This window comes from Paenibacillus terrae (assembly GCF_000943545.1).
Classification (GTDB): domain Bacteria; phylum Bacillota; class Bacilli; order Paenibacillales; family Paenibacillaceae; genus Paenibacillus; species Paenibacillus terrae_A.
In genome coordinates, this window is record NZ_JTHP01000037.1 from 1 (window position 1) to 57,671 (window position 57,671).

Sequence of the window (57,671 nt, forward strand, 5' to 3'; positions counted from 1 at the left end):
CCGAACTAAGCTGACGTCCAGTTCGGTCATGGCTCGATTGACGTAGTGATGAAAAATCCGCCACATGCGTGTGTCATGTTCTCGTAATTCACGCGCTGCTGCGTTGACGGGCATTTCAGCCATTAAACGCATGGCCCAGGCCTCAAAATCCAAGGTGAAATGCGACAACGGCCGGGACCACTTCACGGGAATCAACGTGATTTTATTACATTGTTTGCAGTCTGTTCGGGGAACCCGGGCATGTAAATAGGTTTTCCATTTCCAAATATCGAGATGGCGCCACTGTTTTTTCTCTGCATCGTAGGCCTTGCAAGGTGCTCCACAATACGGACAGGCAAACAGGGCTCCTCGTTCAAAATCAATAAATAAGTGCCAAGCTTCTTCTTGCGGGTCATACTCAATATCAGCTAATTTCCAGGGTTCTTCAAGGTCTAACATGAACTTGAACACATCATTCATTAGATTATCCTTTTTGCTTAATGGGGTCCACATGTTCCATCCCGTCCTCTTCCTATTATTACTAGACAGTATGGACACTTTCTCTATTAAACAGACATCTAACATTCACTTTAGCGAAGAAGCAAGAAAAGAGACGGCTATAATACAGAGAACCTGTACATTCCGATATATTCGAACAAAGAAGAGCAAAAAACATTCATTTTGGCCGGAAAGGTTGCTGGGGATTTCCCGTTCGTATGTGTCCCGAATTGAAAAGCGTGCATTAATGAAGCTGTACCATGAACTTTACAAGCAGAAGGGGTAATGGATAAAGAGATATATGAAGCCACTTGAGGCCCTTAACAGGGCCTTTTTAGGTCTTTTTCATAATTCAATTACTTGCTTCTTTTCAGTTATTCTCTCTATCCTTACTTGTATTTCAGAGTTTTTCCGCTTCAATAATAACTATTTTGCTATGTATTTTCATTTAAAACGCAAATAAAAGCCTGTAGTGGTTTTCTACACTACAGGCTAAGAATGCTTGATATTATTGGGTATTTTTACTTCGTCAGGACAAGCTCCTGCTTTAGTTGGCTCTCTTGGATTGAATTTATTTTCCTACATACTCATCCAAAAAGCGATCTACTCTTTTGAAATATTCAGTAGGGTAATGGTTGATGGCATCGATGTGCTCCGTATTTTGCGGGTACCATACTTCTGCTTTTGGGTTATCTTTTAAGGACTCGTAAATAATTTCTGTATTTTTATAACTAATTTGCTGATCTCCAGTACCATGAATGAGCATAACTGGCTTGTCTTGCATCTTTTTTACCGCATCCATAGGAGATATGGAATCAAGATCAACCTTAAAGGCCCAATTTGCCATCCATGTCGATGTATAACTGAATGGAAACGCAGGTAAACCTGAAAAGAAGGGCAAACCCTCTCTCAGAAATAGACCAGCATTACGAAAAGGACTATCCGCAATTACGGCTTTGATGTCATCACTTTCACTTGCGGCTAGCAAAGAAGTAGCAGCACCCATTGAAAAGCCGATAACTCCAATGTTATCACCCGCATGTTCTCTGGATTTTAAATAGCTTACAGCTCCTAGCAAATCGTATTTTTCATTGAGGCCCAGTGTAATCAAATCACCATCGGATTTACCTTGCGAGCTGAGGTCAAATGCCAATACATTGTAGCCTTTCGGAACGAAATGCTCTACTAACTTTGGGGTCCGCCCTTTGACTAAACGATTGCTCGTATATCCATGGACGACAATAATCGTCTTATTACTTGCTTTACCAGAAAGACCGCTTGCAGGGAAGAAGGAACCTCTAATCGTATTATCATTTTTCAAACTCTTGAACTCGACCTCTTCGTAGGGAGTTTTATCGATATTCAATTCGTAGCTGACATTAGTGTCTCTAGGATGGTGCAACAAGGTGTCTACTACTTTATAAGATATAAAAAATACAAGAGCCATCACAAGCAAAAGCACGATCCCTAGGCTCCATAAAATTTTCTTCCGTTTTTTCACACGAACGTTAAATGTCAGATCGGGTTGTAATGATGTTTGACTCATTCAGACTCCTCCAGTTTTTTTTAGGTTGTATGGGTGCGAACAAATAAAAGGCATGCCCCTTCAGATTTTCCCACTCGGGATGATGAATAATACTTTCTCCAAGAGTTAAGCCCACTCCATTAAAGAAAGAGATATAGGCACGAGAGATCATTGCTGGAGAAAAGCTTTTGTTGAATTCTCCCATTAACTGTCCCTTGGCATAGACGCATTCGATCGCATTTGTCATTACCTTTGTACTTTCAAGGACCTTCTGTGTAAGTTCAGGGAATCTTATTCGTTGTCCTAAGACAGATTGAACAAGCCGCAATTCATTTGTATATAAGTAGATATGGTTGAATTGTTCTGCCACCATGTTCTTAATCAATACGCCCGGCGTCCCCTCTTGTTGTAGACAAGCAAGCGATTTCGCCTGAATATCAGCAAGCGGCTCAAGGACAGCGGCGTAATATAAAGCTTCTTTGCTAGGGAAATATTGAAAAATGGTTCCAGGAGTCACTCCCACACTCTGCGCAATGATAGCCGTTGTGGTATTAGAATATCCACTTTCTGCGAACAGGACAACAGCTTCTTCTAGGATACGTTTACGCCGCTCCAGTCTTTTTTCTTCATTGATGGGTCTTGCCAAATGTATTCCCCTCTCTTTAAACTAAACCTTCATTAATTAAATGATCAGTTATTTAATTAATAATATATCTTAAATTACGACTTATAGCAAGAGTGAATTTACTTACGAGCAGGATGAACCTCTACATATAAAAATAAGCCGGAGTGCCGCCCAACATGCGCCTCCGGCTTGTTTATATCAGGTTATTTTGGATGAATACACGTTCCGCCTTCCTTAAATTTAATAAACCGGTGAAGATTTGGAGGACCTCATATCCATCGGTACCATCGGCCTGATCAAGGCCGCCGGAGGTGAAGAACGTACACAGCGGGAAATCGCCAGAGAGCTGGGGATTTCGTGTTCGTATGTGTCTCGCATTGAAAAGCGTGCATTAATGAAGCTGTACCATGAATTTTACAAGCAGAAGGGGTAAAACGTGTTAAGCGCAAATATATGAACTGCTTTAGGGTCCCAATAGGGGCCTTTTTCGTAATTCAGGATTTTGCAAAATTCGATTCCAGTCGCTACAAGGTACAATATATAGACGAATAAAATCATTTCGATCTATATATTGCTGATTACACGTCGCTTTGTGGATTTGTGCAAAATCCTCAATTATATCGCTTAAACTCTATCATAAAACCATTTGAACAGTTGTTCCATCTTAATGTTAGGAATACGCGGGGGTTGCTTATACTGTATGTGTCGTCATCAACAGCATTCTAGCAATAACTGTATATACAGCCTTGCGCTCATTTGCGAATTGAGGCAATCCAGTGCTATATCTAACCCGGGTTTACTTCAGTCCATTTGAAGCTATGTAGACGACAATCTCTACCTGTTGATGAGTATTGATGTGTTTTTTCTGGCAGTCGCAATATGTATTTTATATTAGGGAATACATTTATTGAGAGATTCATATGAATATAAAATGATAACTTCAACAATGAATCCATTTCATAAATGATTAAGCCGACGAAATGTATACTACATATAGACAAACTAAACCATTTTGATCTATATGCACTCTTTATTAAAGCTACTGAGGGTATTATGAAATTGATTCCAATATTAAATAATTTAACTAATGGAGGAAATCCAACATGACAAAATTTAGTCAGAATCCAAACGATTATTCTTTTTCAATTGATCCTGTCGTTATAGCAGAAGAAAATGTTTCAACTAATGGTGATACCAAAAATACTTTTCCAAAAAATATTTTAATCGATAATAATCTTTCTTGGGAGAGCAGCTTAAGCGGTAGAGGTGGAGAATTGATTTTCAAATTAGATGAAGGCAAAACGATTAATGATATCCTCTTGGCTCAGCCAACCTTTAAAGCTTTTATCCTAACGTTTTCTCTTCATGGTTCTAACGACGGAGAAAACTGGTTTAGACTAGGTGAAGTAGAAGCTGTGCCAACTACTGCAAAAACGACTTATCAATTTAGTAATGAGATTCCTTTTCAATATTATAAAATAACTGTACTTTCATCTGGTCTGAACAATACAACAACCTATTATGGTGTACGATATATTCAGTTAAGAACCGCTTTAATCAATGGCGTTCCAGCCTATAGAAATTCCAATTTAAATCCCGCTATTGCGGAATAAAAATCAATGTGAGCATACTGCATCAATTCCTATATGCACATATACAAAAGAGGGGCTGGCTAATGCCACCCCCTTCTTTTTATTGAATTTTCTGAATCATGTTATAAATCATTTCAGCCGCTTCGGCGCGTGTGATTTCCTGTTTTGCACGGAAGCTTCCATCTGGATATCCTTGTACTAAATTAATTTCGGTTAGACCAAGTACATCTTCTCTGGCCCATTCCACAATTTGAGAGGCATCTGAGTAGATATTGCTTTCTTGTTGTGGCGTAGCCTTGATAACGTTGTTCACCATTTTAGCCGCCTGCTCCCGGTTAATAACGCGATCTGGAGCAAATACCTTATTACTAAATCCACGAGCGACCTGATCTTTAATCGCTGTTTTTAGTAGATCAACATACCACGCTGATGGATTGATATCCTCGAAGCTTAAAGCCATATCCGTTTCGAGCGGTAATTTCAGGGAACGGACGAGCATCGAAGTGAACTCCATACGTGTTACAGGTCTGCTCGGCTCAAAAAGGGTTTGGGTCATACCCTTCACTACCCCCAAATCTGCAAGGGCATTAATCTTATCTTTATTAAATGCCCGCTCAATGTCACTAAAGCGATTGGGCTTCGTTTCGACTGAAGGTGCTTGAATGATTGCTGTTTCAGTCAACTCCTCTACATCGGGCTGAATCGGCTTAACAATCCCCCCACCTCCTGCTCCACCGCCTGAGGCTGAGGCTCCAGTACTCCCTGTTGTTTTACCGTTCGCTTGTTTAGCAATGGTACGCTTTCCTTGGCTGTTTTCTGCCCAAAGCTGAACAGCATACGATTGTTTCTCTTTAAGTTGACTCCAAATAAAGCTTCGATCCTTACCACGATATAATTCTGTTTGCCCTTCACTGGTGAGCACGAAAATATCATTTTTGTGTTCTGATTCCCAGTGGATCATAAACTCGCTATTAGTCGTCTCCGTTTTCGAAAACGCAAATTCTGGAGACGGTAACGTTTCTACCTCGCCTTCTGTCTGTTTACCTTCACCGCTTGTGTTAACCGGTTTGACGGTAATACGATACACCGTGGAGCTGTCCAAGCCATCTATTTTAAAATTAGAGTTGGCCGTATGACCGATAAGCAGACCATTTTGGTACACATGGTAGGTATCCGCACCAGGAGCTTCTTTCCACGTAACTACCAGATCGGTATCTGTTACATCTTTAAATGTCAGCTCATGATCTGGTATTTGGCCTGGGAGCGCACGATACGTAAATGGAGTCCACTCACCTGCGCCCGTTGTATTTACAGCTTGAATGCCGAACGAGTACATCGTACCGGGTTGGATACCTGAAAGCTTGATACTAGTATCCTTGGTATCCACGATTTCACCAGTATCTTTCCGAATTACAGCATATTGATAAGCATTTTTGGTTTCATCCCAGTTCAGCAAAATCTGGCCATTCCCTAGCTCTGTGACTTTGACGTTTTGCACTTGAGGTGGAAGCGTAAGCAGTTTTTCCCGCACAGGCTGACTGAACCCGCTACTATTACCGCTGCTCACCTGAAAATCGTATTTTTTTCCACCTTCTAATCCGGAAACGACTACACGTGGTTCAGTGCTGTAATAATCCTGGCTATTGATTGATACTTTATATTTGGTCGCCCCATCGACTGGGTCCCAAACAATCGCGGCATCATGTTCCCGAACCTCTACCGCTATAAGACGTACAACCGATGGGGGTAGTGTTAACGCGTTGATAGTCGTATCTCCGCCTATACCACTTCGATTGTAGGCCCGGATTCGAATATTTGCAGTCCTACCTGCGGGCAATCCATCAAAAGTATAGGCGTGGCTTCCTCGGGAAAGCCGCACATCTGGCTCATCATTAACATTCAAGATGTATCCGTCAGCCCCCTGAACATCTTGCCAACCTACACTGACAGAATATACATCATTCTCCACACTCGCCAGCGTGGTTACCCGATCAGGCAATGTGATGACCCTCAAATGTGTATAATCTCCAAAGCCGGTTGCATTTTCAGCGGAAATGGAATAATCATACTCCGTTCCTGCCCGAAGTCCGTGATCAGCGAATTCAGTATACACATCCTTATAAACAGATGCTTTGTCCCGCTCCAGAACATAGTATGTCGCTGTAATTACACGATTCCATTTCAAGTCGATTCCATCGTCCTTCACGGTTACATTTTGGAATCCGCTTGGGCTATCTGGCAGGCTTAAAAAAGACACATGCTTGGCCGCACCCTCTCCACTGGCATTCATAGCTGATACAGAAACATCGTAAAATTCTCCCGGTTTCATCCCCGTAATTGGATTATACACATCCTGTGTAACAGTATCCTTAAATATAACTTCGCCTGTACTAACATCCGTTGCTGTAATCTTATAGTTTTCAGCTGAAAGCACTGGCGTAAAATCAGCCATGATTTGTGCTGAAGTACGAGAAATGGTTCGTAATCGGATCTGATCCGGGGCATCAGGTAACGTTAACACACGAACTCGATTGGAATAAGCATTGCCTCCCACGTGATTACTGGAACGCACTTCATATTCGTATTGCTGTCCTCCCTGTAGCCCTTTGTCTGTAAAAGAATTTGTCGGATGCGTAACATCCCAAATTTCATTCGTCGTTAAATTTCGGATGGTATAGACGTAACCATCATCAAGGCCCGATGGAAGAGTCCATTGCAGATCGACCTCTGTATTTCGTACGGATGACGCAGAAAGCTCAGCCGGCTGAGGCTGCTTCTGAATGCGAAGTGCTCTGCTGACCGTTTCAGAAATGTTACCCGCCTGATCTTTAACCTTGGCATGAACATACCATTCACCTTCATTTGAAAGGTTAATCTGAATTCCTGTATCAGCAGCTGTATCCCAATGTTCGGGTACATCAGGGCTGTTCGTGATTTTATACTGCATCGTGGCTGGTTCGATCCCCGAATGTTGGTCCGCATATCGTATCCCCACTTGAATGCTCGTATCCTTCCATTCACGCGAATCCGGTGTCAGCTGGATCGTAGGGGGTTCCAAATCAACATAAGATGTTGCGGACACCGGATCACTCCGATTTCCAGCTGCATCCACAGCTTGAGCAGTCACTTTTACGATGCCGGAGCTATTTAATACTCCCGATGAACCAGGAACATAATTGCCAGAGCCCATTTGATATTCGTAATGTACTGCTGAAATATCCGTTCCACCTGAAATAGCAAATTGTACTGGCTTATTGGTGTATCGGGTGGGCATCGTCACCTCGGAAAATGTAACTTCCGGGGGCGTTGGCTTGGTTCGATCAATCATGACCGATTGAGTCACGATTGGACTAGGCACGTCCAGATTATTGATTGTCCGTGCTGATAGTTCGTACAGCCCTTCCGCATTTAATGTAAAAACGCCATTATATGTCTGCCACTCCCCTGCTGAACTCAAACGATACTGCGTCATCTTGATTCCATTTACAGGATCACTTCCTGAATCAATGGCAATATTCACATTGTTGATCGTTGGACCCACCTCGCTAGCTCGGATAGCAGGAGCAGTCGGTCCCTTTTTATCAATAGTGACTTCCTTGCTTACTTCTTGGCTCACATTACCCACATTGTCTATGGAGCGGGCATAAACCGTGCTTTTGCCATCTTGATTAACATGAAACGCTCCACCATAGTCTTGCCAACCTTGATTGACAACGCCCGTCACGCGAAATTGTGTATGGGCCAGCCCAGAATAATCGTCCGCTCCTGGCTGCAATGTAATGGTATAGTCATTACTGTTGCCCGTTGCACTTATGATCGGTGGCGTCGGCGGCATTTTGTCTATCCTGACATTCCCGGAAGAAAGACCACTGTACTGGTTATTCACGTCTACAGTCCGGGCATAGATTGTATTTACACCATGATCATATACAGTAAAGGGTCCTGTGTACTGTTGGAATGCTCCACCATTTAGGCTGTATTCATAGTATTTCAGCCCTTCAGGGGCCACGTCTCCATTGATCCAAACCGTTACAGGTCCTTTGGTCCATCCCGTACTTGCTTGGCCCTCAGCCCCTGCACTAATCTGGGGTGGTTTAGGCATCAGATCTGATTTGGGAATGACACGGACTCCAAACTTGGATATTTCATTACTAGTCTGCTGGTTAGTACCCATAGCTCTAAAATACCGAATATCTTTTAACGTAATAGAGTCTGTGATCTCTACCCATTTCCCTTGATAAGAGCTACTGGCATAAAATTTTGTGACATCGGTCCATGTATATAAATTCGTTCCATTAGGCTGCCAACTGTTACCCGCTGCTGCATTAGATACATATATATCAGTATGGTAAGACCCTTCGATATAAACAAATAACTTATACTCAGATGTCTTAATAGATCTTCCAATGTCAACAAAACGTTCTGTCGGCTGCACCACACCTTCACACTTATATCTTGCCGAACCCATGCCGCTATAAACTTCAGTGGCTCCTACTCCATTTCCTGACCAGAACCCCCAACCGTCACCCCCGCCAGGTAGATTATTTTGGCAAAAAGGTCCACCGATGATCTCTTGGGTAGCAGCTGATACCCTATCTGGAAATATAGGAAAGGCAGTTAACATGATCATTACAGCTAAAAATCCATATACCCACTTGCTATATTTCCTTCCCTTTCGCTTGTTTTTTGGATACATACATTTCTCCCTTGCTTTATTTTATTTTCAAAGAGTTTTACAAACTCGTTTCGGCTAAAATAGAAAAAGCACCCCAAACGAAGGCGGTTAAGCCTAAGTTTGAGGTGCTTCCTCAATGTAACGAGTATGTTTTGAAGTTATTATACTTCGTTCTAAACGTAATGTAAACAGCACGACATCATTTAAAATTCATAAATTCTTGTATTCCACATTATTCCACATCTCGGGATCAGCCTTGAAGCCTTAATTAACGTGAACGCCCAAGTTCCGAAAAAAGCCGCGCAAGTTCTGACTATATGAGTCCTGTATAGCGGAAGATTCCTTAAGAATATTTTGCATACTGTTCATAAATGCGGAAGCTGAAGTCGTATCAGCCTTGTCAAACCGGTTCTCTATTCGCGTGTTATTTAGCAACTCCGCAATCTCTCCTGTACGTTCCTTATATTTCTCAATCCATTTGGGGTTTTGAGGAACCTTTTGTGCAAAATCTATCAGCTGACTCAGTCCATTCCCTCCACCTTTAATGTCATTGATGAATGCAGTATACTTTTGGGGATCAGCCTGCTTCATCACTTCCGACAGCTTGACGTAATCCTCAGGGGCACCTAGCGGACGGTCTATTGGAGTCGTGTAACTAATATCTCCGGTCTCTGGATCAATTGATCGTGTCATAGCAATAGCAGCTATCTGGTTCATGGTTTCCAAAAACTCTTTGGCCTTGTCACCTTCCATATAGTGGTCTGCAATATACTTGGATTGGGAAACTCCCATCTCCAGTAGCACGGTTCGCTGGCTCTCATCTGTTACTGTACCATTGACGATAAAATTGGATTCAATCATACTGTACACCGCGTTGGACACTTCTTCTGGCTGACCTTTTAAAACTCGGTTTAATGAATCGTTGATCTGGGTTGTACCGAAATACTTAGCAGACTGTGATACAATAGCTCCCTCAGCCAGCTGCCTACCGGTTTCGCTAATCTCTACGGAGTCTTGAATAACCAATTCGGAGCGTTTTCCTTCATAAAGCTGGGGGGATTGGGCCTGCTTTGCTGCCGGATTTATCCGCAAGCTACTAGTGTTAATAACGGCTCGTTGCATTCTAAGGGGCTCAAAATTCATTTCATTTCCTCCTGTCATTTGGTAACAGGCACTCTAAGTCGTATGTATAATGTAATGTGACCCTGTTTCTATATATATCGGACAAAGCACATATGGAATGAATATATGCTTTGTCCTAAAAAATGAACAAATATTAAAGCAGTTAATCAACCGCCATAAATACTGTAAGCGAAGTGATATACAATATCTGTGTCTATAATCGAAGTACCCCTAACCTGAGCAGCTACCCCTGAGAGATCAAAATAGTGTGTAAAACTGATTGCTCCAGACAGGTATTCCGCAATACTTCCAGTTGAATGTGGCAGGGAAACAGTAACACTAAAGGCCCCATTCTGATCCGTATAAGCTGTGCCTGTACGAGTGCGATTGCCGCTGCCTTCAGTCCAGTTCTGATTCAACCATGTCATATCAACAGGCGCATTTGCAACAGGATAATTATCAGTTGTAGTAACGACACCCTTCACAGTAAAATCACTGGTTCCATTAACACGGTAATGACGACCGTAAGAATAGGTTGGGTAGTCATTAGGGCCATTTTTAGAAGAGTCGTAACCGTTAATTACAATTTTTCCAGCCCGAAGTACCGGTTTAAGTGTTAGTGTATACAAATGGTCAGCTGAATACTGATTGGTTGTGTATACTCGTACATAGTAGGTTCCAGTATTTAAAGAAACATTGTGATTCGTTTGCGGGAGAAGCACCATCTGGTTGCCGCTGAGAGCTCCATAAACTTCCGCTTTGTAACCGTAGCTTTCCGAGGTACTATCCAGCTTTACATTTAATGCATCATAATTGCGGCTCGCAGGGATCGTGATTTGATACCAGTCGTTATCAATGCCTGAATGGATGGAACGTGAGTTAAGGGAAGATCCGCCCGTACTAAAGGTAAAGTTATAAGCATGAAAAGCGCTCTCATCCGGCTCATATGCATCGTAGCTGGAACTTGTATCGACAGTCAGATAGAAAGGGGCATTAATGCTAGAGCCCTTCTTGGCATGAACTGCAATCGCATAAGCCTTTTCAGATCCGATAGCGTTGCGCGCTCCTACGTTTTCGGGAAGTGATGCAGCCCCCTGTTCATAATTGTTAAAATAAGTACCGTAGGTAGAAGCATCTATTGGATTGGGGTTGATGTCACCTGTCGTCATATCAAACTCGTATAAGTATAAGTCATAGTCAAGCTGTGCTGAAAATGGACCATCCAGCTGAGCCTGCAACAATTCGCCAGGCTGCAAATAGATCGGATATAAAAATTGTGTACCTCCCTCTTCCGTAATCGTACCGGAATACGTAGCAGAAGAAGCTGTGGCTGCCGCTGGGCTTGCTTTCAGCGAAGGAACAGTTTCTTTTTTCAATGAGGGTGTCTCTGGTGTCTTGAAGTTGATATCTTCCTTCATTGCATACACCGAAGAAGTAATACTGCCAGGCTTGTCTGCCCGCGTTAGCTGCTTAATGACGCTTTCATTTACAGTTGTTAGCTGAACATCGGACTCCGCCTTAATCGCTTGGTCCGATTCCCCATCTGTGCTCTGACTCGCGTTCGCAGTCAACCCAAAAGCAAACAGGAGCATCGTGCTTAGCATAACTGCAATAGCCTTTTTGAACCTCTTCATACTGAAATCCCCTCTCAAATGGTTTAAGGAATTCCCGCTATTCCCCGGATAAACCAGGGTAACTTCTAGGCTGTATGACTCTATCATAAAACACTTCTAGTTCTAATGGAAGATACTGTACTAAATATTTTTATTTGTAATATATGATATCAGGACCATTGGCGTATATAGTCATGTGGTGTGGCTGAATCAAAAAAACATAAAAAGCCGCCTTTTTCGAAAATGGAAAGCCTCAGCAAGCCATTGCGAAAAAAAGCGACTCTTATGTATTACTCTACTACGTTAAAAAATGATTAATTTCTAATACTGTAAGCAAAAAGATAAATAATATCCGTTGCACTAATCGAGGTGCCGTCGACCTGAGCCGCTACTCCTGTAAGATCATAATAGTGCGTAGAACCAATGTCACCCAAATACTCTACATTTCTTCCTGTAGATTGTGGAAGGGAAAGTGTCACACTGAATGCCCCGTTATTGTTCGTATACGCAGAAGCTGTTCTGGTACGGTTACCGCTGCCCTCGCTCCAGTTCTGATCCACCCAAGCGACAGTGACAGGCGCATTGGGAACCAATTGACCATCCGTCGTTTTAACGACACCATTCACGATCAGGCTGCTGCCTCCATTAATACGATAATGACGACCGTATGAGTAAGTTGGATAGTCATAATAGCCATTGGAGTTATAGCCAGTAATTTCAATTTTACCAGCCTTGAGTACCGGTTTAATGGTTAGTGTATACAAATGGTCGGCTGAATACTGACTTGTGGTGTACACTCGCACATAGTAGGTTCCCGTATTCAAGGAAACATTGTGATTCGTTTGCGGGAGAAGCACCATTTGGTTACCAGTGAGCACCCCATAAACTTCCGCTTTATAGCCGTAGCTCTCCGAGGTACTATCCAGCTTCACATTTAATGCATCATAATTACGGCTTGCAGGTATCGTGATTTGATACCAATCGTTATCTATGCCGGAATGGATGGAGCGTGAGTTAATCGAAGAACCTCCGTTGTTAATCGTAAAATTATAAGCATGAAAGGCGCTCTCATCCGGCTCATATGCATCATATTTGGAGCTTGTATCCACAGTCAGATAGAAAAGATCATTAATACTTGACCCCTTCTTGGCATGGACTGCAATCGCATAAGCCTTTTCAGATCCAGTCGTGTTGCGGGCTCCTACATTTTCGGGAAGTGATGCAGACCCTTGTTCATAATTGTTAAAATAAGTACCGTAGATGGAATTGTCAATGGCATTGGGATTAATGTCACCTGTCGTCATATCAAACTCATATAAGTACAAGTCATAGTCAAGCTGCGCTGAAAACGGTCCGTCCAATTGAGCCTGCAACAATTCACCGGGCTGCAAGTAGATCGGATATAAAAACTGTGTACCTCCCTCTTCCGTAATCGTACCGGAATATGTAGCGGAGGACGCTGTAGCTGTGGCTTTCGCTGATGCTGACTTTGGACTTGCTTTCAGCGAAGGGGTAACTTTCTTTTTCAAAACAGATTTCTGTGGTGTTTGCAAGTTGATATTTTCCGTAATGGCATACACCGAATCTGTAATGCTTGCGGGCTTGTCTGCCCGTGTTAAATGTTTAATGGCGCTTTCATTTTCAGTTGTTAGCTGAAAATTGGACTCCGCTTTAATCGCTTGTCCCGTTTTACCCTCTGTGCTTTGACTCGCGTTTGCAGTCATCCCGAAAGAAAGCAGGAGCACTGTGCTTAGCAACACCGAAGTTGCCTTTCTGAACCTGTTCATACTGAAATCCCCTCTCGAATGTTTTACTAAATTTCCGCTATTTCCAGATAAATCCGGAAAACTTCTAAGCTGTCTATCTCTATCATAAAACAATTCTGGTTCTAATGGAATATACTTCTTCAAATATTCTTATTTGTAATCCGTGATAATTAAGTCACCGCTTTCGGAAGCATGCCTGAGGCAGTGGACAGAGCACTGAAAATCCTTGTCTACTTTTCTATCCTAAAAATCACGACGAAAAAGGCTCCCCTAATTAAAAGGGGGCCTTCGAGTTTCAAGCTAAAAAACTTGAGCACACAGCTTGAGCGCACATAATGTACTTTTCGCAAAACACGTAAAAAGTTATTTTGAGCGCTGTGCTTCAATCTCGCACTCATATAGAGTGCGACCTTGTGCTTGGACAGATAGAGTTATTCTACATCTTATTTCAATCCACGCACTCATGTAGAGTGCGACCGGAAGGCCTGAACGCGGCTCGAAAGAGCTTGCGCGAATTTCAATCCACGCACTCATGTAGAGTGCGACGAATCCCTTATACAACAAAAGGATGCAGAGATAGCCATTTCAATCCACGCACTCATATAGAGTGCGACAGCGAAAATGCAGTAATTCATACCCTAACGATATCAATTCCACACATTATCGTAAAAACTGATGCCCAATAAGCTTGGATCAACTATTGACTTTTATGGATAAATAGCCAATCCAACACTTTTCGACAAATTTCGAGGTGCGAAGGACCCGGGATTTTCATGTGCGCTTGGGGTTCGCACCGAATCGGCTTCCATATAGTTACCTATTTTTAATGAGCAGATCAATTAACTTAGTTTCGACACTATTTTACCATAAAAACCCTACCATTCTCTTATTTATACGATATAATAAAATGATATGGATAGTTCTTTTTGACTACAAGGCACATCGAATTACCCATAACATACATAAAAAGGGGAATACAGATGAAAAAACTTAGCGTATTTATGTTGGTATTATGTTGCTTTTCCATTTTGGCAGCCTGCTCTACCGATCCGGTAAAAAAAGATTTAATTACCTATGTGAATGATGGAATGCTTCCCTTAGCACAAGATGAAAAAGCAGTAACTGATAAGTATGAATCCGTAACCGGAGATAAATACACAGATGATCTAACACTATATAATACTTTAAAAGACAATATTATCCCCGAGTATACCAAATTCGTTGATAAGTTAGAAGCTGTAAAGACGGAAACTCCTGAGGTAAGAGCCATCCACGAAACCTACATCAAGGCCGCTAGTACTCAAAAGGAAGCCTTCATTACGATGGTTGATGCGTTGGATAAACAGGATCTGAACTTAGTCAATGAAAGTAACGCCAAGCTCAGCGAGGGTAGAAAGCTATTCAGAGATTTTGAAGAACAACTCAACACACTTGCCAAAAAGCATGATGTGGAGATGAATAAGAAATAAATTTTAAAGCTCCCGTCAGGGGAGCTTTTTCTATATCTCTTAGGAATACTCGAAGCAAATGACCGCTTTAACCAAATCTCTATCATAAAATAAATAGACGGAATCTGCCCCAAACGCTTGAAAATAATATCCGGTAAAGGAACCGATATAGGTAAAAGTCTCGCCATTGGCACATTTAGGTACATGAAGCAAGTTAGTATGTTCGAACTGGAGCATCTCTTCGATAGATTCACCATATTCCTTTATATAGCTTTGGGCCTCTTCGGACTGAAATGCGATATCATCCAATATACCGTTGACTTCAGGAAAACTCAACCCCCAACCACTCGATTGTTTGTCCTCAAAATCGCGGGTGAGTTCTTCTACAGACTCTTTGGCATCTCCAAAAGAGGAATAAGGATAAATGTTGTTATTTTTCAGGAAAAACGCTTTGCGGGATTGGTAGTCTTGTTCATTAGCTATATACGCATGCTCCACTTCATCCAGAGACATGACTTTCCTTTTCATGCGTAGATATGCTTTATCCCCGGTGGATTTCAGCGTTTCATAGGCAACTTCCAACTGCTCTTTCTGATGAAGGATAAAATAATCCCAATCCGCTTCGAATTTGTATTTACCATCCATCACATCGAACCCCAGCATATCTTCCTTCGTGAATGTGGTGTGAAATGACTGGGTATCCTCACCTACACTGCCCTCGTGAATTTCTTTTACGGAAACAAAATGCAACCACTCGTCCTGCTCCGGGAACAAAAATTGAAGATTAATCGAGCAAATCGGCAAAAAATGCTTCCGATAATGTTCAAGATCACCAACAAATACGTCCTCATATGCTGGAAAACATTTGATGTATTTCTCAGGTATATTCATATTTTCCTCCTACATTGTGTGATTATCCGTCAGCTTTTCGACCCGAAACGTTCCTTCACAGGATGTGACGCTGTACAGCTCATCAAACCCTTCTTCGTAGCTCGGAACTTCAAGCTTACTCATGACGCTTTTAATACCGATCTCAGGAATATGCTCTTTACCTGTTCGTTTCTCATTACGCTTGATGGATTCTACAAAATCGGGTTCAAAATAGTAGCCTATAATTTTAAATCCCTTATTTTTTGAAACAGCTATATATTTTTTCCGTTCCTCGACTGTCGGATTCGTATTGTCTACAACAAAGCGCTGCATCGTTTCGATGGAGGCTTGTAGGTAAATATTTTCCCTGTTCCGTGTTTTAAGCATGTCTAAATTTATTCGCATATGTGTTTTAAAGAAATACTCTTTATAAAATGTCGATTTTCCAGAAGCCTGAATTCCTATAAAAATGACACATTCCAACTCTCACACATCCTTGTCCAAGTAGACGTATTGGTTGATGTAGTTTGTTTCTGATAGCCTCACCTTTGCGATACTGTTGCTTGGTAATACATACCCCGCGCTTTTGCCAAACGGAAGATCATTCCAATTTACTCCTTTTTCCACAAACAGCTTATCTTTCGGTTGTTTTCCAAAAACCATGCTGTGCTTTGCCAGGCTTGATATTCTGGCGTTCGATACAATAACTCATTACGCTTCTCGTCTTCTAAATGTGCGCAACACGCAGTATCATGGAAGCTTCCATTCCATTTCTCAGCCGCACTGCCATCTGCAATACCCAAGGACAAATGGCTTCATAGGACAGTGAGCCACATCCATTTTTGTTGAATATCCATCTTATATGTATGTCCTCCTCTATGATGTATGGTCTATACCCATTTCCTTGAATTGTAACAAACGGGTTTGAAATTCGCTATAAGTGGGCCGTCTACTTTCTGTTGTGTTGGTTCAATGCGATTAAGATGGTGACAATTAATCCGATCAACGCAACCAGCAGCGTACCGAACATCATCATTAATGTCAAAGCATCTTTAACCTCCACGGCCCTCACATCCTTTGCAGGAGACTAGCCAGCTGCCCACCCAAGCCATTTTGTCGTCAGCGTAGCAACTATACCTATGGTTTGTTATGTACGGGCATACATTTCCTCTTCTACTCTTTCAATCGCTTGAATCAGCGTCAAAAAAGGGGCCTCATGCTTATACTGAATGGCCTGTTCGCCTGTACCGCCAGCATCACACCATTCCCAGTACATATGCACATCTACGGATTCCAGAAAATATACAGATAAGGCTTCGACCGGATTCATAGCATACATCGCCATAAAGGCTTCATTCGAGAGTTGCTCATAACGCAGGTATTCGTCTTTCATCAGGTGGAGCAGATGCTGGATTGCCTGATCATTCACATTAATAATACGACGGATGAACGCATTGCGTCTTTCAACGGTATTCAGTATGATTTGCATAGCATGACGAATCTGCACAGCTTCGGGACTGATTTTGAGCAGGTGAATTAAATCATTAGTGGTTAAATTAGGATTCCAAGGAGCTGGCTCAATAATCCGTGTCCATGCATCGTTATGCCCTCTTTCAAAAACCTCAATCGCGTCCGAAACATCGACACCGATGGTTTGCCATTTCCGATGAAGTGCATCTACAATATGATAATAGTGTAGCTCTGCTGCTCCTTGCTCTCCCTTTTCCTGTTCCCACACCTGATTCATGCGTACAATATCCTTAATCGCTTGCACATTCGCTTTCCGTTTTTCAGTCATAGGTATCATCCTCCATTGAAATTCTGGTAAAATAGCAATAGCAAAGCTAAGGGTATGTTCGTTACATCCCTTTGGGTTGTAGTATGTCAGTCTCTAATATGCCCTTAAGGTCATAAAATAAATATAACCCTATGGTCATATTTTGTCAACGATATATGGAGGAAATCCAAATGTTAAAAATCAGAATCAAGCTAAAGGAAATTCTTAAAGAAAAAGGTATCACTCAAAAACAATTAGAAGAACTATCCGGTGTTGCACAGGCAAGGATATCCAAACTAAGCAGTGATGACCGACAAGAAGTAAACTTGCTTATGCTTGAAAAGATCGCCCATGCTCTGGAGATCAAGGACATTTCCGTGTTAATGCAGTTTGAAGAAACAGAATAGCGTGATTTGTGCATGTTAGCGTGGGAATACATTAAGGAGTCTGTGTTAAAACGGGCTTCTTTTTTGGTGTTCAGCTTTTTAGGGCGGTGATCCGAACAGTTCCACATCTATAAAAATGTTAGTTCATTATGAGTTTTTTAGCATTTATAACCAACATAAAAGAGGCTTGCCAAATTCTAAGGCAAACCTTTTTTATTTCAAAGAAAAATGAGGAACGTCATAACTGTGCTACATGTGTGGTATGAGAAATACGTGCTTTCAATTCACGCTCTTACATAAGGAGCGACGTAACGTTTCCGTGGTTCGACGCAGCAGGACGATTAATATTTCAATCCACGCTCCTACCTAAGGAGCGACCTTTGCCACAAATAATAGATTTTGAGATTGATCGATTTCAATCCACGCTCCTACATAAGGAGCGACAGCACGCGTTACAAAGCCTTACCCAGCAAGGCTTTGTAAACGCTTTTTCGTGAATCTCTTTTCAACTCACCAATAAATGTTAAAAACTACACCTCAAAATCGCTGAATTCCTTATCTGGCGCGGGGTGCGAATGTCCCGGGGATTTCATGTGCGCTTGGGGTTCGCACCAAATTATAAGTCTAATTATCTTACCATACATCGCCCTCTAGGAAACGACGAACTTGCGGATGCGGGTATAACGCTCAAGCTGAGTTAAAATTCACATTTCAATATAGGGAGCAACGCCCATCTGGACCCAACTTGATTTCATTCAAAATTACTCTCTGGCAACTTAATACTTTTTGTCAAGCTGCTCTTTTAGTTTTTCTAAATGCTTACTGAGCAATTCTATTTTTCTATGGAATAATTTATTTGTTTTTCTTATTTTAAAGAGATAGATCAACGCACATGAACATATAAAAATATGAATAAAGCAGAACCAGTAGATCATGGTTACAGATATAGTCCAGGTCCCTATTAGAATCCTCTCCTTACTTCGATTTTGTTAGTTGGGTTGTTTCTGTTAAAATCTCATCCAAACGATGCATTGCTTTGTTTTTTTTAAAAATGTTAATGATAAAAATAAGCGCAAAAATGAAGAGCAGTATTTCACTTCCTAAGAGAAAAAGTATAGACATTTCATGAAGAAATAATTCATTAAACATAGAATATACCTCCAATTTTAATTATATTTGACATATAAAGATATAATATGTTAATCTTCAATAGCATCATACCATATTATAGGAGGAAGAACATGAAAAAAGTTGTAGCATCTGCAATATTGTCCGCTTCTCTTTTACTTTCAGTAGCGCCCGTTAGTTTTGCAAGTGAGGCCCCTTCTGTTACATTTTCAAGTCAGGATTTAGATAAGATATCTGATCATTTAAATGATTTGGGACTATCTAAAGAAGTACAACAAAGTTTAATAGAAAAGATTAAGGCAGGGGAACTCCCTGATTCTGACAATCCAGAAAAAAAAGGTACAGGTATTACAAGTGAAATAGAATCATCGGATGGTTTGAAAATACAAAGAACCACATTTCCTGATGGTTCCGTAATTCAGTCAACAATAGATCTTACAAATGCGAAGATAAAGGAAGGAAATGTTATTACTCCAAATGATGTTTCAGGGGGATATGCCTCAGGAGGATCTGGTTATAGAACATTTACAAATGCAACAGTAAGAGAAGAAACCTCTTACGTTAAAGCAAGATTTTTTGCTGATTACACATTAGTTCAAGGTGGCTATAGCTATATATCAGACGCTTATGATCCTTATATTGATATAATTGCGGGATACTCAAGTGGAGACAGTTTAGTGGTTGATCAACCTAAACAGACTGCTTCAAGACCCGCTCGTGCAACCCTGACATTTACTTGGGTTAAAATAAATGGTTACTTTAGCTCTACATACAAATTGTTTTTATATGTTAACAACAGTTCAGCAAGCTCACAATTACAAACATATTAATTTAATAATTTGTTGTATTTTTTCTTGACGGATTGTCAAGCCAAGTGTGACAGTTCCTCTGTGAACGATTCGTGAGCGGTTCTTCACCCCAGGCATTTTGAAGGACAGTGGTTGATCAGATAGTGGTTAAAGAGATGAAATCAGTCCACGTTCCATTTTTTTCTTTTATTTCCATAAGAGTCACACTTCATAATTACAATCCGTCTTCAGAATAACTCTATCAGCTCCAATAGATAATTTTACTGGAATAATGAGCATCACAGATTTGACTTCTGAATTGTGTAATGGGAATGCAGTTGTAATTGGATTAGCTGTGGACACATAATTGGGAATCATACTTATCAATAAACTGTATGATGTAATGAAGCTTGCAGTCAATGACTGCAAGCTTTTTTTCGACTATGGGGTTGGTTTAAACCATTAGTGCAAGAAAAGACTTATAACCATGCTCCCATATAGAGAGCGACAGCACGCGCTACAAAGCCTATGAAACCCATACCTTGTTCTGTTATAAATTCTTTTTCAATTCCTGATCCTTTTGCTGCTCACTCAAATGCTGTAGTTCCTTGCTGTCATACAATAGACTCAGGGCGGGTTCGAAATTATCACCGTGTAAATCAAGCAAAATTTCTGTGTCTTCCGTCTCCCATACTGCCTGATAATGCAATTCGCCTGTCGCTACAGCCATTCCCCATTGGCTTGGCGTATCTTTGTATAAATCTCCCTTCCAAAGGGTATCATCACTGCTAGGCTTGCCGTATTTCTCCGTTAGGCTCTTTTTTAAGTCATTATAATTCTCAATATACTCATTCTTATTCGTATGTTTCTCTGTAACTAAATAACCTGCACGAACCAATTGATCATCCACAAAAAAGTACATGAGTCCGCTTTCCAGTCCCAATATCTTGGAATAATAGGCAATCGACTCTTGATCTTCTTCCTCAACTTTCATATCTTCAGATGCCTTTACTTGCTCTTTACTCATCCCCCAGCCTGCGTTGCGAAATGAAATCTTACTAATGGGTCTATAGTTATAATCATACAAACCATCTTTCAGCTATCTATTCCCCAACTATTACGTTATAATGATCTCAATTATTTTATTCCGATGTGAAAAGGATGATATATATGAGTCAAGCTCCTGCCTCGATTCCCCGTCCGTTGGTCAGGGCTAATCAATGGGTGATTGTGCTGTCTGTGGTCTTTACCTGGATTACAGGGGCGTATGGGGTGTTAGCTATTCCACTTGTTGCGGGGTTGCTCGGTGTGCTTTTCAACTTTAATCCGGTGATGCGGGTAGCCAAGCTGTTTTTAAAGAAAAGCCCTTCCTCATATGTGCAGGAGGACCGGGGACAGCAAAGATTTAATCAGCTCCTTGCCGTCTTTTTTCTGCTGGTGGCTCTGGTAGGATTTACGTTCCAATGGAGTATTGTCGCTTATGTGTTTTCGGCGATGGTGCTGGTGGCGGCATTGGTGGCTATTCTGGGCTTTTGTGTCGGATGCTTTATTCTCTACCAATGGTCCCAATATCAATATCGGAGAAGAAATCACGTATAGATTGTCTCCCCTTCATCCTATTTTGCAACAATCGTATCCTCAAATACAAAAACAGAGATGGCTATATCTTCCTCCACCTTAATATCCGAAAAGAGGTGCAGCAGTCGGGAATCCATGTAATCCTCCAGTTCTTTGTTGAACTGTACGGGATAGATTTTTTGAACCATTTTGGTTCGGGCTGCATGCACCATCTCTTTCCCGGCAACCTCTTGTGCCAGAAACTTTTCAGAAGGGGTTAAATTACCGTACAGCATCGTGATGGCCATGTTATCTACAAAGGTTGTATGTATGCGTTCCGGGCCTTTTCCAAATAGCTCTTTACGTACTTTTCGAATAATTTCGTTAAAACCCGTTTCCTTTCTCATATCGCACCGCTCTCCTAAATCTACTAAAATCCTTGTTACTATTTCCATCATAACCGATTTCTCTCATATAAAACAGAGATCGAAGGAAAGTGATTTTTGGAACATACTTTGTGATATATGCTGAACTTAAGAAAATAAAACACAGCCTGCCCCATCGGCAGACTGCGTAGGTTCCGTACTTCAAGCGGGCTAATCCTTCACCAATCGGTTTGAAAGCATCAACATGATAAAAGAGAACAGAATGATGACGGCCACCCAGCTCCAGGAGAGTGTCATATTCCCAGCCTCGGATGCGGTGTAAATCGCCGTAGACAGGGTTTGGGTCTGTTCGGGAATGTTACCCGCAAGCATCAACGTAGCGCCAAATTCTCCTAACCCCCGGGCAAACCCGAGAATGTATCCCGAGATGAGCGGGCGGTAGGCGAGAGGCATCGTAATGTGGCGAAACACTTGCCACTCGTTGGCACCTTGCGCGCGTGCAGCATGCTCTACCTCGGGATCGACGGCTTCAAAGCCTGCTTTGATCGTCCGATAAGCCAGTGGAAAAGCCACAATTACAGCAGCCACCACCGCAGCTCCCCACGTAAATACAATCGTCTGCTGGAACAGGCTTTCGAAGGCTGTACCGATCCAGCTTTTCCTCCCCAGGAAGATGAGCAAAATAAAGCCAACGACTGTGGGGGGCAAGACAAGCGGAAGAAGTAAGACCGTCTCGATCACGCTGGTTCCCCTCCGCAGCTTGCAGTTCGCCATCATCCGAGCCACCACGGTAGCTAACAGAAATACAAAGATGCTGGCGACGACTGCGACTTTGACGGATACGATAACCGGAGGAAGAAAAGCTGACCAATCCAACGGGACCCCCTCCTTTATATATAGATGCTATTTCCCTGTCTTTTCTGTAGGAGCTGAAAATCCGTCCTTACTGAATACGCTCATCGCTTCATCCGTACGCAGAAAATCGAGAAACTCACCAGCTTCCTTGCTGTGTTTCGTTGCTTTTACAATACCTTCTGGATATAGAATCGGAGCATGCAATTCCTCAGGTACTTCCAGCGCAACGACTGCTTTATCTGATGATTTGGCATCCGTCAGGTAGACGAATCCGGCATCGGCGTTGCCTGTTTCCACATAGTTTAATACCTGTCTTACATCCTTGGCGAATACCAGCTTCGGCTCCAGCTTGTCCCATAGTCCGGCCTTCGTCAGCGCTTCTTTGGAATACTGTCCAGCAGGAACGGTAGTTGGCTCCCCGACAGCTACTTTCAGGAAGGATGGGCTTGTCAGATCATGGAGTGTAATGCTTTTGTTATCCGTGCTTTTCGACTTATCCTGTGGAACAACCACAACCAGTTTATTTTGGAGTAGTACGCTATCCTTTTCCACCAATGAAGCATCGGTCAATGCCTTCATTTGCTTCATACCTGCCGAAATAAATACGTCAGCGGGTGCGCCTTGCTCAATCTGTTTTTGCAATGTGCCAGATGAAGCATAGTTAAAGGTAAGTTTGATATCTGGATGCTGCTTTTCATACTGGTCCTTGAGTGTATTGAGGCTATCTTGAAGGCTCGCTGCGGCAGATACGATGATCTCTGTTTTTGGTGCAGACTGTGTCGACTGTACAGCAGCCGAAGACGAGCAACCAGCCAGCACCCATGCCAACAATCCAACCAACGTAAATATGTACCCGAATTTCATTTTCAACTTACTCTTCCCCTGTCCTATAAATTCCGAAATGGGTATAACGATGTACACCTCATAACGGTTCAACTCTATTGGGTCAGCCCAAATATTTGTGAACAATAGATCTCGCCTCGGCGATGTCCTTCGTGCCATGGATCAGAACGCGTCCATCCTGAAATAGAACCAACCGATGCGCTCCAATCACAACGGATACCAGATATGGATTATGCTCTACTCTGCCTCCCTGACGTGACAATAGACGCGCCGCTTCATTCAGATCGCGCACAGCACCGGAGGCCGGGCGGATTTGAACCGTATCACGTCCGCACAAAACAGCTGACTTGGATTGATGCTCCGATTGTAAAAAAGGATACACCGGATGCTCGCCACACGTTGGGCAGTCGGCTTTCTTCATCGCGCTGATCTGGATCGACTGATGCTGATTGTTCCACAGATCAAAGGAAATCAGCTTGCCTTGCAGCGCTGAGTCGTCTCCGGTGAGCAGCTTCAGTGCTTCGGCGCTTTGGTAGGCTGCCACCATCTGTACAGCCGGGCTAATCACACCGACCGTGTCGCAGGTCGCGCCACCAAGCGGTACGGTTCCGAGCAGGCAATGCAGGCACGGTGTCTGTCCCGGCACGATGGTATAGGTCGTCCCGTAGCTACCCACACAAGCCCCGTAAATCCAAGGAATTTGGTGCTTGACCGCGTAATCGTTAATGAGCAGACGGGTATCAAAATTGTCGGTGGCATCTACGATGAGATCCACACCTGCTGCAATATCGTCGATTTCTTCCAGCGATACGTCCCGAATTAGTGCACGAATGTCCACGTCTGAATTGACTTGCTGCAATCGCTTCTGCGCTGCCACCGCCTTCGGCATATGATCACGAGCGTCCGCTTCATCATAGAGCTGTTGGCGTTGCAAATTGCTCCAATCTACATAATCGCGATCCACCAGCGTCAGTCGTCCGATGCCCGCTCGCACCAGCATATCCGCATTGGCAGTACCCAGTGCTCCAGCCCCAATGATAAGCACGTGCTTGCTGCGGATATTTTGCTGTCCTGCTGGCCCAATTTTCGTAAACAGCTCTTGTCTCGAATATCGGGCATGAGACGTGTGCGTCTGCGCTTCTGCATCGGCATCCATGTTCTGATCCTTCTTCATTTCAGACATCGTTGTTTTACGCCCCATGAGGGTTCCAACCTCCTAGCTGATGCCCCTTCCATTCCGAGCCGTCCTCCCACACTTCCTTTTTCCAGATCGGCACGATTTGCTTCAAGCGTTCAATCGCATGGCGGCTGGCTTCGTAGCAAGTATCGCGGTGTGCAGCAGAAACAGCAATCACAACGCTCGTCTCTCCAATCCTCACCGTACCAAGCCGATGTGTAATCGCCGTACGCGTAGATGGCCAACGCTCTGCAATCTCGTCACCAATCTGCTTCATCGTGTTCATCGCCATCGGGACATACGCCTCATATTCCAGCAACACAGTACGCTGACCTTGGGTATATTCCCGAGTCGTTCCATTAAAGGTCAGGGAAGCTCCATGGGATGGGTCCTGCACCTTCGAGGTCACCCCATCGGCATCAATCGGATCGTACGTGATCGCAAATAAGCCGCATGCTGAAACGACCGTTTCCATCCCTGGTGCCGACTGAAGAAGCTTGATTGTATCTGAAGGATGTATTAGTTCCTCTGGAGAAGCCAGTTTTTTATTATTCGTAAAAAAAGAACCTTGCAGCTGTGAAGCCGCTTCCGAATATTGCTCATTCAGCTTTTTTCGAATATCTGTAATGGTCACCGTTTCTTGCGGAAAATCCAGCGTAATCACGGATTCACCAAGCTGCTCTGCCATACCCGCGAATAGTTGAATACGGTATTGCATATATATCTGACCCCCCTTTGCACCTGTCCTATCGAACTCGCTTAGCCTGTATCGAATTTACCCTCCTGAAACCGGGGGAATGATCGCAATTTCATCATATATACTCACCAGATCCTCCGGTGTGGCATAGGCTTGGTTTCTGGCAACAAAAGAACCCCGCAACTGCGCGGCTACTTCTGGGAAACGCTCGGATAGCAGGTCTTTTAACGCAACAATAGTCATCGTTTCCTGATCGGTGGGTACTGTGATGATGGGCCCGCCCATCTGCTCCGCAAGGCCGGCAAATACTTGAATATGATATTTCAATTAAATGTTCACCCCCAGAAATGTTCACATTATATTTTAGATTCAACCAGTTCCTCAATCCGCTGGGGATGCGTATACACATTCAGAGAATGACTTCGTATAAAACCTACCGTGGTAATGCCCAAATCCTCAGCCAATTCAAGCGCAAGCTCTGTCGGAGCCGACTTGGACAACACTACCTCACAGCCAATCTTGGCGACCTTCAACAAAATTTCAGACGAAATGCGCCCACTGAATACAATGATTTTATCATGTAATACAATATCATGCTTCAGGCAATACCCATAGATTTTATCCAGCGCATTGTGTCGGCCGATATCTATTCTGGACAGGATGATTCCGTCTTTGTCACACAGTGCGGCATTATGAACGCCCCCGGTCTCCTGAAACGTGTGCGCCGAATTTTGCATTAAGTTCATCAGGCGGAAGCAGTCGTCAAAAGACAGCATGACATGGGTGTCGTTCATTCTTTTTGCCACTTTGGCATCATTCATAAAGTAGAAGCCCTGTCTGCTTTTCCCACAGCAGGAGGTAATGTACCGTTTGGAATGAAAGTTTTGATAAAACTCATTCATCCGCCGGGTTTTGATATGAACAAAGCCTTCTTTTTCCTGAACCCAAATATCTTCGATATCATCATACTGTTGAATGACACCTTCCGAGGCCAAAAAGCCTACTGCCATATCCTCCACATACTCCGGTGTACAAACCATGGTGGCAAATTCCTGCTGATTGATTTTGATCGTCACCGGATGCTCCGTCACCACAGTGTCCTCATCACGCTTGATCTGACCGTCACGATAACGGAGAATCTCGCGTTTGATCTCAGCTGGCTTTTCCATGTGCTTCACTCCCTTGTTTTGGGCAGGCTGGCTTTTCGGTTCACCCGCCGATGTGTGACATTTCAATTTTGGATGCTAATTGCTGCGTATGGTTCAACCGTTCCTCCGAATAGCGGTCGGTACGTCCTCTCCAAACCCGCTCAATGTAAGCTCTTATCTCATCATCGGACTGTTCAGAACGTAACATCCCCCGCAGCTCGTACCCTTGAGAAGCAAATAAGCATGTGTACAAGGAGCCTTCAGCGGAAATCCTCGCCCGTGTACATGTGGAGCAAAAGGCATCCGTAACGGACGAAATAATGCCAATTTCCCCTTCGCCGTCCTGATACCTGTAACGCGTCGCTACCTCGCCTTTGTAATGGGGCGGGACAGGCTCCAGCGGCATTTGCTTATGAATGGTTTCGATGATCTGCTGCTTGGAAACGACCTGATCCAATTTCCAGCCATTGGTGTTACCTACATCCATAAACTCAACAAACCGCAAAATATGCTTTTTCTTTTGAAAATAGTCGGCCATGGGCACAATATCCTGATCGTTGAAGCCCTTTTGCACGACCATATTTATTTTCACCTGCATCCCCGCTTGTGCTGCAGCATCAATACCATCCAGCACGGATTGCACGCTGCTTCTTCCTCCGTTCATCCGGCGGAAGCGATCATCATCGAGCGAATCCAAACTGACCGTCACTCTCTTCAATCCTGCTTCTCGAAGCGGTACTGCATATTTAGGAAGAAATACACCATTCGTGGTCATAGCAATATCTTCAACTCCTTCGAGTTGAGTTAACGAATGAATGAGCGAAGTCAGGTCCTTTCTCAGCAACGGCTCGCCGCCCGTAATGCGCAGCTTGGTAACTCCCAGAGAGACAAAAATACGGGAAAGCCGGGTAATTTCCTCAAAGGTCAATATTTTTTCTTTTGGCAAAAACGGATAGTCATGGCCAAAGATTTCTTCCGGCATACAATACCGGCACCGAAAATTACACCGGTCTATGACGGATATTCTCAAGTCCCGTAACGGACGATTCCATTGATCATCGCTCCGATTCGCCATCCCGTTCACCTCAATCCGTCTTCAATTCATTTTATCCAGAACCAAAAAACCGACATCACAACAAATCCTTCGCCATCGAACACATCGAAGAATCTGCTAAATGCCGGTTAATTTATCTACATCAGGATTCTACGAATCCTCACATCATGTGATATAGAAAAATCAAGCTAACAAGCGCTGCGACAAATAAAGTATACGCGATTCCCACGCACACTCCATTCACGAATGCTCTGCAATAGATTATATTCTTATTGTTAGCAATCCTCGAACGTTTGTCAATGCTTTTTCGTTTTCTCAAACGATAATCATTATCAATTAAAAATTTTAATACTGTACCGTTGAACTATCTTAAATTTTACGTTATAGTTACACCTGATGACATGCAGAAAATGACATATCCAAGTTATTGATATACAGGCGGTGCGTACCGTTTGTTATTAATACATACACATATGGCGGATTGGCCTCCAGGACCTAGAGCTTGGTTACTACTCCACCATAAACACAAGTGCTTCATCACGAGCACTTGTGTTTATGGTGGAGTTTTTTTATTTCTAATTTTTACATTTCAAATCTGAAAGGAGCCTGAACCGTGATTGAGAGTACGATCAAAATTACATTAAACGGACAGGAACTGAAAACCAAAGACAGCGCAACGATTCTTGAAGTCATTAACGAAAATAACATCGCCCATCCCCAACTATGTTATGTTCCCGAGGTCGATCCGATCCGCACCTGTGATACCTGTATCGTGGAAGTCAACGGCAAGCTCGTTCGCTCCTGCTCAACACTCGCTGCGGACGGAATGAATATTCAATTAAACTCGGACCGCGCCAAAGCAGCCCAAACAGAAGCCATGGATCGGTTGCTGGAAAATCACCTCCTCTACTGCACCGTGTGTGATAACAACAATGGTAATTGTTCCTTGCATAATACGGCAGAGCTTATGGAAATTGAGCATCAAAAATATCCATATCAGCCCAAGGTTGATCCGATGGAAGTCGATATGTCTCATCCGTTTTACCGCTATGACCCGAATCAATGTATTGCCTGCGGCCAATGCGTAGAGGTATGTCAAAACCTTCAGGTCAATGAAACCCTCTCTCTTGACTGGGAAGCAGAACGCCCTCGCGTCATTTGGGATGATGGTGTTGCAATTAATGATTCCTCGTGCGTCAGCTGCGGTCAGTGTGTAACGGTCTGTCCTTGTAACGCCTTGATGGAGAAATCCATGCTGGGTGAAGCAGGCTTCATGAGTGGCATGGAGAAGGACTTGTTAAATCCGATGGTAGATTTAATTAAGGAAGTGGAGCCGGGCTATAGCGGTATTTTTGCCATTTCCGAAGCAGAAGCAGCCATGCGTGAAACCCGTACGAAAAAAACCAAAACCGTTTGCACCTTTTGCGGCGTAGGTTGCAGCTTTGAGGTTTGGACCAAAGGCCGCAAAATTCTGAAGGTACAGCCTACTTCTGAAGGACCTGTGAACGGCATCTCGACATGCGTTAAAGGGAAATTCGGCTGGGATTTTGTGAACAGTGATCAACGTTTGACTACCCCTTTGATTCGCCAAGGTGACGAATTTGTAGAAGCGACCTGGGAAGAAGCATTAAGCCTGATGGCCAGCAAAATGAGTGCTATTAAAGAAACGTATGGCGGTGAAGCGCTCGGCTTTATTTCCTCGTCCAAATTTACGAATGAAGAAAACTATCTGATGCAAAAGTTGGCGCGTCAGGTATTCCAAACGAATAACGTCGATAACTGTTCGCGGTATTGTCAATCCCCCGCCTCATGGGGGCTGCAACACACCGGAGGCATTGGCGGCGACAGCGGCACGATTAAAGACATTGCCAAAGCAGGACTGGTTATGCTGGTCGGCTGTGCGCCGGGAGAAGGACATCCGGTGCTGGCTACCCGTATTAAACGTGCGCATAAGCTGCACGGTCAAAAGCTGATCGCGGTCGACCTGCGCAAGCATGAAATGGCGGATCGTGCGGACCTGTTCATTCGTCCGAAGCAGGGTACAGATTATGTATGGTTATCCGCTGTAACCAAGTACATCATTGAACAAAACTGGCATGACGTAACATTCATTGAAGAGCACGTAAACTTTTATTCCGAATATTTGAAGTTGCTGGAGAAATTTACATTGGAATTTGCAGAGCAGGAAACGGGCATTTCCAAAGAGACGCTGATTGAGGTAGCGACTATGGTCCATGAAGCCGACGGCACTGCCATTTGCTGGGGCATGGGTGTGACGCAAAACATCGCAGGCTCCTACACCTCTATTGCGATTGCCAACCTGCTGCTGGTGACCGGAAACTTTATGCGTCCAGGTGCAGGCGCGTATCCGCTTCGCGGACATAACAATGTTCAGGGTGCTGCTGACATGGGCACGATGCCGGATATTTTCCCGGGCTATCAGTCTGTCACGAACGATGACATTCGTGCCAAGTTCGAAGCGGCCTACGGCGTACACATTCCAGGCCAGCGCGGACTGGACAATATTCAAATGCTGGAGGCCATTGAAACTGGTGAGCTAAAAGCGATGTATATCGCCGGAGAAGAAATGGCGTGGGTGGATGCGGACTCCAACCACACACAGGAAATGCTGGCGAATTTGGATTTCCTCGTCGTTCAGGATGTATTTCTGAGCAAAACAGCAGAATTCGCAGATGTCATTTTGCCAGCCGTACCTTCGCTCGAAAAAGACGGTACCTTTACGAACACTGAACGTCGTGTACAGCGTTTATATGAGGCGCTCAAACCTGTAGGAGACAGCAAACCGGACTGGTGGATTTTCAGCCAATTTGCCAAGCAAATGGGATTTGATTGGAACTACAGCCATCCAAGTGAAATTTTTGAGGAAATGGCATCACTCACTCCATTTTTCTCCCAGTGTAATTATGACGTATTGGAAGGCTGGAACAGCTTCCACTGGGGATCGCCGGATGGCAGCAACACGCCGCTTCTGCACACCAACGGCTTTAACTTCCCGGATAAAAAGGCACGTCTCGGTCTTTTCGAATATGTGCAGCCTAAACAATACCCGGCTGAATTCGATCTGACCTTAAACAATGGTCGACTGCTCGAACAATTCCATGAAGGAAATCTGACAACCAAATCGCCGGGTATTCAGCTCAAGCTTCCAAGTGTATTTGTGGAAGTATCGCCGGAATTAGCCGAGGAACGTGGAGTCAAGGACGGATCGCTGGTTCGTCTAGAATCGCCATACGGTGCCGTGAAGCTGCGTGTTCTCATCACCGACCGGATGCATGGAACCGATGTCTACGTACCTATGCACTCCAGCAGCCATGACAGCGCCGTGAACCTGTTAACTGGCGGAGCATTCGATGTAATCACCAACACACCGGCTTATAAACAAAACAAGGTACGAATGCACATTTTGGAGGTAGAGGGCCAAAATCCGCTACCACGTATCAACCCGCGCTACAAAAAGCGTCATCCGCAAAATGGGGTTGAAGTAGATCGGAAATGGAATCGTCCCGGTTACGTCGATCTGGTGGATCAAAAATAAGGAGGTCGGACTCATGGCTAAGCCTATTTCAATCGTACGAAAGCGTGTGCTGACAGAAGAAGAACGACAAAAACAATCGCTGGATCAGCTTACTGCTGATCTGGCTGACAACGGGGCGGCATTGCAGAAGACGCTCGAAATTGTGCGTGAGCTGCACGATAGCGGTCTTCTCGAAGCGGCTCAGTCTATGCTGAAAGCCAAAGAAATCATCGCCAAAATCGCTGTAGGACAAGCAACTCGCAAGCCTGTGACAAACATCATCAACAATCTGATGGGAGCAGCCGGCATGCTATCCGAGGTAGACCCTGAGCTGATGAAAAAACTGGTGGGCAGCGTTACTACGGGCCTGAACGAAGCGGAAGAGCATTTAAAACAGAACAAAAAGACTCGCCTGCGCGATCTCATGAAGGCCATGAATGATCCGGATGTAAACCGGGCGATGGGTTTTGGCATTCATTTTCTCAAAGGGCTGGGGAAAGGCTTGTCCGATAAGTAGCTGAACATAGCGTGGAGGTGGATACAGAGTTGCAGGTTCAGCTTCCACTTCAAACGTTCCTTTATAATACGTATCGGTTTTACTTTCGGCAGGTGCTTAACGGCCAAGGATAACAACAGTAAAAGAGAGCTGGCCCCACCGCAAACGGGAGTCAGCTCTTTTCTTGTCCCTTTGATACATCCCTACAACTGAACCTCCCTGCCTTGTCTCTCCGTCAAAAATTGCAACAGCCAAATACTATAATTGATAAAAACCAGCGTAAAACTAATGACCGAAAACAGCGGAATTGTATGTAAAATGGTAGCATAAACGATCCAAATCAACAGAACCACTAGCAGACAAATACGGAGGATTGTATTGTTGTTTGTTTCCTTGGGGAATAGCAATGTCTTCACATTTATAGAGTAGCCGTTACGATGAAGTAGATGAGCGAAAATTAGGAGATGTAGAATGAGGTGAACAACAAAAGCAATGAAGGCAAACACGATACCCGCGGCAAATAGAGCAAGTCCATTTTCCAGATCAGAAAATTCGTCCGTAAGCTCCGGTAACTGCCACATCCAGTACAACATGAATCCATGACAGGAAGCCAACGCAACTAAAATTGAGAAAACATATAAAAATACTTTACTGACAGCAGTCTCCATGTTCAATGTATACTTCCTCCGTCTCAACCAACTTTTACTAGAGTACACCACTCCAAAGCTATCACGCAAATTGGAAAGGCGAAAAAGGCTATTCGGACGCATACCGAATAACCTTTCTGAGGCTACAGCACTTTGTAAAGTAACGCTATGATCTACATTTTATTTTTTATCCACCTGTAATAGGGTCACCGTTTTGAGGGAAACAGCATCTTTTAATTGCTCCTCTGCGATGACCTTGAGTTTAAGCAAACTGGCAATCTTCGAAGTATCCGGTTTGGAAAACAAGCGCCATAGCTGCGGATCAGGTAGTGAATCATACAGCTTGGTATGGTCATATTCCTTACGGTGCTGCTGTACAACTTTAACCCGATAACTGCCAATTTCCCAATCTGCCACTCCCTGCTGTGCACAATGAGCTGTAATGTCATTACGCAAATCAGTCAGTTCACCCTCAATTTCTTTTTGCTTCTGCTTTAACTGATAGTAGCGACGCACCTTGTTTTCCAATTCCATCACGCTCCTCTGCTTACATATGTATGTTTGCAGTAGCGTTTTAGGACAAGTTTGTGATGTTAGGATATGAGACGTATCTGCAAAAGCATTTCCCGGGTAATGGAGAGACTAAAGATCATCCGAGCTTTATTTAGGCACATTGGCACCTGGGTTTACAGGCCCCGCTCCCTTGGATTTTTCCTTATGTTTCATATATTTGGCCCAGTAAGCCGTGAGAATAGGTACCAAAATAGAGGTAACGATGACCGAAGCAGCGACCAATGCTGTTGCTGATTGTGCTACTGGCAGAAATTCTGGCTTTATATTGGCCACAATGACAGGATTCGCTACCGCTGCACCTGCCGTGCTGGAGGCTGCGATTCCCGCAGTGCCGTTGCCACCGCCGATATATTTGTCTGCCAGGATGAGCGGAATACCTGTAATGATAATAACGAAAATACCTAATATTATTCCGAGCAAGCCTGTTTGGGCAATGACACTCAGGTCGATGGAACAACCCAGTGCAAAACCGAAGAAGGGAATAAGGGCATGCGTGGCGTTACCAAAATATTTACGGAAATCGTGATCCAGATTCCCCAGCATGAACCCGACCAGAAACGGCAATACCGCTCCCACAAACGTCTGCGGCTCAAAAACGGCCAATCCCGTACTGCCCAAAATGAGCATGGTCACTAACGGACCGGATTCCAGGGACATCAGTACGAATGCCCCCGCCTCTTCCTTGGAACCATATTGCTGCATAATGGAGGCGTATAGCCCACCATTCGTCATATCCATGGAGGAAATCAGCGCCAATACCGACAGTCCGGCAAAAAGACCGCTTTCCACGCCACCGACGGGCAGCAGTTTAGACGCAATGATCGCCACCACCCAAGCGACTGCAATTTTAGTCAATACGAGTGTACCTGATTTACGCAATACGGTACCTGTAGCTCGTACATCAATCGAAGCACCCATACAAAAAAACCACACCGCCAAAATCGGTACCGTCCCAGTCATTAGCCCCTTAGTGAACGATCCAAAGTAGTCCCCGGCCCAAGGCATAAAAGTATGAACCAATGCGCCTATAAACAGCGGCACCAGCATAATGCCCCCTGGAATTTTATCAATGTTTTGTTTGATTTTCATAACTTCATTCAACCCTTTCGTTTTTGCCAGTGCAAAAACAAGGCCGTTTTACTTGCGGCTCAAGCCAAGTTCGGGAATCAGTCTTGCGAAAGTGTCATGGCTTTCCTTCAACTGTCGTGCGAATGCTTCTGCATCCTTAACACGTAGCCCCAATCCATGCCTACGCATTTCTTCCCTGAATTCCTCCTCTTTCGTCCCCTTGATCAGTGCGTCCGCCAGGGTTTGAGCAATCTCATCCGGCGTATCCTTGGGCACAGCCAGCCCTCTCCAAGTCCCAATAAAATGTACACGCAGCCCAGTAGCCTGCTGTAATGTCGGCACATTTGGAAACGCTTCCGAAATGGTGTCTGCCTGTATCGCCAGTATGCGCAGCTTCCCTTGGTCCACATCCTTTTTCACTTCCGCAGGACTGACCGGCACAGCATCCACGAAGCCGCTCATCAACGATGAAACGGCTGGCCCTGCTCCCTCATAAGGGATATGGGTAAAGCGGACTCCGCTTTTTTGCTCCAGCATCGCAGCAGCAAGGTGCCAGATGCTCCCTGTGCCTGCATTGCCCATTTTCAGCTTGCCGGGATGAGCATGAGCGTCCTCCAGAAATGCTTCGGCCGTCGTCCAGGGCGCATCCGCTCTAACCGTGATGGCAGAAGGGTCCATATTGGTTTGGACCAGCGGTTTAAAGCGCTCATAGGTGAGGGGCAGCAGTCCCAGATGTGGCAGTGTGGTCAGCTCCGCAACCAGATACGTTACAGTGTAACCGTCCGCCTGCGCCTCAGCCCCTTCCATCAGCCCGACCGAACCGCCTCCACCCGTCCGGTTAACGACGATGATCGGCTGACCGAGATGCTTTTCGGCGGCTTTCGCCAATGCTCTTGCCGTGATATCCGTCCCGCCACCCGCCGCATAAGGAACGACGAGGGTAATAGGCTTCACAGGAAATGCACCACTGTGGTCATGCAAGGCGTGTTGATCCACATATTCACTGATACTCAAGGCAGAAAGAAAAGCCACTCCCGCCGCAACCAGCACATATTTTTGCCATGGCTTGTTCTTCATTACGTTTCCTCTTTTCCGAAAAATGAACTGGGCCAGTCACGCACCCGTTTTCACCCCCAGACGTTTTCAGCCATGATTTTTGCGTTTACATGAAGTCAATGTACCGCAACGCGGGGGCTACAGCTATCGCTTAATCTTCGAATTTATCTTCCAAATTCCCAAAATGTCGACCTTTTGGCGGATCTGCATATCCATTGGAACATCTGTTGATTTCCCTAAATTTCCCAGGAGTCACTTGTTTATGTTTGCGGAATACACGGATAAAGCTATTTTCATTCCGGTATCCGACCTGATCTGCAATCTCTGCAATTTTCAGATGTGTTTCACACAGTAAAGCGCACGCTTTTTTCACTCGCAAACCAGTCAAGTAGTCGTATACGGTGCTGCCTGTCTCTTCCTTGAACATACTGCTCACTGATGACACGCTCATATGGACCTGATCTGCAATTTCCTGAAGCCCGATATTTAAATGCAAATGATGTTCCATGTAATCCATCATCTCCTGTACACGTACAAACTCCTTGGACTGTCTGTGTCCAGCAAGCTTTTCCCCGATATCAGCCACAATCGAAAACAATTGCTTCTCCATATCTGGAAGATCAAGCGTCAGAATCTGATTCCAGTGGTAATCGACCAGCTGATCCGGCGGCGTCACACTATGAGTCATGCACCATTTCAGCAATTCCTCCATCAACTCATGTACAGACAAGTACACCTGCATCGGGGAGGTCCTGTGAAGACGAAGTTCTTCTCCCCATTGACTGATCAGCTTTATACTTGCTCCGGCTTCCTGTGACTCTATGGCACGAATGATTTCCACATTCCGGTTTCCAGCCGCTGATGAGACGTGAGCGCCCTCCCCCATGCTGTCCGTACTCATATGCGAACGTCCATATCCCTCATACAAACGCAGACCAAGGGCTTCTCTCCCTTTTACAAAAGACTGACGTGCCTCATAGATATCCGAGAAAATATGACCAATTCCTATAGAGATAGTCAGGGGAAGATGCTCACCCACAACCTGAATCAGCCTGTCTGCGCTTTTGCGGAGCAGAACACTTTCTTTGGCATCGACATCGGTATCAGCTCCAGTCCTAGTTGTAGCTCCATCTTCACCCTCACTGAATTGTAATAGTACAACAAAGCCGCTTTGCTCATCTGGTGCGCTTACCGCCTTCCAGTGAGGTTCAAGCCATTCCAGCAAAATATTGTTCAGCGCATATTTGAGCAGCATTTTATCCTCCTCTGGAAAGCTTGCTGCCCAAGTAGAATACCGATCAATCGACACGATCATCACAGCCAAAGAGCTGCCGTCCCAATCGGAAAAATACTGCTCCCATTTCATACGCATTTCCTGTATGCCCATTCTACGCTGGATGACATCTTCAATATATTTGGAACGTAGCTCCGGTAAACTTCGCTCCACCACCAGTGATTTGCGATGGAACTCCACAACCAGCTTGCCAATGACCGGCTCCAGATCATACAATCCACCTTGACGCGTTCCTTTGTAGCCTGAATTCAGCAGGCTATTAATTCTTTTCATAGGGCGAAACGCCGCATAATTGTAATAGTAGACCGCTGAGCAACCCGCCAGTATAGAAATAAAGGCCAACCACAACATCATGTTGCGCGCCAGCTTGACATGCTTCAGCAGCTTGTCCATAGGAACAAGTGATACCAAACGCCAGCCCGTCACATCGGAAAAAGTCTGGTTCGCCATATACTCCATCCCCCCTACCTCCACATAAGCATAGGGGCTCACATCCAATTCTTTCAAAACCCTGTCCATTTCGTTTAAGGGCACTGAAGATTTTAACTTGGGATAGATCAGTTCGCCCTCCAGATCGTACACATATTGCGAGTTGGATAAATGAATATACAGCTTGGAGAAAAAGCGGTCGTAATCCAAATCGACCAGCACCGCACCGATGACCTGCCCATCCTTTACCACGGGTCTTGCCAGCGAAAGCAGTTCTACCGTTCCATTTTCATGATTCGTGCCGTACCATCTTCGCTTAATCAGTAATGGCTTCCTTTGAATGTCCCGAATCCAGGGAACCCAAGTCGTATCCGGCGCTTGGTCCCAATCGGGCAAGTAGCCGTATTCACTGGATACGAGAGCATGATTTTCAAAAGAAATAACTTCAGCCGAATGAATCTCTTCATGCGAAGAAAGGGCTTTCAAGTATTTTTGAAGCCGTTCTATGACGGAAGCGTTGTTTGATAGCGATTTTTCATCCGTTTGCAAACGTGCAAATGCCTCAACATCCCGGGAATAGGCCGCATCCAGCGCCTTATTATCGGACTCACGAAATGCCCTATTAGTCACATCCAGATTAATTTGCAGCAGTTCTATGTTTGGTGTGTTTAATTCAGTATCCAAACCCTTGCGGTATCCCGAATACGATAGCAAGCCGATCACACTAATAATGAGTGATACGCTTAGTGTGAGCAGCAGAATCAGCCTTGTCTGTTTATTTTTCAGGATTAATCGAAGCTTTAATCGTAGCATTCCCGTAACTTCATCCTTCCGGACTTCGTTTTCCATGATCTCTTGCCAACAACGTATGGGCTAACATATACTCCCTAAATCTATTTGACGTAAGATGTGGAATTCCCTGCCTATAACTCTACAAAGAACAATAAATAATTTACTATTATTGTAAAAAGACGATTTTAAAAAAAGAAAAAGCTTCCCTCCATGAGGTAAGGCTTCTTCTTCGGGTTTATCCTACATTCATTGTTCAGCATTTTGCATCATTCGATTCCTAACGCTCGAAAGTACAATAGATAGATGAACTAAACCGCTTCGATCTATATATTGCTGATTTGAAATCGCTCTTGGGATTGTTGCAAAATGCTCTGTTTAGCCAATAAATGTGTTGGTTTCGTGTTGCTTAGCCTGTTTTTTCCACCTGAAAACGATCCAGCTCTCGTTGCATCTCCTCACGAATCTGACGAAGCTCCTTCACCTTCTCAGCCGATTCCTCAAAGGAACGCTTCTGCTCCACCGTGGAGGCGGTAATCTCTTCGCTGCCTGCGGCGGATTGCTGGGTAATCGCGCTGATGTTCTCAATAGCTTGCTGTACCTGTATGCTCAGTTCCCGAGATACATTCATATCCGCTGACAGTTTGCTGACTTGGCTGGCAATTTGCTGTACTTTACCGCTAATCTCAGTGAACGATTCCCCGGTAGACGACGTTGCCTTCTCCTGTTCACGGAACAGCTCCTGACTTTGCGCCACAGAGGTCTTTACCTTGTTCATAGCCTGCGTAATGCCCTCGACAGCGGTATAAATTTGCTTCACAGCCGACTCCGATTGATTCGCCAGCTTTTTCACTTCATTGGCAACAACAGCAAAGCCTTTTCCAGCCTCACCCGCGCGCGCAGCCTCAATTGAAGCATTCAAGGACAGCAGCGACGTCTGACTGGCAATCTCGGATACATAGCCGGTCATGGTTGTAATCTCGGCTGCATTGGACTCCAGCTCCATGACCGTCTGCTCCACCTCGGACATCGCTGAACGATTTTCCGCTACAATGCGTAGCTGATCGCTCATCACACGTGTACCTTGCTCAATGACACGCAATGCATCTTCGCTATATGTAGAGGACTGCTTGGTCTCCAACAAATTCGCTTCAAACTTCTGCTGCATCTCATCCACAACGCCAACGGTGGTCGACAGATCCTCGGCAATCTTTTGACTACCAATCGCCAGTTCCTCTGTTGAGGTGCTAACTTGCGTCACGATTTCCTTCATGGCCTCATTATGCTGGTCAATATCCCGAGCCATCAGATCAACACGATTCCCCGACTGGTCAATAGAGACCACAATGTTACGCAAGTTCCCGATCATGAACCGGAACGATTCGTTGAGCTCGTCCAGCTCATCACGTCCCTTCGTTTGCATGAGCTGCACCGTCAAATTCCCATCGGCAATTTGCTTCGCGGCATCCGTCAACTTGCGGGTTCTGAGGGCAAGTTGCCTGGATGTATATGTATTATATAGCCCCACCGCCACCAGAAGCAGAACAGCGCCTACCAAGGCCAATTGCCAAGTAAAGCGGATACTCTTGGTCAATTCCTCTGTATATTCGTCATAACGCGCTTTCGTTAGAATATCCAGCATGAACACATCGTTCTGGATACCCTGTACACGCATCGCATTACGTTTGGATTCAGGGCTGCTTCCCGTGCTCATCGCTTTATCCGTTGCAACCTTCAATTCGCTGAATTTTGTTTTAACGGTATTCAGGCGTTTTTGCTGCACTTCGGTCTGCATCATGCCTTGCGAAAGCAAAGTGATCGTTTTTTCCGCCTGACCCAGTTGGTTTTGCACATCCGTTTTATTGCTCTCTGTCATGGAAGAAGAGTAGTTTTGCAGCGCCTGTCCTGACTGAATCAAATAAGCATTGAGCTGCTGTACATTCAGCATAGCTGGAACGAGACTACTGCTTTGCGAGTTGATACGGATCAATTGAAAAATAATATAGGCCACTAAAGCCAGGCATGCGATCAGGGAAACCATCGCGTTAAGCACCAGTTTACCTTGCAGTTTCATCAGGAATCATCCTCCGTTTTACGAAAATTTATTGGGTGGGCACAGTAAGACTGCCGGACTTGACCTTTTCCTTCAAGTCATCCAGCAGCTTTTGCTGATCCGGGTTCAATGTCAAAACACGAATAGGCGCCAAACCGATGCCTTCTTTCGCAAGACCGAACACCATATTCTGGTCCGTAAATTTTCTTTGATGATCTGCAAAGCTTTTGACTGCTGTATAAATGGCGATATCCACATTTTTAATCATCGAGGTCACTACTGCTTTTTCCGCAATGAAAAACTGGTCGCTGTCGACCCCGATTGCGAACTTTTCCTGCTTTTGTACCTCCTGTAACGCACCTACACCTGTAAGACCCGCCGCCGCATAGATCACATCAATTTGATCCTGATTGATCATATCGCGTGCAATCTCCGTGCCCAGCTCTGGCTTGCCGAAATCTCCCGCATACGTAGCAGTAACCTGTGCATCAGGCTTAACGGAGCGAACCCCTTCCCGATATCCGGCCTCAAACTTTTTCAACAGCGGAGACTCCACTCCCCCGATAAAGCCTACCTGATCGGTACGGCTCGCCATTCCTGCAACGACCCCTGCCAAAAAGCTGCCCTCTTCTTCTTTAAAAGTAATGGAAGCCACATTCGGTAAATCTGATTTTTCATCTACAATTACAAATTTAAGATCCGGATATTTTTTCGCAACGGTTTCCAAACTTTCTTTCACCATGTACCCCAGCCCGATAATCAAATCGGATTTTTCTTGAACAAGCTGTTCAAAAGCAGCATCATATGTTTTGGTCTCGGAAATTTCCCGATATTCAAAAACGATTTTCCCCTCGTCCCGTGCCTTGACCAAACCCCGAAAAGCCGCGTCGCTATAAGACTGATCACCCAGACCAATATCTGACAGTACAATTCCTACCTTAATCGGTTGCGCCTTGGTTTGTACTGCTGGCTGTCCACATGCACCCAGCAGTAAAGCAAAAATAGTGACAATGGGAACCCACCTCAATGTTAATAACTGAACCTGTTTCTTCATGACATATCACCTCAGCATAATTTGCAAATCCCCAACATCTTTATATCGGTTATAAAGTCATTTTTTTTCATAAGATTTTCTGTAAATTCATTGTAAATAAAGAATTATAATTTGTTTATATTTACCATCTTATATATAGAGTCTCTTATACGTGCAGGCATCATGTTAAAAATAAAAGGGACTGAACTACCAGGCTTCATCTCGTCGCCTGGTAATTCAGTCTCTTTTATCATTTGCTTCTGCTCCATTTGGAGGCAATCACGTCGGCTTTACTTTCTATTAGATCCATGACCTCCTCACGGCGTTTAGCCTTGAACAAATCAATCATGTCCACCAAGTCGTTGCGGTCCAATAGCTTAACTCCGTTGACAGAAGCGAGTGTTTTACAGGATTCCGTGTAGCGCCCGGAAGTGATGACGACAGACTTGTCAGCCGCATAATAACGCATGGAGGTATAAATTTCCTGCACTGCACCCAAACCAACCGGATTTTGTACAGCATAACGCTTGGCCTGAATCACAACTCTGACACCTTCACGGTCTGTAAACACCAGATCCGCTCCAAAATCCCGGCTACTGGTCGTTTTGTAGATGTCCTTATAGCCGAGCGCAGATAACAACCGTTGCAGATAAAGCTCAAATTCCGAGCCATCCTCCATGCGGTCTATATCCTGAATCCCGATTTTTCGCGGGTCCAGATCACGTAAAATCCGATTTCTGCGCCGACGTATCAGTCCTCTGATGATGAGTACAAGTAACAGTAGTAGTATAATGAATCCTATTCCTAATTCCTTATATGCCGATAATTGCTCCAGCAGCATTCCTCTTCCCCTTTTCTACAATAGGCGTGCAGCGGTGTATTCCTTAGCAGGGCATTCCACATCTCACGCTGACACCGTGTTACACAAGGACAGCCCCGCCGGATTCGACGGGGCTATCTTCATTTTGCCTCAAAGCTGCCTGCATTCTAAACTCCGCACTATTATTCCCTATTCAGCAGCGACTCTCCGGCAATACCCGGCTGAGTCATTTGATACGGGTCCAAAATAATGTCCAGCTCTTCCTCAGTCAGTACATTATACAACAGACACAACTCGCGTACCGATTTGCCAGTTGTAATCGCCTCACGGGCGATGCGTGATACGACCTCATATCCGAGGTGGGGATTGAGTGCAGTAATAATACCTACACTGTTTTCGACATATTCACGGCACCGCTCCACGTTCGCTTCAATTCCGTCCACACAATGAATGCGGAAGACATGAAAGCCCTGCTTCATAATTTCCAGCGATTGCAGCAGGTTGTAGACAAGCACAGGCTCCATCACATTCAACTCTAGCTGACCAGACTCGGAAGCCAGACAGATCGTATGATCATTTCCAATGACCTGAAAAGCAATCTGGTTGATGACCTCACACATTACCGGATTTACTTTACCCGGCATAATAGATGAACCCGGCTGACGGGCGGGCAGGCTCAGCTCTCCGAGACCAGCACGCGGCCCTGAGGCCATCAGGCGGATGTCATTTGCCACTTTGGACATGTTCATCATGCAAATTTTTAACGCAGCAGACACTTCCGTATAGGCATCTGTGTTTTGAGTGGCATCGACGAGATTTTCGTCAGCCTCCACAGGGAAACCACTTACTTCCGCCAGCACCTCGGCGACACGCTGAATATAACGGCGATCCGCGTTCAAGCCGGTGCCTACCGCAGTTGCGCCCATATTGACCGTCAGCAAATGCAGCTTCGTGGCACGGACACGTCCGATATCACGACCCAACACACGCGCATAAGCCTGAAACTCCTGTCCCAGCCGGATCGGTACTGCATCCTGCAAGTGGGTTCGGCCCATTTTAATCACACTGTCAAACTCTTTCGCCTTACGGGAAAACGCCTCCTGAAGCTCACTCATGGTGACCAACAGCTTGTCAATCATACTTAGAACAGCCAGATGGACAGCCGTTGGAAAAGCGTCGTTTGTCGATTGTGCCATGTTGACATGGTTGTTGGGACTGATCTCCTGATAATCTCCACGCTGCTTGCCGATTAGCTCCAGCGCCCGGTTCGCAATTACTTCATTTGTATTCATATTAATGGACGTGCCTGCGCCGCCCTGAATCGGATCGACGATGAAATGGTCGTGCAACTGCCCTTGAATAACCTCGTCAGCTGCCTGAATAATGGCCTCCGCCTTAGGACGATGCAAGCGGGTCAGCTCCATGTTTACCGTTGCTGCTGCCTTTTTGACGATCGCCATGGCTTTAATCAGCTCAGGATGAAGCCGTTGGCCGGTAATTGGAAAATTCTCTTTTGCCCTCAGTGTTTGTACACCGTAATAGGCGTCTGACGGCACTTCCTTGGTACCTAGAAAATCATGCTCCAGCCTCATATTCTTCGATTCCTCCGCTATATATACTACGATCTTCAATCTGGACCGCCGAATTGGCATAAAGAGAACCTTTAGACGGTCTCCATTTCATTATACGTTCCCATTCCCTTGCTTTTCCAGTCGAATAGCGGAAAAAGCATATTAAATCGTATAACAAGCTATTATTACCTGTATATAACACAGTTATTCGCCAAATACTCAGTAACGGCTCAGGTACGGATTTAGTGGTTTGTAATAAAATCGGGTAGCGTGCAGGTGACCGTCAGCCGATTGGGCATACCCTGGAATCACGCCTGCTTCTACAAATCCGATAGATTCATATAGCTTATTGGAAGGATCGCCTACCCGCGTATCCAGCACCAGTAGCGTTCTGCTCTGACGTAGCGCCTCCTCTTCCGCAGCCTGCATCAGTTGACGCGCAATCCCAAGCCTGCGCCCGGACGGATCCACCATAAGCTTCGCAATTTCCGCACGATGAGCGGCGTTGGCCTTAGTAGCCAGATGAAGCTGCACAGTCCCTACAGGCACGCCGTCCTTCTCCGCAATCCACAGGACTACACCGTCCTGAAGGACGCTATTCCAATAAGCTGCTGCTTCCTGATAAGCCAATGGCGGTAAAAATCCTATGGAGGCACCGTCCGCTACTACGTCGATCAACAACCGGGTCAGCGTATCCGTCAGTGCATCGTTCAGAGCTTGAACGGGATAGACTGCTATTTCATTAGACATGGTGATTCCTCCCCGGTGATATTTGATAACAATAAAGAGCAAACCATCCTTTAAGGATCGCTTACTTTCCACGGTGTTACTTTAATTTCTGTATGTCTAGCTTTTGCTATATTCCCCTGCTACTTCTCCAACAAAAGATAACTTAACTACCGCAGAAAGTCAATCAATCTAACATTCCAATCATCATACTACTGTTCCCAATTCAACTTATCCAGAGTTCGAGATAATACAGCCGCTGCTTCTGCCCTCGTCACCGATGCAGTTGGAGCAAAACGGCCTTTCCCGTCTCCCTTCATAATGCCCACGCTGGACAAAGTATTGACAGCCGGAGCTGCCCATGTAGAAATGGCTTGTGCATCCGATAATGACGCTGAGGCACTTCCTGCCGCTGTATCTTCCGCAGTCCCGGCGAAGCGCAGGGCTCGCTCTACAATCACAGCCAGCTCCTCCCTCGATACCGGAGCATCAGGTCTGAAGCTGTCATCTGCATAGCCATTGATCAGTCCAGCAGCGGCTGCGGTACGCACCGAATCCGCATACCACAATTCCGATTGCACATCGTCAAAGCCCTTCACCATGCGATCTGAATGCTCCAGTCCAAGCATACGAACCAGCATCGCAGCCAACTCCGAGCGTTGTACCTGACCATTCGGCTCAAAGCGTACGTTCGATAAGCCCATCTCACCAGTCTCATTCGCGGTGGACGCTGATTGATTTGCCCCTGCCACAATCAGACGCGTAGCCAAGTGTGTAATGTCCTGCTGCGCCCAATGACCGGAAATATCGCTGAACGAAATGCTTACATTAGTTCCCCCGCCATCCAGCACGACATAGGTTCCACCCGAACGTCCATACACAGTCAGTTCCTCACCAGAAGCGGTAAACGGAACCGGATGATAGGACAACTGTCCGGTTTGGTTGGTGGATACCTTCACTACAGCAAGTTGGCTCATATCTACCGTTGCGGGAGCACGTAGCAGATAACGTTCATACCCTTTACCGGAATTATCGCTACCTGCCAACGACTGCTTGCGTCCATCTTCGCTTCGTAACTCCGCCACAACATCAACAGCTCGCACCAGCTTGCGCCCTGCCGGAATATCTGTGCGTTTAGCCAATCCTTCGTTCGGCGTAACCGTAAAGCTCAAGGAAATCTGTTGTACAGGCACCTGCCAGGTGTCAGCCAGCTTTTGAACAGACAAACGACCTGTTACTACTTCATAGCCTCCCTGTGGCGTTTCTACTCGCAGGGTGTGAATACGGTCATTCAAAACAGCACCCAAAGCATCTCCGTTTAGATTCACTTCGAATAGCTTAGCATCCGCCTGCTCCCCTGCACGGACTACGAGCGTACCATTCGCCCCGTTCCGAATCGCATTTAGTATGTCAGCGGCTGGTACCTGTGCAACTGCTCTTTTCAGTCCGTTTTGCTCTGTTACTATGGACTTGGCTTGCACCACATTAACGCCTGACGAACCGTTACCATTCTGCCCGCTATTCGCAGTCTCACCCTGTCCGTTATTCGTCGTTCCACTATTGTTCCCGGTGTTGCTGCTGCCATTGCTCTCCTGCTGATCATCGTCATCATCTTTATTCCGACCACTCTCGCCATCTGTTGGCGGTTCCACTGTTTGGCGTGGCAAGCCAATTTGAGCAACCAATGGATCATGATCACTTACCCGCCCGTCCGCGGCGCTAAAATCCGCATTGATATGAACAATATCCAGCACGGATGATTCACTTATGGACGGACTGACCAACAAATGATCCAGTGTTTGCGAATTCCCCTCATAAATATACGAATACCGCTCCTTCTCATCCAGCCTATCTACCAGATTCGTCAATTCCTGTCCCCGGACCAAAGCGAGCGTTTCGGAAAATTGAAAATCATTTAAATCTCCCAATATGACGATATTCGCCTGATGGTTTTGAGCCAGTACCGACTTCACAAAACCATTCACAATCGTTGCAATCTTCGACCGCTGTATTTCGCTGCTTCGTACGGGTGGCTGAATCCCTCCGAATGGCGCCAGATCGCCCCCTTTGGAATTAAAATGGTTCGCGATCACAATCACCTGCTGACCGTCAAACTCAAATTCAGCGGCCAACGGCTTGCGTGAGTATTCAAATGCCGCATTCAGCGGATCAATACGACCGGGATTGAGAGAAAGCCCCTGCTCTCCATAGGTCACCGATGTAACCGAATCTCCCCTCGACTTATCCGTCAGCGTGACACGTTGCGGATTGTAGAGAAATCCGACCCGAATATTGCCACCGGGAGCGCCGCCATCCTTATTATTTTCAGGTGCTATATCTGTAAAAGCATACTCCGGCCCCCCATGAGCACGAATCGCCTCAATCAGCACCCGAAAGCTTTCTGAAGCATCTGTGGTGCCGTCATCCTTCTCACCGTTATTGTCCTGAACCTCCAACAGCCCTACGATATCCGGGTGATTCAAATTCACGGCGATGGCCTGTCCGAGCTGTTCAATCCGTTTTCCGTCACCGGGATCGAAATTTTCCACGTTAAAGGAAGCGACCGTCAGCTTACGATCATCCTTCACCAGACGTGTGTTGGCTGGCTGGAGACCCCCTGACACAATATCCGGCAGACGCTCAGGCAACAGCTTGAAATTACTAAAGCTGTAGCTCACAATTCCCGTGATGGGACCCGCAAAACGATCTCCTGTTTTCAACGGAACCGCAGGCTTGGCGTCGATTAAAATCCGCTGCGGATTCAGACTTTCTTCGGTCAGCAACAAGCCGCCTGCTTCGGTCAATACCTCGCCTGTGTTCGCCCCGTTATCAATCCTGACCGGGATTTCATAACCATAAGGGCCGATGACTCGTGCATCCTTCAACTCTACGCGCATGGCCTCCAGACTTTCGAAAAAGTCCAATCCATCCTCCTGCGGATCGAACACCATCATTCCGTCATTATCCACAACAGATGTCGGCATCACACGCCCCTCTTTTCCAAGCAAAATCGGAGACGGCAGTGGACAGTCCTTGGCAACCACCGAAACCGAAGAAGCTACAATTTCCGTGGTCGTCAGGTCTACCGGCTTGCTGGCATAGGTTCTTTCCGTATATTCCTTCACCGAGCCGCTGACCCATACCTCATCCCCAACCTGCACACCGCTGCCAGGCTTGTACACTAAAATGGCCTCGGATGTTTTTTCATCCTGATCCACCTTATCGTCCGCCTCCTGGATAAAGAAGCTGCTTCCCTTCACCATTGTCACTATTCCTTCAACATCCGTTACCTTTTGCCCCTCATAAGGTGAACGATGAGCCGCTCCTTGTATTTCATGGATACGGAGCTTACCCGGCACATAGACATCTGCATATACACTTGCCCCCACAGTCTCGGGTGATGATTGCACCTCCGTTTCTACTATAGGCGCTGGTTCTGCTGAAGCTTTTCCATCGGACAGTAGCCCCGGATCTTCACCCGACAGCACCAGTGCCGCACTGAGCCATGCGATCCCAAACCTTTTTAATTTCCTGGGTAACGTTACTGCTATGTATTCTTGTTTCATTAAAAGACGCGCTCCTCCCAATTTTAGCTATGATCACGCTTACAATATATATTCCATGTTTAAACATACCATAAAATAGTCAAACCAGTACCTGAATTATGTAAAATGAATGGATCCTGCCGTAGCATAATCTGATCAAATTATTGTAAACTTGTTCTAATACAGAAAAAGGTGGCACATACGCTATGGAGCACTTGCTTAACGATCAGGTTAAAAACATTCAAATCAGCGGCATCCGCAAGATTGCCAATAAAGTGGCCGCATTGCCCGGAACCCTATCCTTAACGATTGGGCAGCCGGATTTCCCTACCCCTCCGCATATTATGGAAGCCGCCCACCAGGCGATTAACGAAGGACGCACGTCCTATACGCCAAATCCGGGACTGCCCGAACTGCGGGAAGCGGCAGCAGCGTTTGTAGCCCATAAATACGGACTGAATTACCGTGGACAGGATGAGGTTATCGTAACGAACGGAGCCAGCGAAGCGCTGGACATTGCCCTGCGCACCATTTTGTCACCCGGTGACGAGGTCATTTTGCCTGTGCCCATCTACCCCGGATACGAGCCATTGATCCGCTTGTCAGGTGGGGTGCCAGTGCTGGCTGACACCCGCAATAGCGGTTTTAAGCTAACTGCTGAGGTGCTGGAGCCTTATTTGACCGAACGGACGAAAGCCGTCATCCTCGGATATCCTTCGAACCCAACCGGACGAGTGATGAGCCGCGAAGAGCTGGAAGCCGTTGCGGATTTGCTGAGAGACCGTGATCTGTTTATCATTTCAGATGAGATATACAGCGAACTGATTTACGATGCGTCACACGTGTCTATCGCTGCCCTTCCAGGCATGCAAGAGCGCACCATCGTCATCAACGGCTTATCCAAATCGCACTCCATGACGGGCTGGCGTATTGGTTTTACGCTTGCACCTGCTGCAATTACACAGCATATGGTTAAGGTTCATCAGTACAATGTGACCTGTGCCAGCTCGATCAGCCAATATGCAGCGCTGGAAGCCTTGACCGTCGGTGTCGACGATGCACTTCCGATGCGCGAGGAATACCGCAAGCGCCGTGACTATGTACATGGAAGGCTAACCGACATGGGCATTCCACTTGAAAAGCCTGAGGGAGCCTTTTATCTATTCCCTTCCATCGCCCATTTTGGCTTAAGCTCGATGGATTTCACCCTGAAGCTACTGGAAGAACATGGGGTGGCTGTCGTGCCCGGAGATGCCTTTTCCTCCTATGGCGAAGGATACATTCGGTTGTCCTATGCTTATGGACAGAATGTGCTGGAGCAGGGGTTGGATAAAATAGAAAGGTTTGTTAGAGGAATTGTGGGGAGTTAAGGTGGGGGGAGGCGCTACGCGGTCCATTTGATCTTCCGATCGCTGTTGCTGAGGGATTCTTGGATTGTATAAAACATTTATAGGTAAGAATCCCTCAGCAAAGGCGAACGCTACCGCTTCTTCAGATTCAAATGGCCCGCTTCGCTCACTGCCCACCTTAAAGTCACCGAATTCCTTTGAGCATGTGGGGCGCAGGGGAAAAGAACAATACTCACCGCTTTGCGCGGTGAGTAAACATAAAACAAGCCCTTGAACCACCTGTACAGGTAGTTCAAGGGCTTGTTCGTTCTCCCACTACTCCCTCACCATCGGCGTGGGGAGTCACCGTACTAGCTTTAAGCACGGCGCAGCGGAGGGGGCGGAATGGTGCTGGACAAGCGAAGCGTTCGCCTTTAAATTCCAATTTTCACCTTTATACTTCAAATCAAAAAAATCGGAATTTAACAGCGATGGGAAGCACCATCCGCCTCCGCAGCGACCTTTAAAACTCAAACCTGAATCCACGCGCCCCGCCACTCTTCTATTTTAAATGCATTTTGAATTGCAGGAACAATTCATTGTAATGAGCCAGCATCCGCTTGCCGAGGTTGTCGTAGACCTCCAGCTTATCTGTAATCTCAGATGGTGGATAGAAGCGCTCGTCACCGGATATATCCTCTGGCAACAGCTTCTTTCCATCCTCGTTAGGTGTGGAATAGCCTACAAATTCGGCATTTTGGGCGGCTACATCGGGCTGCATCATGAAATTGATAAACTTATGGGCCGCGTCCACATGGGTGGCGGTTTTCGGAATAACCATGTTATCAAACCACAGGTTGGAGCCTTCATCCGGCACGATGTAATCCAGCTTGTCGTTCTCATCCATGATTTCGGACGCATCGCCGGACCACACAACCCCGGCAGCAGCCTCCTCGTTTGCCAGCAGCATTTTAATCTCGTCACCGACAACGGCCTTGACATTGGGCGCTAATTTCTCCAGCTTCGCTAAAGCCCGCTGCAAATGCGCCTCATTCGTATCGTTCAAGGAATAGTGGAGACTGTTCAGCGACATACCCACGACTTCCCTCGCACCATCGACTAGCAGGAGGTTGTTACGCAGCTTTGGATTCCACAGACCATCCCAGCTATGAAAATCAATGCCCTTCGTTAGCTCCGGGTTAAACACAATGCCGACCGTACCCCAAAAATACGGCACAGAGTATTGGTTTTTCGGGTCAAACGAAAGGTTCAGAAAATGATCATCCACATGCTTCAAATTCGGCAGCTTGCTGTGATCCAAAGGGAGCAACAGGTGCTCCTGCTTCATTTTAGCCAGAGCATATTCCGAAGGAACCGCTACATCAAACGATGTTCCTCCCTGCTCAATTTTCGTCAGCATCGCCTCATTGGAGTCGAACGTCTGATAAATGACGGTAATCCCCGTCTCCTTCTGGAACCTTGCCAGTAGATCAGGGTCGATATAGTCTCCCCAGTTGTAGACCGTCAGCGTATTGCCACCGGAATAGCCCTGACTGGAATTGAGCCATGCCGCCACCCCCATCAGACCGAACGAAATGATAAAAATCGACAAAAACACGCGCACAAGCGACTTCATCTAGGTACCCCCATTTCCGCCGCAGGCTCCTTTTTCCCATTCCGGTTCGCCTTGCGCATAATAAAGTAGTAACCCACCACCAATAGCACGGTAAACAGGAAAATGAGCGTGGACAGCGCATTAATGGACAGGGAAACCCCTTGGCGGGCACGCGAGTAAATTTCCACCGATAAGGTCGAATAGCCGCTGCCTGTCACAAAAAAGGTCACCGCAAAATCGTCCAGCGAGTACGTTAACGCCATAAAGAAGCCCGCGTAAATCCCCGGCTTGATAAAAGGTAAAATCACCTTGGTCAGCACATCCATCCGGCTGGCACCCAAATCCCGGGCCGCATCCACCAGCGATGGACTCATTTCCTGAAGCCGCGGCAAAATCATAATGACCGCAATCGGCACACTAAATGCAATATGGGACAGCAACACCGAGTAAAAACCCAGCTTGATCCCCACCATCGTGAACAAAATGAGGAAGGATGCGCCAATAATGACGTCCGGGTTCACGATCAGCACATTGTTGAGCGACAACAGTGTATTTTTAACCCGACGGTTCTGCATCTGGTGAATAGCCAACGCTCCCATGATGCCAATAATCGTGGCCAACGCAGATGATAGCAACGCAATGACCAAAGTATTAATGACAATAATAATCAGCCGAGTGTCTGCAAACACCTCTTTATAGTATTGGAGCGTAAAACCTTCAAACTCGTGCATCGTTCCGCCACTGTTGAAGGAATAGTACATCAAGTACAAAATGGGTGCATACAACACAAGAAAGACGAGCACCAAATAAATATTCCCGAACCGGTTTTTATTTGCCATGCCGCACCCTCCGTTTCGTTCCCGAGGTAATCAGCATAATGATTGCCATCGCCAAAATCAGGAACACCGCAACCGTAGAGCCCATACCCCAATCCTGTGTGACCAGAAAATGCTGCTCAATCGCCGTTCCCAATGTAATGACGCGGTTGCCCGCAATCAGACGAGTAATCATAAACAGCGACAGCGCCGGGATGAATACCGCCATACACCCGGATCGCACACCTGATAGCGTTAATGGGAAAATGACCCGGCGAAACGCCGTCCACTTGGAAGCGCCCAGATCACGCGCGGCGTCCAGCAGTGAAGGATTCAACCCTTCCAGCGCATTATAGATGGGCAAAATCATAAACGGCACAAAAATATAAACCGATACAAACACAAAGCTGGAGCTGGTAAACAATAATTGCTGACCTCCCAATCCGACCAAGCCCAACACAGCATTCACCGGACCATAAGTACCAAAAATCCCGATAAAAGCATACGTTTTAAGCAATAGGTTAATCCATGTCGGCAAAATAATGAGCAACAGCCACAGTTGCTTATGCTTGGTTCGGGTCAGCAAATACGCCGCCGGATAAGCCACTAACAGCGAGAATACCGTAATCAACAGCGCATACCAAAACGAGCTCAGCGTCATGCTCAAATAGACAGGGGTCAGAAATTGGGCATAGTTGCTGAACGTGAAATGACCGTCTACATCAAATAGCGAATAGTAAAACACAAGCACGACCGGGGCTGCTACGAACAGCACAATCCATAAATAGTAAGGCAGCAGATACGCTGCTCTCGTATTACCGGACATGCTGCTCCACCTCTTCATAGGCCTCCAGACGCCGATCAAATTCTTCCTCTGTTTCCCCGAACCGCATCACGTGGATCGCTTCCGGGTCAAAATGGAGGCCGATTTCACTGCCCAACTCCGCCTTTTTGGTAGAATGCACCAGCCACTCCTGACCGGAATCATCATAGCAGCTAATCTCATAGTGAACACCGCGGAACAACTGGGTATCCACCTTTACTCGCAGTTTGCCCTCTGTAACGGTTGTAATCTCCAAATCCTCGGGTCGAATCACAATTTCAATCGGTTCATTCGGGCGTAATCCTCCATCGACACATTCAAACTGCCGACCGTTAAACTCCACCTGATAATCCGCGATCATGCGTCCTGGCACAATATTGGATTCCCCGATAAAATCCGCAACAAACCGATTGATCGGCTCATCATAAATATCATTTGGCGTACCGCTTTGCTCGATCTTTCCTTTATTCATAACAAAAATTTCGTCCGACATCGCCAGCGCTTCCTCCTGATCATGCGTAACGAAAATAAAGGTGATTCCAAGACGCTGCTGCATTTCACGCAAAATGTACTGCATTTCTGTCCGCAGCTTTAAATCCAGTGCAGACAGCGGCTCATCCAGCAGCAGAACGTCCGGCTCATTGACAATGGCCCGTGCAATGGCAACACGCTGGCGTTGCCCTCCGGACATTTCAGAAATTTCCCGTTCGTCGTAGCCCTCCAGATTGACAAAGGACAATGCCTGCGCAACCTTCTCCTGAATGGCCTTTTTGTTCATCTTTTTGATCCGTAGTCCGAAAGCCACATTTTCAAACACATTCAGATGTGGAAATAAGGCATAGTCCTGAAAAACCGTATTGACCTGCCGTTCATTGGCTGGAACACGATTAATCAGCTTGTCATTCAAATAAATCGAGCCTTCCGTCGGCTCTGCAAAACCCGCAATCATACGCAAAATTGTCGTTTTACCGCAGCCGGAGGGCCCCAGCAGCGTATAGAATTTACCACGTTCAATCTCAAAGCTGACATCAGCCAGCACCGGTGGATCGTTGTCATATTGCTTGGTCACCCGTTCGAATCGGATGATGGTTTGCTCTCCCATAACACCCTCCCTCAACATTTGACTTCATTCCATTTCATTCACTTCATTAAACCTATTTATTCAGACTATATCATTTAACCTTGGGATTTCCATGTGAAATAGTCTGTCAGCACACGAATCGCCACCCCAATGGCTTCCTCCGCAGGCTCCAGCTTGGCATGGTGCAGACCATAAGGCGTATCAACGCCAAGCCAGAACATTAGACCCGGAATCCGCTCCAGAAAATATCCGAAGTCCTCTCCGGTCATCGCTTCACCGCACTCAATGAGCTGTACATCCTGCCGTTCACGGACCCAGTTCATAAATTCCTCTGTCACCTTGGCCTCATTGAACACTTGTAAATAATTCGAGCCATAATGAATTTCTGCATGGCATTCAAACCCAGCTTCAACACCGCGCACCAGCGCTTCAATCCGTGATTTAACCAGTGTCATCGTATCGGCGGATAACGTGCGAATGGTACCCTCCAAACGGGCTGTTTCAGCAATAATGTTCTGCTTCGTACCGCCGCTGACCTTGCCAATCGTAATGACTGCTGAATCCAGCGGGTTCACATTACGTGCTACAACCGTTTGCAATTGTCCAACCAACTGACAGGCCGCCACCACCATATCATTAGCTTTGTGCGGATATGCCGCATGCCCGCCTGTACCCTTTAGATCAATAAACAGCTCTGATGTATTCGCAAACAAAATACCAGGGCGAGTTGCAATCGTACCCACCGGATATTCCGGTGCAACATGCAGCGCAACAATTTCATCCGGGAGCCAGTCTGTCAGCTCACTGCTGTCCCGCATCGGCAATGCTCCGCCCGGTCCTTCCTCGGCGGGTTGAAATATCACAACCAGATCGTCCTTGATCGGGTGGTTTGCAAAGTGAGAAACAATCCCCAATCCAATCGTCATATGTAAATCATGACCGCAAGCATGCATGTAGCCAGGATGGGTCGAACGGAAATCATAGCCCGTCTCTTCCACAATTGGCAAACCATCCATATCGCAGCGATATCCATATCGACGTGCAGGAGCCGTTCCATGAATCAACACCAGTACGCCAGTACGCCATGTACGAATTTCCAAATGCTCCTGAGGGAGCGTTACCAAATAATTCAGCAGATACTGCTGCGTTTTAAATTCCTCAAAGCCAGGCTCGGGGATTTGATGCAAATCCCTTCGTATTTGAACAAAAGAACGATAATCGACCGTGCTCATTCCGCTAATCCGCCTCCTTTACCTAACTCATCAGGTTTATCAGACAAAAGAACAAAAGGACAAAAGCCCGGCGCAGCCGCCGAGCCTTGTCCGTTGTGCTTCGTCCCTAAATTGTGCTGTCAGTGTATCATGCTTCTGACAAGGAATCGTTCACCTTTAGTACATTTAAAACTTTTTCATTCTTACAGGACGCGCAGTTCTTTCAAAATCTCAGTTTTTGATTTGGTCTTATCGTCGACCTGTTTGATCACGCGTGCAGGTGTACCGGCAACTACGGAGTATTCAGGTACATCTTCGGTTACGACAGCTCCGGCTGCAACGACTGCACCTTTACCGATTCGCACGCCTTCCAATACGACTGCATTCGCACCGATCAATACATCGTCTTCTACCACAACAGGCTGTGCAGATGGAGGTTCAATAACACCCGCAAGGACTACGCCTGCACCGATGTGACACATGTTACCTACTTTAACACGGCCGCCAAGTACAGCATTCATATCAATCATCGTGCCTTCACCAATGGTGACACCGATGTTAATGACTGCACCCATCATAATGACTGCGTTATTACCGATACCAACCATATCGCGAATATACGCGCCTGGCTCGATGCGGGCATTGATGCCTTTCAGATCGAGCATAGGCACTGCGGAATTGCGGCGGTCGTTTTCCACCACATAGTCTTCTTCATTAGCGTTAACACTGTCCAGAACAGGCTTGATGTCGGCCCAATCGCCAAATACAACGCCGCTGTCTCCGGAAATAAAAGCTTGAACATTCTCGCCGAATGATGCGGAAGCCAAAGCCCCTTTTACATATACTTTAACAGGTGTTTTTTTCTTGCTGTTTTTAATCACGTTGATGACTTCTTGTGTGTTCATTTCGATGGACATAGTAAATCTAACAACTCCTTCATCGCTTCATACGACTTCGCAAGCCGGAATGATCTTATTCTCTCATCCTTTATAGCACAAAAGTACAGGTCCCGCAATTACGGATTCGAGTTACTTGTTGGCTTGCAGGCTCTCCAGCGATGTATAAATGAAGGATTCGAAGCCCTCGGCAGGCTCGCCCTGAGGAATGTTTACCTTCACGATGAAGCCGCCTGTTTTATTTTCTACAACAATATATTGGCGTGTGACCTTCGAACCGTTCGCTTGCAGGAACAGACGGCTGCTGGTCAGCGCTTGAGGCACTTCGGCTTTATCTACTTTCACCGCTTTAGCGACGGAAGCCAGATCCTTTTCGCCTTCCTTTTGAAGCTCGTCCAGATTAACATCGGAAGGCAGCTTCGTAATTTCAGCGTAATAATTATCATCTACAGCCAAGGCTACACGGTTTTGATCAGGAAACAGGGACATGGGGTCAAACACATACAGTGAATATCCGTCTCCTTTTGCCAATGTAGCTGTCTGCTTTTCCTTTTTCCCTTCAAGGCTAAGCTCAAAAGCTTGCGTTTTCGAGCGTTCACCGCCTACTGCCTGACTGGAGCTGCCATTTTGTGTGCCTCCTGTTGCAGCCTCAGTTTTTTGAATTTTCGTCAAAATCAGTTGCTTGGCAGTCGCGTCGCCTTCCACTGCTTTTTCGTTGTATTCAAATGCAACTGAATCGCCTTCCTCAAGTCCGGCTACCACCGTGTCCAGTCCGTCACCCAGTTGGAAAGATTGGGCTTGGCCATTGGTTTCAATTTCAACCGTGTGCGGGTCAGCGGCTCCGTTGTATACGCCTGTTCCCTTTTTAACCTCCGGCTCGGCGATTGGCTCCGGTTTAACTTGTGGCTGTTGCGTCTGCGGTTGGTCTGCCCCTTGAGGTGCGGTATTATTGGTTTGCGGCTTCGTTCCACAGGCTGACAGAGCCAGCACTGACACTACAGTTAACAGTATGATTGAAAATGTGTTGCGTTTTTTCATAAAATCCACCTCCACTATGATAGACGAGTTTGTGCGGCAAAAGTTCTACGCAGCTCCATACTTAAAATCCTTCTTCCTGCATCGCTTTTTATATTCCACGCGGATGTCAGGTACGGTATAATGGGCTGTATTAAACCTAATTTTAGAGATACCGATGGAAGGAAACGTACACGTATTATTCTTCCTCCGTACTGGATGGAGCTGTCACATGAATCAAGCGCACAAACCGTCATTTTCCTTTGAACTACTGTACATCGTAGGTATTATCGCTATTTCGTTCTCCTCGATCTTCGTAAGATGGTCTGAAGCCGAGGTGTCCGTCATCGCTATGTACCGCTTGTACCTGACCAATCTGGTCATGCTGCCTCTAGTCTGGAAATACCGCACCGAGCTGTTTAGCCTGACTCGCAAGCAATGGATGCTAATCATCTGGTCCGGTATTGCACTAGGGCTGCACTTCTTGCTCTGGATGGGCTCGCTGCGACTGACCACAGTTGCAAGCTCTACCGTTATTATGACATTGGAGCCGATCCTTGTCATGCTCGGTTCTTTTTTGTTTTTCCGCACGGGCACAAACCGCGCTATGCTCATCGGAATGGGCCTGGCCTTTGTTGGCTCGCTGGCGATCGGAGCCGGGGATTTTCATGCCTCGGGACAAGCCTTGCTTGGAGATGCATTATCTTTTCTGGGGATGGTGGCCGTCTCTATCCATATGCTGATGGGCAAGCATCTGCGCGAGCATTTGAGCGCCTTTGTGTATAACTTTTGGGTATTCGCCATCGCGGCCACATCGCTTGCGCTGTATAATATGGTCAACACGATTCCTTTTACCGGATATGCTCCACGGGAATGGGGATTGTTCCTGTTGCTCGCCATTGTGCCCACGCTGTTCGGCCATTACCTGTTTAACTGGCTGCTCAAATACATCAACGCCACAGCGGTGTCGATGGCGGTACTCGGCGAACCCGTTATTTCTTCCCTGCTGGCTTGGGTGTTGCTGGGAGAAAAACTTTCTGCCTTACAATTTGGCGCAGGCTTCTTCATCCTGTTCGGGGTATGGATTTTTATCCGATACGGAACGGATTTCAAGAAGCAAGTCGTCCACCAAAGTGAATTGCCTGCCAGCGAGCCTCCCCTTAAGACGGGCTCCTAACTTATTTACCCCATTTTCATGAGCGGTACTCAATTGAATGATCTTAATGATAAAAAGGAAAGGCGGAATCCCTTATGAAATCCCTCGTATCCAAACGCTGGCTATTAGCTCGACTATATGAGCCAGATATCATCATCGCAGACTGCCGTTCTCTGCTCGGACAAGCCGGAGCGGGACGAGCTCAATTTAATGAGGATCATATTCCGGGGGCTGTTCACTTCGATCTGGAGGAAGACCTCACGGCTCCTCTGGGTGAGCATGGTGGACGTCATCCTTTGCCGGATGCTGACACACTTGCCGCGCGCCTGAGTCGCGCCGGAATCAACGCAGCTTCACGTATCATTGCCTACGATGATCAAGGGGGCATGATGGCCTCCCGCTTATGGTGGCTCCTGCGCTATTTGGGTCATGAGCAGGTGTACGTGCTGGACGAAAGCTACAGTGCTTGGAAGGAAGCGAAGTTCCCAATTACGGCAGACCAGCCGATTCGCATTCCCTCGACCTTTGTAGCAAATGTTCAGCCACAAATGCTCACAAGTATGGAAGAAGTACAACGTATATCCGAAG

49 protein-coding genes and 2 pseudogenes (1 of these 51 running past the window's edge) are annotated in these 57,671 nt (G+C 45.8%); 12 read left to right on the plus strand and 39 right to left on the minus strand.

The window, feature by feature from the left end:
• The coding region (locus tag QD47_RS17430) for a helix-turn-helix domain-containing protein (RefSeq protein WP_161797180.1) at window positions 1-492 on the minus strand (492 nt) is incomplete at its 3' end.
• A gap of 181 nt (window positions 493-673) precedes the next feature.
• Here QD47_RS17430 and QD47_RS31690 point away from each other — a divergent pair.
• Window positions 674-763: pseudogene (locus tag QD47_RS31690) on the plus strand (sigma factor-like helix-turn-helix DNA-binding protein); the annotation flags it as partial.
• Between the two features lie 285 nt (window positions 764-1,048).
• Here QD47_RS31690 and QD47_RS17440 read toward each other — a convergent pair.
• Window positions 1,049-2,023 (minus strand): alpha/beta hydrolase, encoded by a 975-nt coding sequence (locus tag QD47_RS17440; RefSeq protein WP_044647323.1) that lies wholly within the window; start codon window positions 2,021-2,023, stop codon window positions 1,049-1,051.
• Complete coding sequence (locus QD47_RS17445) at window positions 1,986-2,648, minus strand: TetR/AcrR family transcriptional regulator (protein WP_044647324.1); 663 nt, start codon at window positions 2,646-2,648, stop codon at window positions 1,986-1,988. Before QD47_RS17445 ends, QD47_RS17440 begins: the two co-directional genes overlap by 38 nt.
• Before the next feature lie 280 nt (window positions 2,649-2,928).
• On the opposite strand from QD47_RS17445, the pseudogene QD47_RS30900 reads away from it, so the two are divergent.
• Window positions 2,929-3,060 (plus strand): annotated as a pseudogene (locus QD47_RS30900) (sigma factor-like helix-turn-helix DNA-binding protein); the annotation flags it as partial.
• Window positions 3,061-3,730: 670 nt separating this feature from the next.
• Window positions 3,731-4,240: a discoidin domain-containing protein gene (locus QD47_RS17450; protein ID WP_044647325.1), complete on the plus strand. Its 510-nt coding sequence runs from the start codon at window positions 3,731-3,733 to the stop codon at window positions 4,238-4,240.
• A 79-nt stretch (window positions 4,241-4,319) separates the two neighbouring features.
• On the opposite strand, the gene QD47_RS17455 is transcribed toward QD47_RS17450, so the two are convergent.
• From QD47_RS17455 to QD47_RS17470, 4 genes are all read right to left on the minus strand, one after another.
• Window positions 4,320-8,915 carry a fibronectin type III domain-containing protein gene (locus QD47_RS17455; RefSeq protein ID WP_044647326.1) on the minus strand — a complete coding sequence of 1,532 codons (4,596 nt, stop codon included), beginning with the start codon at window positions 8,913-8,915 and terminating at the stop codon, window positions 4,320-4,322.
• Window positions 8,916-9,158: 243 nt separating this feature from the next.
• Entirely contained in the window at window positions 9,159-10,037 is an 879-nt protein-coding gene (locus QD47_RS17460; RefSeq protein WP_044647327.1) for a hypothetical protein, read from the minus strand.
• 146 nt (window positions 10,038-10,183) lie between these two features.
• Window positions 10,184-11,650, minus strand: coding sequence for an Ig-like domain-containing protein (locus QD47_RS17465; RefSeq protein ID WP_044647328.1), 1,467 nt, complete (start codon window positions 11,648-11,650; stop codon window positions 10,184-10,186).
• 293 nt (window positions 11,651-11,943) lie between these two features.
• Window positions 11,944-13,416 (minus strand): Ig-like domain-containing protein, encoded by a 1,473-nt coding sequence (locus QD47_RS17470; RefSeq protein WP_044647329.1) that lies wholly within the window; start codon window positions 13,414-13,416, stop codon window positions 11,944-11,946.
• A 959-nt stretch (window positions 13,417-14,375) separates the two neighbouring features.
• On the opposite strand from QD47_RS17470, the gene QD47_RS17475 reads away from it, so the two are divergent.
• On the plus strand, window positions 14,376-14,864 hold the full coding sequence (locus QD47_RS17475; RefSeq protein ID WP_044647330.1) for a hypothetical protein: 489 nt from the start codon (window positions 14,376-14,378) through the stop codon (window positions 14,862-14,864).
• A 39-nt stretch (window positions 14,865-14,903) separates the two neighbouring features.
• On the opposite strand, the gene QD47_RS17480 is transcribed toward QD47_RS17475, so the two are convergent.
• From QD47_RS17480 to QD47_RS30910, 5 genes are all read right to left on the minus strand, one after another.
• Window positions 14,904-15,734, minus strand: coding sequence for a hypothetical protein (locus QD47_RS17480; RefSeq protein WP_044647331.1), 831 nt, complete (start codon window positions 15,732-15,734; stop codon window positions 14,904-14,906).
• A 9-nt stretch (window positions 15,735-15,743) separates the two neighbouring features.
• Window positions 15,744-16,196 (minus strand): AAA family ATPase, encoded by a 453-nt coding sequence (locus tag QD47_RS17485; RefSeq protein WP_044647332.1) that lies wholly within the window; start codon window positions 16,194-16,196, stop codon window positions 15,744-15,746.
• A gap of 128 nt (window positions 16,197-16,324) precedes the next feature.
• Complete coding sequence (locus QD47_RS30905; RefSeq protein WP_082067218.1) at window positions 16,325-16,522, minus strand: CbrC family protein; 198 nt, start codon at window positions 16,520-16,522, stop codon at window positions 16,325-16,327.
• A gap of 140 nt (window positions 16,523-16,662) precedes the next feature.
• Window positions 16,663-16,776: a putative holin-like toxin gene (locus QD47_RS33250; RefSeq protein WP_223264084.1), complete on the minus strand. Its 114-nt coding sequence runs from the start codon at window positions 16,774-16,776 to the stop codon at window positions 16,663-16,665.
• Window positions 16,777-16,860: 84 nt separating this feature from the next.
• Window positions 16,861-17,511 (minus strand): hypothetical protein, encoded by a 651-nt coding sequence (locus QD47_RS30910; protein WP_082067219.1) that lies wholly within the window; start codon window positions 17,509-17,511, stop codon window positions 16,861-16,863.
• 170 nt (window positions 17,512-17,681) lie between these two features.
• Here QD47_RS30910 and QD47_RS17495 point away from each other — a divergent pair, with 170 nt between their 5' ends.
• Window positions 17,682-17,897: a helix-turn-helix domain-containing protein gene (locus QD47_RS17495; RefSeq protein ID WP_044647333.1), complete on the plus strand. Its 216-nt coding sequence runs from the start codon at window positions 17,682-17,684 to the stop codon at window positions 17,895-17,897.
• Between the two features lie 1,220 nt (window positions 17,898-19,117).
• On the plus strand, window positions 19,118-19,834 hold the full coding sequence (locus tag QD47_RS17500) for a hypothetical protein (protein ID WP_044647334.1): 717 nt from the start codon (window positions 19,118-19,120) through the stop codon (window positions 19,832-19,834).
• Between the two features lie 508 nt (window positions 19,835-20,342).
• Here QD47_RS17500 and QD47_RS17505 read toward each other — a convergent pair.
• Window positions 20,343-20,819, minus strand: coding sequence for a hypothetical protein (locus QD47_RS17505; protein ID WP_044647335.1), 477 nt, complete (start codon window positions 20,817-20,819; stop codon window positions 20,343-20,345).
• A 143-nt stretch (window positions 20,820-20,962) separates the two neighbouring features.
• Here QD47_RS17505 and QD47_RS17510 point away from each other — a divergent pair, with 143 nt between their 5' ends.
• Window positions 20,963-21,391, plus strand: coding sequence for a DUF4395 domain-containing protein (locus QD47_RS17510; protein ID WP_044647336.1), 429 nt, complete (start codon window positions 20,963-20,965; stop codon window positions 21,389-21,391).
• 17 nt (window positions 21,392-21,408) lie between these two features.
• Here the strand turns inward: QD47_RS17510 and QD47_RS17515 are convergent, their stop codons facing one another.
• From QD47_RS17515 to moaA, 8 genes are all read right to left on the minus strand, one after another.
• Window positions 21,409-21,756: a Na-translocating system protein MpsC family protein gene (locus QD47_RS17515; RefSeq protein ID WP_044647337.1), complete on the minus strand. Its 348-nt coding sequence runs from the start codon at window positions 21,754-21,756 to the stop codon at window positions 21,409-21,411.
• 189 nt (window positions 21,757-21,945) lie between these two features.
• Window positions 21,946-22,611, minus strand: coding sequence for a molybdate ABC transporter permease subunit (gene modB, locus QD47_RS17520; protein WP_044647338.1), 666 nt, complete (start codon window positions 22,609-22,611; stop codon window positions 21,946-21,948).
• 27 nt (window positions 22,612-22,638) lie between these two features.
• Complete coding sequence (gene modA / locus QD47_RS17525) at window positions 22,639-23,460, minus strand: molybdate ABC transporter substrate-binding protein (RefSeq protein WP_044647339.1); 822 nt, start codon at window positions 23,458-23,460, stop codon at window positions 22,639-22,641.
• A gap of 76 nt (window positions 23,461-23,536) precedes the next feature.
• Window positions 23,537-24,616, minus strand: a complete 1,080-nt coding sequence (locus QD47_RS17530) for a thiazole biosynthesis adenylyltransferase ThiF (protein ID WP_200893455.1) — start codon at window positions 24,614-24,616, stop codon at window positions 23,537-23,539.
• Window positions 24,617-24,623: 7 nt separating this feature from the next.
• On the minus strand, window positions 24,624-25,328 hold the full coding sequence (locus tag QD47_RS17535) for a molybdenum cofactor biosynthesis protein MoaE (RefSeq protein WP_044647340.1): 705 nt from the start codon (window positions 25,326-25,328) through the stop codon (window positions 24,624-24,626).
• Window positions 25,329-25,385: 57 nt separating this feature from the next.
• Window positions 25,386-25,634, minus strand: a complete 249-nt coding sequence (locus QD47_RS17540) for a MoaD/ThiS family protein (RefSeq protein ID WP_044647341.1) — start codon at window positions 25,632-25,634, stop codon at window positions 25,386-25,388.
• Between the two features lie 29 nt (window positions 25,635-25,663).
• Window positions 25,664-26,476, minus strand: coding sequence for a formate dehydrogenase accessory sulfurtransferase FdhD (gene fdhD / locus QD47_RS17545; RefSeq protein WP_044647342.1), 813 nt, complete (start codon window positions 26,474-26,476; stop codon window positions 25,664-25,666).
• Window positions 26,477-26,516: 40 nt separating this feature from the next.
• Window positions 26,517-27,530 carry a GTP 3',8-cyclase MoaA gene (gene moaA / locus QD47_RS17550; protein ID WP_044647343.1) on the minus strand — a complete coding sequence of 338 codons (1,014 nt, stop codon included), beginning with the start codon at window positions 27,528-27,530 and terminating at the stop codon, window positions 26,517-26,519.
• A 592-nt stretch (window positions 27,531-28,122) separates the two neighbouring features.
• Between moaA and fdhF the strand changes: the two genes are divergently transcribed.
• Window positions 28,123-31,065, plus strand: a complete 2,943-nt coding sequence (gene fdhF, locus QD47_RS17555; RefSeq protein WP_044647344.1) for a formate dehydrogenase subunit alpha — start codon at window positions 28,123-28,125, stop codon at window positions 31,063-31,065.
• 13 nt (window positions 31,066-31,078) lie between these two features.
• Complete coding sequence (locus QD47_RS17560) at window positions 31,079-31,561, plus strand: helical membrane plugin domain-containing protein (RefSeq protein ID WP_044647345.1); 483 nt, start codon at window positions 31,079-31,081, stop codon at window positions 31,559-31,561.
• A 182-nt stretch (window positions 31,562-31,743) separates the two neighbouring features.
• Here the strand turns inward: QD47_RS17560 and QD47_RS17565 are convergent, their stop codons facing one another.
• From QD47_RS17565 to QD47_RS30075, 11 genes are all read right to left on the minus strand, one after another.
• Complete coding sequence (locus tag QD47_RS17565; RefSeq protein WP_044647346.1) at window positions 31,744-32,214, minus strand: hypothetical protein; 471 nt, start codon at window positions 32,212-32,214, stop codon at window positions 31,744-31,746.
• Window positions 32,215-32,367: 153 nt separating this feature from the next.
• Window positions 32,368-32,721, minus strand: coding sequence for a hypothetical protein (locus QD47_RS17570; RefSeq protein WP_044647347.1), 354 nt, complete (start codon window positions 32,719-32,721; stop codon window positions 32,368-32,370).
• A gap of 126 nt (window positions 32,722-32,847) precedes the next feature.
• Window positions 32,848-33,849 (minus strand): 2-keto-3-deoxygluconate transporter, encoded by a 1,002-nt coding sequence (kdgT, locus tag QD47_RS17575; RefSeq protein WP_044647348.1) that lies wholly within the window; start codon window positions 33,847-33,849, stop codon window positions 32,848-32,850.
• Between the two features lie 48 nt (window positions 33,850-33,897).
• On the minus strand, window positions 33,898-34,905 hold the full coding sequence (locus tag QD47_RS17580; protein ID WP_044647349.1) for a tripartite tricarboxylate transporter substrate binding protein: 1,008 nt from the start codon (window positions 34,903-34,905) through the stop codon (window positions 33,898-33,900).
• Window positions 34,906-35,035: 130 nt separating this feature from the next.
• Window positions 35,036-37,456 carry an AraC family transcriptional regulator gene (locus tag QD47_RS17585; protein WP_082067220.1) on the minus strand — a complete coding sequence of 807 codons (2,421 nt, stop codon included), beginning with the start codon at window positions 37,454-37,456 and terminating at the stop codon, window positions 35,036-35,038.
• Window positions 37,457-37,805: 349 nt separating this feature from the next.
• Window positions 37,806-39,470, minus strand: coding sequence for a methyl-accepting chemotaxis protein (locus QD47_RS17590; protein WP_044647350.1), 1,665 nt, complete (start codon window positions 39,468-39,470; stop codon window positions 37,806-37,808).
• Between the two features lie 28 nt (window positions 39,471-39,498).
• Complete coding sequence (locus QD47_RS17595; protein WP_044647351.1) at window positions 39,499-40,503, minus strand: BMP family lipoprotein; 1,005 nt, start codon at window positions 40,501-40,503, stop codon at window positions 39,499-39,501.
• A 229-nt stretch (window positions 40,504-40,732) separates the two neighbouring features.
• On the minus strand, window positions 40,733-41,323 hold the full coding sequence (locus QD47_RS17600; RefSeq protein WP_044647352.1) for a restriction endonuclease: 591 nt from the start codon (window positions 41,321-41,323) through the stop codon (window positions 40,733-40,735).
• A 161-nt stretch (window positions 41,324-41,484) separates the two neighbouring features.
• The gene (gene aspA / locus QD47_RS17605; RefSeq protein ID WP_025685648.1) at window positions 41,485-42,894 is read right to left on the minus strand and encodes an aspartate ammonia-lyase; all 1,410 of its coding nucleotides are present in this window, start codon (window positions 42,892-42,894) and stop codon (window positions 41,485-41,487) included.
• 198 nt (window positions 42,895-43,092) lie between these two features.
• On the minus strand, window positions 43,093-43,623 hold the full coding sequence (locus tag QD47_RS17610; protein ID WP_044647353.1) for a GNAT family N-acetyltransferase: 531 nt from the start codon (window positions 43,621-43,623) through the stop codon (window positions 43,093-43,095).
• 188 nt (window positions 43,624-43,811) lie between these two features.
• A complete protein-coding gene (locus tag QD47_RS30075) occupies window positions 43,812-47,165 on the minus strand; it encodes an S-layer homology domain-containing protein (RefSeq protein WP_052646788.1) in 3,354 nt (1,117 codons plus the stop codon).
• 185 nt (window positions 47,166-47,350) lie between these two features.
• Here QD47_RS30075 and QD47_RS17620 point away from each other — a divergent pair, with 185 nt between their 5' ends.
• A complete protein-coding gene (locus tag QD47_RS17620) occupies window positions 47,351-48,514 on the plus strand; it encodes an aminotransferase A (RefSeq protein WP_044647354.1) in 1,164 nt (387 codons plus the stop codon).
• 520 nt (window positions 48,515-49,034) lie between these two features.
• On the opposite strand, the gene QD47_RS17625 is transcribed toward QD47_RS17620, so the two are convergent.
• From QD47_RS17625 to QD47_RS17655, 7 genes are all read right to left on the minus strand, one after another.
• The gene (locus QD47_RS17625; RefSeq protein WP_044647355.1) at window positions 49,035-50,108 is read right to left on the minus strand and encodes an ABC transporter substrate-binding protein; all 1,074 of its coding nucleotides are present in this window, start codon (window positions 50,106-50,108) and stop codon (window positions 49,035-49,037) included.
• Window positions 50,105-50,926 carry an ABC transporter permease gene (locus QD47_RS17630; RefSeq protein WP_044647356.1) on the minus strand — a complete coding sequence of 274 codons (822 nt, stop codon included), beginning with the start codon at window positions 50,924-50,926 and terminating at the stop codon, window positions 50,105-50,107. The genes QD47_RS17625 and QD47_RS17630 overlap by 4 nt, the downstream gene beginning before the upstream one ends.
• On the minus strand, window positions 50,916-51,728 hold the full coding sequence (locus tag QD47_RS17635; RefSeq protein ID WP_044647357.1) for an ABC transporter permease: 813 nt from the start codon (window positions 51,726-51,728) through the stop codon (window positions 50,916-50,918). Before QD47_RS17635 ends, QD47_RS17630 begins: the two co-directional genes overlap by 11 nt.
• The gene (locus QD47_RS17640; protein WP_044647358.1) at window positions 51,718-52,827 is read right to left on the minus strand and encodes an ABC transporter ATP-binding protein; all 1,110 of its coding nucleotides are present in this window, start codon (window positions 52,825-52,827) and stop codon (window positions 51,718-51,720) included. Before QD47_RS17640 ends, QD47_RS17635 begins: the two co-directional genes overlap by 11 nt.
• Window positions 52,828-52,901: 74 nt before the next feature.
• Complete coding sequence (locus QD47_RS17645; protein WP_044647359.1) at window positions 52,902-54,038, minus strand: N-acetyldiaminopimelate deacetylase; 1,137 nt, start codon at window positions 54,036-54,038, stop codon at window positions 52,902-52,904.
• 182 nt (window positions 54,039-54,220) lie between these two features.
• Window positions 54,221-54,934, minus strand: a complete 714-nt coding sequence (gene dapD / locus QD47_RS17650) for a 2,3,4,5-tetrahydropyridine-2,6-dicarboxylate N-acetyltransferase (RefSeq protein ID WP_044647360.1) — start codon at window positions 54,932-54,934, stop codon at window positions 54,221-54,223.
• Between the two features lie 111 nt (window positions 54,935-55,045).
• On the minus strand, window positions 55,046-55,951 hold the full coding sequence (locus tag QD47_RS17655) for a hypothetical protein (protein WP_044647361.1): 906 nt from the start codon (window positions 55,949-55,951) through the stop codon (window positions 55,046-55,048).
• 208 nt (window positions 55,952-56,159) lie between these two features.
• Between QD47_RS17655 and QD47_RS17660 the strand changes: the two genes are divergently transcribed.
• Together QD47_RS17660 and QD47_RS17665 are read left to right on the plus strand one after the other, a co-directional pair.
• On the plus strand, window positions 56,160-57,104 hold the full coding sequence (locus tag QD47_RS17660; protein ID WP_044647362.1) for a DMT family transporter: 945 nt from the start codon (window positions 56,160-56,162) through the stop codon (window positions 57,102-57,104).
• Window positions 57,105-57,178: 74 nt separating this feature from the next.
• Window positions 57,179-57,671, plus strand: the 5' portion of a protein-coding gene (locus QD47_RS17665) for a sulfurtransferase (RefSeq protein ID WP_044647363.1). It continues 371 nt past the right edge of the window; the window shows 493 of its 864 coding nt (coding positions 1-493); its start codon is at window positions 57,179-57,181; its stop codon lies beyond the right edge, outside the window.

What these genes read in the sequence shown, in the direction of transcription:
- QD47_RS17440 (WP_044647323.1), bottom strand. Translation starts at nt 2,023, where the DNA reads ATGAGTCAAACATCATTACAACCCGATCTGACATTTAACGTTCGTGTG.
- QD47_RS17450 (WP_044647325.1), top strand. Translation starts at nt 3,731, where the DNA reads ATGACAAAATTTAGTCAGAATCCAAACGATTATTCTTTTTCAATTGAT.
- QD47_RS17455 (WP_044647326.1), bottom strand. Translation starts at nt 8,915, where the DNA reads ATGTATCCAAAAAACAAGCGAAAGGGAAGGAAATATAGCAAGTGGGTA.
- QD47_RS17460 (WP_044647327.1), bottom strand. Translation starts at nt 10,037, where the DNA reads ATGAATTTTGAGCCCCTTAGAATGCAACGAGCCGTTATTAACACTAGT.
- QD47_RS17465 (WP_044647328.1), bottom strand. Translation starts at nt 11,650, where the DNA reads ATGAAGAGGTTCAAAAAGGCTATTGCAGTTATGCTAAGCACGATGCTC.
- QD47_RS17470 (WP_044647329.1), bottom strand. Translation starts at nt 13,416, where the DNA reads ATGAACAGGTTCAGAAAGGCAACTTCGGTGTTGCTAAGCACAGTGCTC.
- QD47_RS17475 (WP_044647330.1), top strand. Translation starts at nt 14,376, where the DNA reads ATGAAAAAACTTAGCGTATTTATGTTGGTATTATGTTGCTTTTCCATT.
- QD47_RS17480 (WP_044647331.1), bottom strand. Translation starts at nt 15,734, where the DNA reads ATGAATATACCTGAGAAATACATCAAATGTTTTCCAGCATATGAGGAC.
- QD47_RS30910 (WP_082067219.1), bottom strand. Translation starts at nt 17,511, where the DNA reads ATGACTGAAAAACGGAAAGCGAATGTGCAAGCGATTAAGGATATTGTA.
- QD47_RS17495 (WP_044647333.1), top strand. Translation starts at nt 17,682, where the DNA reads ATGTTAAAAATCAGAATCAAGCTAAAGGAAATTCTTAAAGAAAAAGGT.
- QD47_RS17500 (WP_044647334.1), top strand. Translation starts at nt 19,118, where the DNA reads ATGAAAAAAGTTGTAGCATCTGCAATATTGTCCGCTTCTCTTTTACTT.
- QD47_RS17505 (WP_044647335.1), bottom strand. Translation starts at nt 20,819, where the DNA reads ATGAGTAAAGAGCAAGTAAAGGCATCTGAAGATATGAAAGTTGAGGAA.
- QD47_RS17510 (WP_044647336.1), top strand. Translation starts at nt 20,963, where the DNA reads ATGAGTCAAGCTCCTGCCTCGATTCCCCGTCCGTTGGTCAGGGCTAAT.
- QD47_RS17515 (WP_044647337.1), bottom strand. Translation starts at nt 21,756, where the DNA reads ATGAGAAAGGAAACGGGTTTTAACGAAATTATTCGAAAAGTACGTAAA.
- QD47_RS17530 (WP_200893455.1), bottom strand. Translation starts at nt 24,616, where the DNA reads ATGTCTGAAATGAAGAAGGATCAGAACATGGATGCCGATGCAGAAGCG.
- QD47_RS17535 (WP_044647340.1), bottom strand. Translation starts at nt 25,328, where the DNA reads ATGCAATACCGTATTCAACTATTCGCGGGTATGGCAGAGCAGCTTGGT.
- fdhD (WP_044647342.1), bottom strand. Translation starts at nt 26,476, where the DNA reads ATGGAAAAGCCAGCTGAGATCAAACGCGAGATTCTCCGTTATCGTGAC.
- moaA (WP_044647343.1), bottom strand. Translation starts at nt 27,530, where the DNA reads ATGGCGAATCGGAGCGATGATCAATGGAATCGTCCGTTACGGGACTTG.
- QD47_RS17560 (WP_044647345.1), top strand. Translation starts at nt 31,079, where the DNA reads ATGGCTAAGCCTATTTCAATCGTACGAAAGCGTGTGCTGACAGAAGAA.
- QD47_RS17570 (WP_044647347.1), bottom strand. Translation starts at nt 32,721, where the DNA reads ATGGAATTGGAAAACAAGGTGCGTCGCTACTATCAGTTAAAGCAGAAG.
- kdgT (WP_044647348.1), bottom strand. Translation starts at nt 33,849, where the DNA reads ATGAAAATCAAACAAAACATTGATAAAATTCCAGGGGGCATTATGCTG.
- QD47_RS17580 (WP_044647349.1), bottom strand. Translation starts at nt 34,905, where the DNA reads ATGAAGAACAAGCCATGGCAAAAATATGTGCTGGTTGCGGCGGGAGTG.
- QD47_RS17585 (WP_082067220.1), bottom strand. Translation starts at nt 37,456, where the DNA reads ATGGAAAACGAAGTCCGGAAGGATGAAGTTACGGGAATGCTACGATTA.
- QD47_RS17590 (WP_044647350.1), bottom strand. Translation starts at nt 39,470, where the DNA reads ATGAAACTGCAAGGTAAACTGGTGCTTAACGCGATGGTTTCCCTGATC.
- QD47_RS17595 (WP_044647351.1), bottom strand. Translation starts at nt 40,503, where the DNA reads ATGAAGAAACAGGTTCAGTTATTAACATTGAGGTGGGTTCCCATTGTC.
- QD47_RS17600 (WP_044647352.1), bottom strand. Translation starts at nt 41,323, where the DNA reads ATGCTGCTGGAGCAATTATCGGCATATAAGGAATTAGGAATAGGATTC.
- aspA (WP_025685648.1), bottom strand. Translation starts at nt 42,894, where the DNA reads ATGAGGCTGGAGCATGATTTTCTAGGTACCAAGGAAGTGCCGTCAGAC.
- QD47_RS17610 (WP_044647353.1), bottom strand. Translation starts at nt 43,623, where the DNA reads ATGTCTAATGAAATAGCAGTCTATCCCGTTCAAGCTCTGAACGATGCA.
- QD47_RS30075 (WP_052646788.1), bottom strand. Translation starts at nt 47,165, where the DNA reads ATGAAACAAGAATACATAGCAGTAACGTTACCCAGGAAATTAAAAAGG.
- QD47_RS17620 (WP_044647354.1), top strand. Translation starts at nt 47,351, where the DNA reads ATGGAGCACTTGCTTAACGATCAGGTTAAAAACATTCAAATCAGCGGC.
- QD47_RS17625 (WP_044647355.1), bottom strand. Translation starts at nt 50,108, where the DNA reads ATGAAGTCGCTTGTGCGCGTGTTTTTGTCGATTTTTATCATTTCGTTC.
- QD47_RS17630 (WP_044647356.1), bottom strand. Translation starts at nt 50,926, where the DNA reads ATGGCAAATAAAAACCGGTTCGGGAATATTTATTTGGTGCTCGTCTTT.
- QD47_RS17635 (WP_044647357.1), bottom strand. Translation starts at nt 51,728, where the DNA reads ATGTCCGGTAATACGAGAGCAGCGTATCTGCTGCCTTACTATTTATGG.
- QD47_RS17640 (WP_044647358.1), bottom strand. Translation starts at nt 52,827, where the DNA reads ATGGGAGAGCAAACCATCATCCGATTCGAACGGGTGACCAAGCAATAT.
- QD47_RS17645 (WP_044647359.1), bottom strand. Translation starts at nt 54,038, where the DNA reads ATGAGCACGGTCGATTATCGTTCTTTTGTTCAAATACGAAGGGATTTG.
- dapD (WP_044647360.1), bottom strand. Translation starts at nt 54,934, where the DNA reads ATGTCCATCGAAATGAACACACAAGAAGTCATCAACGTGATTAAAAAC.
- QD47_RS17655 (WP_044647361.1), bottom strand. Translation starts at nt 55,951, where the DNA reads ATGAAAAAACGCAACACATTTTCAATCATACTGTTAACTGTAGTGTCA.
- QD47_RS17660 (WP_044647362.1), top strand. Translation starts at nt 56,160, where the DNA reads ATGAATCAAGCGCACAAACCGTCATTTTCCTTTGAACTACTGTACATC.